This window comes from Arthrobacter sp. 2MCAF15 (assembly GCF_052115605.1).
GTDB lineage: Bacteria > Actinomycetota > Actinomycetes > Actinomycetales > Micrococcaceae > Arthrobacter.
This window is the reverse complement of record NZ_JBFRGZ010000015.1, coordinates 57,672-105,813: the sequence shown is the minus strand read 5'-3', so window position 1 is coordinate 105,813 and position 48,142 is coordinate 57,672. Positions and strand designations below refer to the sequence as shown.

Annotated in this window: 43 protein-coding genes, 1 tRNA gene and 1 rRNA gene (1 of these 45 running past the window's edge); 32 read left to right on the top strand and 13 right to left on the bottom strand. The window is 67.5% G+C overall.

Annotation, left to right across the window (positions count from 1 at the left end; genetic code table 11):
* From rrf to AB4089_RS16830, 13 genes are all read left to right on the top strand, one after another.
* Positions 1–74, top strand: a 5S ribosomal RNA gene (gene rrf / locus AB4089_RS16890); the annotation flags it as partial.
* 1,578 nt (positions 75–1,652) lie between these two features.
* Positions 1,653–2,768, top strand: a complete 1,116-nt coding sequence (locus AB4089_RS16885) for a hypothetical protein (protein ID WP_441410422.1) — start codon at positions 1,653–1,655, stop codon at positions 2,766–2,768.
* 4 nt (positions 2,769–2,772) lie between these two features.
* Positions 2,773–3,762: an HAD-IIA family hydrolase gene (locus tag AB4089_RS16880; RefSeq protein ID WP_441410421.1), complete on the top strand. Its 990-nt coding sequence runs from the start codon at positions 2,773–2,775 to the stop codon at positions 3,760–3,762.
* 9 nt (positions 3,763–3,771) lie between these two features.
* Positions 3,772–4,062: a hypothetical protein gene (locus tag AB4089_RS16875; RefSeq protein ID WP_441410420.1), complete on the top strand. Its 291-nt coding sequence runs from the start codon at positions 3,772–3,774 to the stop codon at positions 4,060–4,062.
* The gene (locus AB4089_RS16870) at positions 4,059–4,871 is read left to right on the top strand and encodes a TlyA family RNA methyltransferase (protein WP_441410419.1); all 813 of its coding nucleotides are present in this window, start codon (positions 4,059–4,061) and stop codon (positions 4,869–4,871) included. The genes AB4089_RS16875 and AB4089_RS16870 overlap by 4 nt, the downstream gene beginning before the upstream one ends.
* A 22-nt stretch (positions 4,872–4,893) precedes the next feature.
* A complete protein-coding gene (locus AB4089_RS16865; RefSeq protein WP_441410418.1) occupies positions 4,894–5,946 on the top strand; it encodes an NAD kinase in 1,053 nt (350 codons plus the stop codon).
* 3 nt (positions 5,947–5,949) lie between these two features.
* On the top strand, positions 5,950–7,686 hold the full coding sequence (gene recN, locus AB4089_RS16860; RefSeq protein WP_441410417.1) for a DNA repair protein RecN: 1,737 nt from the start codon (positions 5,950–5,952) through the stop codon (positions 7,684–7,686).
* A gap of 100 nt (positions 7,687–7,786) precedes the next feature.
* A complete protein-coding gene (locus AB4089_RS16855) occupies positions 7,787–9,595 on the top strand; it encodes a CTP synthase (protein WP_441410416.1) in 1,809 nt (602 codons plus the stop codon).
* 27 nt (positions 9,596–9,622) lie between these two features.
* Positions 9,623–10,288, top strand: a complete 666-nt coding sequence (locus AB4089_RS16850) for an NUDIX domain-containing protein (protein ID WP_441410415.1) — start codon at positions 9,623–9,625, stop codon at positions 10,286–10,288.
* Positions 10,285–11,373, top strand: coding sequence for a site-specific tyrosine recombinase XerD (gene xerD, locus AB4089_RS16845; RefSeq protein WP_441410414.1), 1,089 nt, complete (start codon positions 10,285–10,287; stop codon positions 11,371–11,373). The genes AB4089_RS16850 and xerD overlap by 4 nt, the downstream gene beginning before the upstream one ends.
* Positions 11,374–11,501: 128 nt before the next feature.
* Complete coding sequence (locus AB4089_RS16840; protein WP_441410413.1) at positions 11,502–12,005, top strand: RNA polymerase sigma factor; 504 nt, start codon at positions 11,502–11,504, stop codon at positions 12,003–12,005.
* Between the two features lie 2 nt (positions 12,006–12,007).
* Positions 12,008–12,763 (top strand): hypothetical protein, encoded by a 756-nt coding sequence (locus AB4089_RS16835; protein ID WP_441410412.1) that lies wholly within the window; start codon positions 12,008–12,010, stop codon positions 12,761–12,763.
* Between the two features lie 35 nt (positions 12,764–12,798).
* The gene (locus AB4089_RS16830; protein ID WP_441410411.1) at positions 12,799–13,287 is read left to right on the top strand and encodes an 8-oxo-dGTP diphosphatase; all 489 of its coding nucleotides are present in this window, start codon (positions 12,799–12,801) and stop codon (positions 13,285–13,287) included.
* Between the two features lie 109 nt (positions 13,288–13,396).
* Here AB4089_RS16830 and AB4089_RS16825 read toward each other — a convergent pair whose 3' ends face one another.
* The 4 genes from AB4089_RS16825 to AB4089_RS16810 are packed head-to-tail and all read right to left on the bottom strand — an operon-like array spanning position 13,397 to position 17,667.
* A complete protein-coding gene (locus tag AB4089_RS16825; protein ID WP_441410410.1) occupies positions 13,397–14,536 on the bottom strand; it encodes a bifunctional 2-methylcitrate synthase/citrate synthase in 1,140 nt (379 codons plus the stop codon).
* 59 nt (positions 14,537–14,595) lie between these two features.
* Positions 14,596–15,498 carry a methylisocitrate lyase gene (prpB, locus tag AB4089_RS16820; protein WP_441410409.1) on the bottom strand — a complete coding sequence of 301 codons (903 nt, stop codon included), beginning with the start codon at positions 15,496–15,498 and terminating at the stop codon, positions 14,596–14,598.
* Positions 15,498–17,018, bottom strand: coding sequence for an MmgE/PrpD family protein (locus tag AB4089_RS16815; protein ID WP_441410408.1), 1,521 nt, complete (start codon positions 17,016–17,018; stop codon positions 15,498–15,500). The genes prpB and AB4089_RS16815 overlap by 1 nt, the downstream gene beginning before the upstream one ends.
* On the bottom strand, positions 17,011–17,667 hold the full coding sequence (locus tag AB4089_RS16810; protein WP_441410407.1) for a GntR family transcriptional regulator: 657 nt from the start codon (positions 17,665–17,667) through the stop codon (positions 17,011–17,013). The genes AB4089_RS16815 and AB4089_RS16810 overlap by 8 nt, the downstream gene beginning before the upstream one ends.
* Before the next feature lie 200 nt (positions 17,668–17,867).
* On the opposite strand from AB4089_RS16810, the gene AB4089_RS16805 reads away from it, so the two are divergent.
* Entirely contained in the window at positions 17,868–19,778 is a 1,911-nt protein-coding gene (locus AB4089_RS16805) for an AMP-binding protein (protein WP_441410406.1), read from the top strand.
* Positions 19,779–19,845: 67 nt separating this feature from the next.
* On the opposite strand, the gene AB4089_RS16800 is transcribed toward AB4089_RS16805, so the two are convergent.
* The gene (locus tag AB4089_RS16800; protein WP_441410405.1) at positions 19,846–20,565 is read right to left on the bottom strand and encodes a response regulator; all 720 of its coding nucleotides are present in this window, start codon (positions 20,563–20,565) and stop codon (positions 19,846–19,848) included.
* Positions 20,562–22,304: a sensor histidine kinase gene (locus AB4089_RS16795; RefSeq protein ID WP_441410404.1), complete on the bottom strand. Its 1,743-nt coding sequence runs from the start codon at positions 22,302–22,304 to the stop codon at positions 20,562–20,564. The genes AB4089_RS16800 and AB4089_RS16795 overlap by 4 nt, the downstream gene beginning before the upstream one ends.
* A gap of 140 nt (positions 22,305–22,444) precedes the next feature.
* Between AB4089_RS16795 and AB4089_RS16790 the strand changes: the two genes are divergently transcribed.
* The 10 genes from AB4089_RS16790 (at position 22,445) to AB4089_RS16745 (ending at position 32,420) form a co-directional block, all read left to right on the top strand.
* On the top strand, positions 22,445–23,824 hold the full coding sequence (locus tag AB4089_RS16790) for a cation:dicarboxylate symporter family transporter (RefSeq protein WP_441410403.1): 1,380 nt from the start codon (positions 22,445–22,447) through the stop codon (positions 23,822–23,824).
* A gap of 298 nt (positions 23,825–24,122) precedes the next feature.
* Positions 24,123–25,022 (top strand): ParA family protein, encoded by a 900-nt coding sequence (locus AB4089_RS16785; RefSeq protein ID WP_441410402.1) that lies wholly within the window; start codon positions 24,123–24,125, stop codon positions 25,020–25,022.
* A 44-nt stretch (positions 25,023–25,066) separates the two neighbouring features.
* A complete protein-coding gene (locus tag AB4089_RS16780) occupies positions 25,067–25,918 on the top strand; it encodes a segregation and condensation protein A (RefSeq protein WP_441410401.1) in 852 nt (283 codons plus the stop codon).
* Complete coding sequence (gene scpB / locus AB4089_RS16775) at positions 25,915–26,625, top strand: SMC-Scp complex subunit ScpB (RefSeq protein WP_441410400.1); 711 nt, start codon at positions 25,915–25,917, stop codon at positions 26,623–26,625. The genes AB4089_RS16780 and scpB overlap by 4 nt, the downstream gene beginning before the upstream one ends.
* Positions 26,626–26,754: 129 nt before the next feature.
* Entirely contained in the window at positions 26,755–28,029 is a 1,275-nt protein-coding gene (locus tag AB4089_RS16770) for a pseudouridine synthase (protein ID WP_441410399.1), read from the top strand.
* Between the two features lie 2 nt (positions 28,030–28,031).
* Positions 28,032–29,138 carry a prephenate dehydrogenase gene (locus AB4089_RS16765; RefSeq protein ID WP_441410398.1) on the top strand — a complete coding sequence of 369 codons (1,107 nt, stop codon included), beginning with the start codon at positions 28,032–28,034 and terminating at the stop codon, positions 29,136–29,138.
* Positions 29,138–29,896, top strand: coding sequence for a (d)CMP kinase (cmk, locus tag AB4089_RS16760; RefSeq protein WP_441410397.1), 759 nt, complete (start codon positions 29,138–29,140; stop codon positions 29,894–29,896). The genes AB4089_RS16765 and cmk overlap by 1 nt, the downstream gene beginning before the upstream one ends.
* A gap of 70 nt (positions 29,897–29,966) precedes the next feature.
* Complete coding sequence (locus AB4089_RS16755) at positions 29,967–30,647, top strand: lysophospholipid acyltransferase family protein (RefSeq protein WP_441410428.1); 681 nt, start codon at positions 29,967–29,969, stop codon at positions 30,645–30,647.
* Entirely contained in the window at positions 30,644–32,194 is a 1,551-nt protein-coding gene (gene der, locus AB4089_RS16750) for a ribosome biogenesis GTPase Der (protein ID WP_441410396.1), read from the top strand. The genes AB4089_RS16755 and der overlap by 4 nt, the downstream gene beginning before the upstream one ends.
* Before the next feature lie 149 nt (positions 32,195–32,343).
* Positions 32,344–32,420: transfer RNA gene (locus AB4089_RS16745), tRNA-Pro, on the top strand.
* 127 nt (positions 32,421–32,547) lie between these two features.
* Here AB4089_RS16745 and AB4089_RS16740 read toward each other — a convergent pair.
* Both AB4089_RS16740 and AB4089_RS16735 read right to left on the bottom strand, forming a co-directional pair.
* Entirely contained in the window at positions 32,548–33,150 is a 603-nt protein-coding gene (locus tag AB4089_RS16740) for an adenylate kinase (RefSeq protein ID WP_441410427.1), read from the bottom strand.
* A gap of 125 nt (positions 33,151–33,275) precedes the next feature.
* A complete protein-coding gene (locus tag AB4089_RS16735) occupies positions 33,276–34,145 on the bottom strand; it encodes an Fpg/Nei family DNA glycosylase (protein ID WP_441410395.1) in 870 nt (289 codons plus the stop codon).
* 196 nt (positions 34,146–34,341) lie between these two features.
* Here AB4089_RS16735 and gcvH point away from each other — a divergent pair, with 196 nt between their 5' ends.
* The 5 genes from gcvH (at position 34,342) to AB4089_RS16710 (ending at position 37,556) form a co-directional block, all read left to right on the top strand.
* Complete coding sequence (gene gcvH, locus AB4089_RS16730) at positions 34,342–34,728, top strand: glycine cleavage system protein GcvH (protein WP_441410394.1); 387 nt, start codon at positions 34,342–34,344, stop codon at positions 34,726–34,728.
* 159 nt (positions 34,729–34,887) lie between these two features.
* On the top strand, positions 34,888–35,364 hold the full coding sequence (locus AB4089_RS16725; protein WP_028275906.1) for an FHA domain-containing protein: 477 nt from the start codon (positions 34,888–34,890) through the stop codon (positions 35,362–35,364).
* 17 nt (positions 35,365–35,381) lie between these two features.
* Complete coding sequence (gene ftsR / locus AB4089_RS16720) at positions 35,382–36,104, top strand: transcriptional regulator FtsR (protein WP_441410393.1); 723 nt, start codon at positions 35,382–35,384, stop codon at positions 36,102–36,104.
* Positions 36,104–36,607: a bifunctional nuclease family protein gene (locus AB4089_RS16715; RefSeq protein ID WP_441410392.1), complete on the top strand. Its 504-nt coding sequence runs from the start codon at positions 36,104–36,106 to the stop codon at positions 36,605–36,607. The genes ftsR and AB4089_RS16715 overlap by 1 nt, the downstream gene beginning before the upstream one ends.
* Before the next feature lie 352 nt (positions 36,608–36,959).
* A complete protein-coding gene (locus AB4089_RS16710; protein WP_441410391.1) occupies positions 36,960–37,556 on the top strand; it encodes a MerR family transcriptional regulator in 597 nt (198 codons plus the stop codon).
* 129 nt (positions 37,557–37,685) lie between these two features.
* Here AB4089_RS16710 and AB4089_RS16705 read toward each other — a convergent pair whose 3' ends face one another.
* Entirely contained in the window at positions 37,686–38,546 is an 861-nt protein-coding gene (locus tag AB4089_RS16705) for a ParA family protein (RefSeq protein WP_441410390.1), read from the bottom strand.
* 318 nt (positions 38,547–38,864) lie between these two features.
* Here AB4089_RS16705 and AB4089_RS16700 point away from each other — a divergent pair, with 318 nt between their 5' ends.
* Positions 38,865–42,260, top strand: a complete 3,396-nt coding sequence (locus AB4089_RS16700; protein ID WP_441410389.1) for a pyruvate carboxylase — start codon at positions 38,865–38,867, stop codon at positions 42,258–42,260.
* A gap of 119 nt (positions 42,261–42,379) precedes the next feature.
* Here the strand turns inward: AB4089_RS16700 and AB4089_RS16695 are convergent, their stop codons facing one another.
* Positions 42,380–44,200: an AMP-dependent synthetase/ligase gene (locus AB4089_RS16695; protein WP_441410388.1), complete on the bottom strand. Its 1,821-nt coding sequence runs from the start codon at positions 44,198–44,200 to the stop codon at positions 42,380–42,382.
* A gap of 250 nt (positions 44,201–44,450) precedes the next feature.
* Between AB4089_RS16695 and AB4089_RS16690 the strand changes: the two genes are divergently transcribed.
* Positions 44,451–45,539 (top strand): ROK family glucokinase, encoded by a 1,089-nt coding sequence (locus AB4089_RS16690; protein ID WP_441410387.1) that lies wholly within the window; start codon positions 44,451–44,453, stop codon positions 45,537–45,539.
* A 65-nt stretch (positions 45,540–45,604) separates the two neighbouring features.
* On the opposite strand, the gene AB4089_RS16685 is transcribed toward AB4089_RS16690, so the two are convergent.
* The 3 genes from AB4089_RS16685 to AB4089_RS16675 are packed head-to-tail and all read right to left on the bottom strand — an operon-like array spanning position 45,605 to position 47,995.
* Positions 45,605–46,387, bottom strand: coding sequence for a hypothetical protein (locus AB4089_RS16685; protein WP_441410386.1), 783 nt, complete (start codon positions 46,385–46,387; stop codon positions 45,605–45,607).
* On the bottom strand, positions 46,380–47,183 hold the full coding sequence (locus AB4089_RS16680; RefSeq protein ID WP_441410385.1) for an alpha/beta hydrolase: 804 nt from the start codon (positions 47,181–47,183) through the stop codon (positions 46,380–46,382). The genes AB4089_RS16685 and AB4089_RS16680 overlap by 8 nt, the downstream gene beginning before the upstream one ends.
* Positions 47,180–47,995 carry an alpha/beta hydrolase gene (locus tag AB4089_RS16675; protein ID WP_441410384.1) on the bottom strand — a complete coding sequence of 272 codons (816 nt, stop codon included), beginning with the start codon at positions 47,993–47,995 and terminating at the stop codon, positions 47,180–47,182. The genes AB4089_RS16680 and AB4089_RS16675 overlap by 4 nt, the downstream gene beginning before the upstream one ends.
* 113 nt (positions 47,996–48,108) lie before the next feature.
* Here AB4089_RS16675 and AB4089_RS16670 point away from each other — a divergent pair, with 113 nt between their 5' ends.
* Positions 48,109–48,142, top strand: the 5' portion of a protein-coding gene (locus AB4089_RS16670) for a lysophospholipid acyltransferase family protein (protein WP_441410383.1). 782 nt of this gene lie beyond the right edge of the window; 34 of the gene's 816 nt are visible here — the first part of the coding sequence; the start codon lies at positions 48,109–48,111; its stop codon lies off the right edge, out of view.

Below are 48,142 nucleotides of genomic sequence, written 5' to 3'. Positions count from 1 at the left end.
ACCCGGAAGCTAAGACCCACAGCGCCGATGGTACTGCACCCGGGAGGGTGTGGGAGAGTAGGTCACCGCCGGAACACCATTAACGGTCGAGGACCCCCAACCACAGGTTGGGGGTCCTCCCGCATTTAACCCCCAAAAMAAAAAATCCGGGTTAGTAGGACAAATACGTTTGTAAATCCCGGGTGTGTCACGAGTTTCGTGCCTGGACTCTGAGCTACTGGACTCTGGGCTTCTGGGCTCGATCGCCCACGGACTCGTCCGCAGGATGCCGTCCGGGGGCACTTTGACCTGGACACGCCGCGGTTACCGGGCCCAGGGGTCGGAATCGTGTTGAAAGGCGCCCCGGTCGGCGAGGGACGGTGATTGGAATGGGCCTCCGCTGTGCGGGTAGGGCATCACCGTGCAAATGGCTCAACTGCAAGCCTCCCCCCAAACATCATGGAGATCCAGGACCTCCAACCACGTCGCCGGCGTCTCCCGACCAGGCCCAAAACAGGGTCTGGGCCACCAGCGCTGCCCGCCGGCCGCCGCCACGGAGAGATTTGCGGCTGAGGTTGTGAGACTTGCCACCGCGGGTCCGATAGACCCGCTGCCGTTAGCCGGTGGCGTGTCGCTCGCCTAGAATTGATGGAGATGTACGGACTTCGAAGCGCTTGATTTCGGGTTGCGTAGGAAACGAAACACGGAACAGAGCGGCTGCGATTGCGCCAGTGGTCAGCTCGCAACAGGAGGATCCCAGCATGGCTGATCACAACGATGGCAACCGCGGCGGCAAGGCCCGCGACAACTCCGGCGGAGCCCCTTTCCGCGGCACGAGCAACTCGGGCGGCGATCCTCGCGGGTTCCGTTCCAGGGAAGACCGTGAAGGCAAGCCCTACAGTGAGCGTGCTCCGCGTGAGGGTGGCGGCCAGCGCAGCTACGGCAGCGGGGACCGTGACCGCAAGCCTTACAGTGGCGGGGATCGTAAGCCGTACACGGGTGGCGAGCGTAAGCCCTATGGTGATCGCGGCCCGCGTGAGGGCGGGGATCAGCGTGGTTTCGGGGGCAGTGATCGTAAGCCGTACAGCGGCGGCGCCGGCGGTGAGCGTAAGCCTTACGGTGATCGTGCCCCGCGTGAAGGTGGAGGCCAGCGCAGCTTCGGTGGCGATAGCCGTCCGTCTTATGGCGATCGTAAGCCGTATAGCGGTGGTGGCGATCGTAAGCCGTATAGCGGTGGTGGCGATCGTGACCGCAAGCCCTATGGTGATCGCGGCCCGCGTGAGGGCGGGGATCAGCGTGGTTTCGGGGGCAGTGAGCGTAAGCCGTACAGCGGCGGCGCCGGCGGTGAGCGTAAGCCTTACGGTGATCGTGCCCCGCGTGAAGGTGGAGGCCAGCGCAGCTTCGGTGGCGATAGCCGTCCGTCTTATGGCGATCGTAAGCCGTACAGCGGTGGTGGCGATCGTGACCGCAAGCCGTACGGTGATCGTGCCCCGCGTGAGGGTGGCGGCCAGCGCAGTTTCGGCGGCGGCGACCGTGACCGCAAGCCCTACGGCGCCGGCGATAACCGCAAGCCGTTCGGCAGCCGCGAGGACCGTCCCGCACGCAGCTTCGACCGTGGCGAGTCAGGTCCGCGCCAGTATGGTCGCGACCGTCCCGAGGACCGTCCGGTACGCGTGCCCAACGCGCGCGATCTCCGCAGCGCCAACCGTCCCGACCGGGAGCGTTCACCGCAGATCGACGAGGACGTCACGGGCAAGGAACTTGACCGCGCCACCCAGCACCAGATCAAGACTCTCGAAGGCACCAGCGCCGAATGGGTGGCCCGCCACCTTGTCATGGCCGGACGGCTCCTTGACGAGGAACCTGAGCTTGCCTTCCAGCATGCCCTGGCAGCCAGCCGCCGTGGCGGACGCCTTGCGTCCGTCCGCGAAGCTGTCGGCCTGACCGCCTACGCGGCCGGCCACTATGGTGAGGCTCTCCGGGAATTCCGCACCTACCGCCGGATCAGCGGCTCCAACATGCACCTGCCGGTCATGGCCGACTGCGAGCGGGGCCTTGGCCGTCCGGACCGTGCCCTGGACATGGCCCGATCCGAGGAAGCCAAGGATCTCGACGCCCCGGGCAAGGTGGAATTGGCGATCGTGGCAGCCGGTGCCCGCACCGACCTCGGACAGTTCGACGCCGCGGTTTCCGAGCTGGAGATCCCGCTGCTGGACATCAACCGGGCCTTTTCCTACAGCCCCCGGCTGTTCCGCGCGTACGCTGATGCGCTGACGGCAGCCGGCCGCGCGGCTGAGGCCGAGAAGTGGCAGCGCCAGGCCGTCGTGGCCGAAAACGCACTGGGCCTGGGTGAGGACGAGGACCCTGACATCATCGACCTCGGCTGGGACGAGGAAGAGGAAGCCCGTGAGGAGAACCGGCAGCGCCGGCTCCGCGAGCAGGAGAATGCCGACACGCACGCCGGCACCGAAGAGCGCGCCCCGCGTGCCGCCGGTGCTGCTGCCGCCGCGGAAACCACCGTCGCCGCAGCTGAGGCGGCCGGCCTGAACGCGACCGACGGCAGCGCCATCGACCACAGCGCCATCGACCACAGCGCCGACGACGCCGAAGGGGACTACTTCGAGTCCGACGACGCCGAGTCCGACCAGGATTCGGTGGAAGCCGACGTGCTGAGTGAATCAGAAGTGCTCGATAACGCCGGCGGCGAACCGGAGGCCCAAGAGGCCGAAGCGGATCAGGAATTCCTGGACGACTCCGAGGCCGCCCGGCATGACCGGGCCGAGGACTAGCCGCATGGGCGACACGGCACTGATCTCCACGTTTGATGCCCTGCTCTCCGACCTCGACGGCGTGGTGTACGCCGGCCCCCATGCCATCCCCGGGGCCGTGGAATCGCTGTGCCGGCTCGCCGGCGTCGGCGTCGGGCTGGGCTACGTCACCAACAACGCCTCCCGCTCCCCGGCGCAGGTAGCGCAACACCTGCGCGACCTCGGAGCCCCTGCCGAGGATCACCAGGTGGTGAGTTCCTCTCAGGCGGCGGCGGCGCTTCTGGCCTCGATGCTGCCTGCCGGGTCGCACGTGCTGATCACCGGCAGCGCCGCGCTGGCCCAGGAAATTGAGCTGGTGGGCCTGGTTCCCGTCCGCGGCGCGGGGGACAACCCTGTCGCCGTCGTGCAGGGCTTTAGCCCGGACATCGGGTGGAAAGACCTCGCGGAGGCGTCGTACGTCGTGGCCGGCGGCGCCCTCTGGGTGGCGACCAACACCGACTGGTCCATTCCCCAGGCGCGCGGCATTGCCCCGGGGAACGGGACGCTTGTGGCGGCCGTGGCGGCCGCGACCGGCAAGACCCCGATTGTGGCGGGCAAGCCCGAGGCGCCGCTGTTCCATACGGCCGCCAAGCGGCTGTCCGCCGACCGGCCGCTGGTTGTCGGTGACCGCCTGGACACCGACATCCTGGGCGGCAACAACGCCGGTTTCGCCACGGTGGCTGTGCTGACCGGCGTGGACACTAGGGAATCGATCCTCGCCGCACGGTCCGTGGAGCGCCCGGATTTTCTCATCAATGATCTCACCGGCCTGTACGCGCCGTACCCTTCCGTGGAGCACGACGCCGGGCGGTACAGCAGCGGCACGGCCTCGGCAATCGTGCGGGGGCAGTCGGTCCACATCAGCGGCGACCCCGCCGACCTCGATTCATGGCGTGCCGCCTGCTCGGCATGGTGGGCCGCGAACCCCGAGACCACCAGCGCGCTGGCCCCGGTCCTCGAGTGGCTCGATCACTAGGCTGGACCTATGACCGAGCTGAACCAGGATCCAAACCACGAGGCTCACGAGGCGGCTGAGGCTGGCGCCCCGACCGAGGCCGGCGTCGCCTGGCCCGATCTGCCGTCACAGCACGTCCAAGACCCGGCCGTCAGTGCCGTGCTGGACCGCCTCGCGGCCGTGCGGCAGGCGCCGGTGTCCGGACACGGCGAAGTCTATGCCGGCATGCACGATGCCCTGCTGGAGGCCCTAAACGAGGACGTGGCCGGCCACGCGGGCGCGGCGCGCCGCATCCATGCAGCAGGGGACGGGGGATCGTGAGCCGGCTGGACCAGGCACTTGTCAGCCGGGGGCTGGCACGGTCCCGGACGCATGCCGCCCGGCTCATCTCCGAGGGAAAAGTCAGCTCCGGCGGCGAGATCCTCGCCAAGGCCTCACTGCAAATCCCGGATGACGCGGCGCTGGACGTGCGGGCCTCCGCTGAGGACGGCTACGTAAGCCGGGCCGGGCACAAGCTTGCCGGCGCGCTGGATGCCTTTCCCGCCGTCGACGTCGCCGGCAAACGATGCCTCGACGCCGGTGCCTCGACCGGCGGGTTCACGGATGTGTTGCTGCGCCGCGGAGCCGCCCACGTGGTGGCCGTAGACGTCGGGCACGGCCAGCTGGTCCCGGAAATCAGGCACGACCAGCGCGTTGCCGTCCACGAGGGCCTCAACGTCCGGTACATGACGCCAGGGGAAATCGGTGGACCGGCCGCATTGACGGTGGCTGACCTGTCCTTCATCTCGCTGACCCTGGTGGTGGCGCCGCTCGCCGCCTGCACGGTGCCCGGTGGTGACCTTGTCCTCATGGTCAAACCGCAATTCGAGATCGGCAAGGACCGGCTGGGGCGGACCGGCGTGGTCACCTCGGAGCGGGAGCGCAGGCTCGCCGTGACCAAGGTGGCTGCCGCCGCCGTGGACGCGGGCCTCGAATTGCGGGGCCTCGCCCAAAGCCCGCTGCCGGGACAGGACGGCAATGTCGAATACTTCCTGTGGATAAAACGCGCGATGTCGGAAGTCCCGCCTAAGATCGAGGAGCGGGACGCAGCCGTTGCTGCGTTGCTCGGAACAATCTGGCCGAACCACTAGTACCACCAGAAGGCGGAACCCGATGAGCAGGCGTGTCCTCATCCTTGCCCACACAGGGCGCGAGGAGTCCCTCAAGGCTGCCTGGGAGGCGTGCGCCCTGCTGCATGATTCCGGTCTGGTCCCGGTGCTGCAGGAGAACGAGCTCGGGGACATGGTCCGGTTCTTCGGCCGGCTCGACCACCCTGTGGAGGTCCTGCACGACCACGTGAAGCTGCCCGAGGTGGAACTCGTCATGGTGCTGGGCGGGGACGGCACCATCCTCCGCGCTGCCGAGCTGGTCCGGGAAGTCGACGTGCCGCTGCTCGGCGTGAACCTGGGCCATGTGGGGTTCCTGGCCGAAAGTGAGCGGGCCGACCTCGCCCAGACCGTCGAGTGGATCGCCAGCCGTGACTACACGGTGGAGGAGCGCATGACGATCGACGTCCAGGTCTGGGTCCGCGGGCAGAAGATCTGGCACACCTGGGCCCTCAACGAGGCCGCGATCGAAAAGGGCAACCGGGAACGGATGCTGGAGGTGGTCACGGAAGTCGACGAACGCCCCCTGACCTCCTTCGGTTGCGACGGCGTGGTCCTGGCCACGCCCACCGGATCCACGGCGTACGCGTTTTCCGCCGGCGGCCCCGTCGTGTGGCCCGAGGTGGAGGCCCTGCTGATTGTGCCGATCAGCGCCCATGCCCTCTTCGCGAAGCCGCTCGTGGTGTCTCCCCGGTCCCGGCTCGCCGTGGAGATCCTGAACCGTACCGATGCCCAGGGCGTCCTGTGGTGCGACGGCCGCCGCTCGGTGGACCTGCCGCCCGGCGCGCGCGTAGAAGTGACCCGCTCCGCCACGCCCGTCCGGCTGGCCAGGACACACCAGACCCCCTTCTCCGGCCGGCTTGTGCGCAAGTTCCAGCTCCCCATCCAGGGCTGGCGCGGCCCCATGCCGCAGGCCAAGGCCATTCACACCGGACCCGTCCCGATCATCCGCACGCCCCGCCCCATGCCGCCGCTGCCCTCGCCGCACGACGCAGGACCCGGCGACGCAGTACCCGGCGACGGGCCCGATCCATCGCCAGATCCCTCAACCGAGAAGTGAACCATGCTTGAAGAACTGCGAATCCGCGACCTCGGCGTCATCACCGACGCCACCCTGCCCCTGGGCCCGGGCCTCAGCGTCGTGACCGGTGAAACCGGCGCCGGCAAGACCATGGTGGTCACCGCCGTCGGACTGCTCCTCGGTGCCAGGTCCGACGCCGGAGCGGTCCGCAGCGGCGCGAAGAGCGCCTCCGCGGAGGCGGTGCTGAAGCTCGACGCCGGGCATGCCGCCATCGCCCGGTCCCGGGAGGCCGGGGCCGACGTCGAGGAGTTCGACGGCGGTGCTGAACTGCTGCTTGCCCGCAGCGTCGGAGCCGACGGCCGCAGCCGCGCCTATCTGGGCGGACGGGCCGCGCCTGTCGGCGTGCTCGCCGAAATCGGCGAAACCCTTGTGGTGGTTCATGGCCAGTCGGACCAGATCCGGCTCAAGAGCCCGGTGGCGCAACGCGGCGCCCTGGACAAATTCGCGGGCGACAGCCTCGCGGGAACGCTGGCCGCCTACCAGGACCTCTACGCCCACTGGCACGCCAGCCAGGGCGAGCTGGACGCCCTGCGCAGCGCCGCCCGTGAACGCCTCCGCGAGGCCGAGTCGCTGCAGGTTGCCCTCACCGAGATCGACGCCGTGGACCCCCAGCCGGGGGAGGACGACGCCCTGAAAGCCGAGGCAGTGAAGCTGGCCAACGTCGAGGAACTGCGGATCGCGGCCAGCACCGCCCACCAGGCGCTCATCGCCGAGGACTTTGGCGAAGATGCCGACGCCACCACCCTGGTGGACGCCGCCAAGCGCACCCTGGAGCACGTTGCCGAACACGACGAGGAGCTGGGCTCAGCCGCGGCGCGCCTGGCCGAGGTCGGCTTCCTGCTCAACGACATCGCCGCGGAGCTCGCCAGCTATCAGGCCGCCCTTGACACGGAGGGCCCGGAACGGCTGGCAGAGATCGAGGACCGCCGGGCCGCGCTGGCCAAGCTTGTGCGCAAGTACGCGCCGAGCATCGACGAGGTGCTGGTCTGGGCCGAGGAAGCCCGGACCCGGTACGAGGAACTGCAGGACGACTCCACCCGGATCGAATCGCTGGACGCCGAGGTGACCCGGGCCGAGGCCGAGCTCACGAAGAAGGCCTCAGCGATCACCAAGGCGCGCACCAAGGCCGCGAAGGACCTCTCCGCACGGGTCAGTGCGGAGCTGAAGGCGCTGGCCATGGCCGATGCCACATTGGTCATCAACCTCGAGCCCGCCGGCCAGCTGGGACCGTTCGGGGCAGATGACATCTCGTTCCTGCTGCAGCCGCACTCGGGTGCGCCGGCCCGGCCGTTGGGCAAGGGCGCCTCGGGCGGTGAACTCTCCCGCGTCATGCTCGCCATCGAGGTGGTCCTGGCCGCTGTCGATCCCGTCCCGACGTTCGTCTTCGACGAGGTCGACGCCGGCGTGGGCGGCCGGGCCGCCGTCGAGATCGGCCGCCGGCTGGCGATGCTGGCACGGCACGTCCAGGTCCTTGTGGTGACCCACCTGCCGCAGGTGGCCGCGTTCGCGGACCAGCACATCAGGGTCACCAAGACCTCCGTGCGGGGCGCCGACGGCGCTACCGCCACGGGATTCACCTCCAGCGACGTGCAGCTGCTGGATGAGGCCGAGCGCGTCCGCGAGCTGGCCCGCATGCTCGCCGGCCAGGAGGACTCGGAGTCGGCGCAGGCCCACGCCCAGGAGTTGCTGGACGACGCCAAACTCCTGCCGCAAATCTAGGCGGGGTCGCCGGGACTTCCGCACGGAGTTCCGCGGGTGCCGCTGCTAGGACAACAATCACATCGGGATCCCGCCAGGGAGCCCGTGGAAGGCCGAATTGATGATAAGCTCAAACCCCGTGGTGCAGCGATCAAACTCTCGTGTAAATTCCCGGTTCCCGGGCTCGTCCAAGACGACCAAACACATCTTCGTCACCGGTGGTGTAGCGTCCTCGCTCGGTAAGGGACTGACGGCTTCGAGCCTCGGCCACCTTCTGCGGGCACGCGGTCTGTCTGTAACAATGCAAAAGCTCGATCCCTATCTGAACGTGGATCCGGGCACGATGAATCCCTTCCAGCACGGCGAAGTCTTCGTTACCGACGACGGCGCCGAGACGGACTTGGACATCGGCCACTATGAGCGCTTCCTCGATGAAAACCTCGAAGGATCGGCCAACGTCACAACCGGCCAGGTCTACTCGACGGTCATCGCCAAGGAGCGCCGCGGCGAATACCTCGGCGACACCGTCCAGGTCATCCCGCACATCACCGATGAGATCAAGCGGCGCATGCGGCTGCCCGCCGAGGGCAAGAACGCCCCGGACGTCATCATCACCGAAATCGGCGGCACGGTGGGCGACATCGAGTCCCAGCCGTTCCTCGAATCCGCCCGCCAGGTCCGCCAGGACATCGGCCGCGGAAATGTCTTCTTCCTCCACGTTTCCCTCGTGCCGTACATCGGCCCCTCGCAGGAGCTGAAGACCAAGCCGACGCAGCACTCCGTTGCCGCGCTGCGCTCCATCGGCATCCAGCCGGAGGCAATCGTGATCCGTTCGGACCGCGAAGTCCCGCAGCCGATGCGCGACAAGATCGGCCGCATGTGCGACGTCGACATCGACGCCGTGATCGGCTGCCCGGACGCCCCGAGCATCTACGACATCCCGAAGACCCTGCACTCCCAGGGCCTGGATTCGTACATCGTCCGCGCCCTGGACCTGCCGTTCAAGGATGTGGACTGGACCAGCTGGGACAAGCTGCTGGACGCCGTCCACAACCCGAAGCACGAGGTTGAGATCGCGCTCGTGGGCAAGTACATCGACCTGCCGGACGCCTACCTGTCCGTCACGGAGGCCCTGCGCGCCGGCGGCTTCGCCAACGACACCAAGGTCAAGATCCGCTGGGTCCCCTCGGACGAATGCGAAACCCGCGAGGGCGCTGTGCAGTCCCTGGCCGGCGTCGACGCCATCTGCGTTCCGGGCGGCTTCGGCATCCGCGGCCTCGAAGGCAAACTTGGCGCCCTGAAGTATGCCCGCGAAACCAAGCTCCCGGTCCTGGGCCTGTGCCTGGGCCTGCAGTGCATGGTGATCGAGTACGCCCGCAACGTGGTTGGCCTCGAGGGCGCGTCCTCGTCCGAGTTCGAGCCGGATTCCAAGTACCCGGTCATCGCCACGATGGAAGAGCAGTTGGACATCGTTGACGGCAAGGGCGACCTCGGCGGCACCATGCGCCTGGGCCTGTACGAGGCCAAGCTGGACGAAGGATCCGTCGTCGCCGAAACCTACGGCGCCACGAATGTCAGCGAACGTCACCGGCACCGCTACGAGGTCAACAACAAGTACCGCGAGCAGATTGCCGCCAAGGGCCTGAGCTTCTCCGGAACCTCGCCCGACGGCAAGCTGGTCGAGTTCGTGGAACTTCCCCGCGACGTCCACCCGTACTACGTGGCCACGCAGGCGCACCCCGAGCTCAGCTCGCGGCCCACGCGCCCGCACCCGCTGTTCGCGGGCCTGATCAAGGCCGCCCTGGGCCACCAGCAGGCCGCCGACTCTGCGCCCGCTGCCACCATCAGCGCCAGCGCCAAGACGGACAGTGCGAAGGCCGATGCCCCGGCCCCTGCGCCCAAGCCCTCGTCGGCAGCAGTGTCCAAGTAATTTCCAACTGAATCAAAGGACGGCGCGATGCCCGGTATGTCTGAGACCCCCAATGCTGCACGGCAGGTTTCGGATGAGCCGAGCCCGCGCCGTCTTTTGTCTTCCCGGAAGGTTTACGAAGGCAGGATCTGGGACGTCGTCAGCGACAGTTTCCAGCTCAACGACGACGGCGACACCCTGGTCCGGGACTACATCGACCATCCCGGCGCGGTGGCCATTCTCCCCATGAACGACGCCGGCGACGTGCTGCTGCTCCGGCAGTACCGGCACCCCGTCGGCATGGACCTCTGGGAGATCCCCGCCGGGCTGCTCGACGTCGAAGGCGAGGACTTCGTCGTCGGCGCGGCCCGCGAACTGGCCGAGGAAGCGGACCTCGTAGCGGACCGCTGGAACGTGCTGGCGGACTTCTTCAACTCGCCGGGTTCCTCCAGCGAGGCCATCCGCATCTACCTGGCCCGCGGCCTGAGCGAGGTGCCGGGCCATGAGCGGCACGTCCGCACCGACGAGGAAGCCGAGATCGAGCTGCACTGGACGCCGTTGGACCAAGCCGTACTGGCGGTGCTGGACGGCCGCCTGCACAACCCGTCCGCCGTCGTCGGCGTGCTGGCCGCGGCCGCCGCACGCGCTGACGATTTCGAAAGCCTCCGCCCGGCCGACGCACCCTGGCCCGCCCATCCCAGCCAGCGCCGATGACCGACGCGCTGATCGCCGAAACCCCAAGGCTGGATCCGGCGGCCCCTGCGCAACTTCCGGCCCCCGGGCCGGCGCCCGCGCAACCTTCGGCCCCGGCGGCGTCAGCCGCTCCCAAACGCCCGCCCGCGCGGCCGCTCACCGCGATTGACCGCGCAGTGACTGACTACCTGCAGCATATGAGTGTGGAACGCGGACTCGCGGCAAACACCCTCGCCGCGTACCGGCGCGACCTGGCCCGCTACGCGAGCCACCTCGCCCGGTCCGGACGCCAGCGCCCGCCGGAGGTCACACGCCACGACGTCACCGGATTCGTCCAGGCGCTCTCCGACGGCTCCGACGGCGGCTCCTCCCTGGGCGTCCGGTCCGCGGCGCGCACAGTCGTGGCAGTGCGCGGCCTCCACAAATTCTGGGCGCTCGAAGGCGTCACACCCACCGACCCCGCCAGCGATGTCCACCCGCCCATGCCCGGCAAACGGCTGCCGAAAGCCATCAGCGTCGGCGAGGTCACCAGGATCCTCGAGGCGGCCGGCACGGACACGGCAACTGGCCTGCGGGACCGTGCGCTGCTCGAGTTCCTCTATTCCACCGGTGCCCGCATCAGCGAAGCCGTGGGCCTGGATGTTGACGACATCTCCCTGCAGACCTCCCGGGAGGCAGGTGAAGGCGGTGGCCCGGCAATCGTCCGGCTCTTCGGCAAGGGCTCAAAGGAACGCCTCGTCCCGCTGGGATCCTATGGGGCACGCGCCCTTGACGCCTACCTGGTCCGCGGGCGGCCCCTGCTGGCCGCCAAGGGCAAGGGCACCCCGGCGCTGTTCCTGAACGCCCGCGGCGGCAGGATCAGCCGGCAAAGCGCCTGGACCATCCTGAAGGCTGCGGCGGACAAAGCCAACATCACCAAAGACGTGTCACCGCACACCCTGCGGCACTCCTTCGCCACCCACCTGCTGGAGGGCGGCGCCGACGTCCGCGTGGTCCAGGAACTGCTGGGACACGCCTCGGTGACCACCACACAGGTCTACACGCAGGTGACGGCCGATACGCTGCGGGAGATCTATGCCGCCGCGCACCCCCGCGCCCTGGGCTAAGACAAAGTCAGCCGGTTTCGGCACATCGTGCCGGTTCCTGCGAACTTTTTGCTGGCCCGTGTAAGAAAATACAGGTCACAGGACACTTAGGCATCAAGAACAAGTCATCGATGTCCGGGGGAACCACCATGTTGGCTGCCAAAGAGCAAGCGTTCATTGATCTGCACACCCAGCACTCCGCGCGGGTCTACCGCTATATAGCCTGCCGTATCAGTGACCGGCACCGCGCCGAGGAACTGGCCGCGGACGTCTTCAGGATTGCCTGGGAAAAGGAGTTACCCGAACCGCCCGGCATTGGCTGGCTGTTGGCAACGGCCCGGAACGTGATCGGCAATGAGTACAAAGGCCGCCGTCGCCGCCAGGAACTTCTCGAGCGACTGAAAGACGAGGTCCGAGGCCAAGTCCCCGAGGAAAACGATGAACAACGGGCCGCCGTGACAGATGTGCTGGTGCAGCTCAGGGAGCGGGACCGCGAGGTCCTCATGCTCTGCTACTGGGATGAGTTGACCATCGCTGAACTGGCGCAGACTCTGGGATGTTCGTCCTCCGCCGCTGCCGTCCGCCTGCACCGGGCACGCCGGGCATTCGCGAAAGCTGCCCCGTCACATCTCATGACCGAACGGAAGGACTAGCCATGGACCGCATCGAACAGCTCATGAAGGATGCCAAACCCCGCGTCGGAGAACCGGGCGCAGCGCCGGGAAGCGACCCTGCCCGCTCGAGCGTATTTTCCACGGATCCGAACGTCGTCCTTTTGGCAGGGCGCACTCCGGCACGACGCAATACCGTGCGGGCTGCGGCCGCGACTGCTCTGGCCGCTGCAGCGACCATTGGCGCAGTGGTTGTCGGCGGCAACCTGATGCCGCAGCCGGCGCCCGGGCCGGCCCAGACGGGCATCCCGACGCCGACTGTATCCGCCAGCCCCTCGCCGGATGCCCCAAGCCCATCCGCTCCCGCCACCACTCCCGGTCAAGCCAGCACCGCCCACGGAGCCTTGAGCACGGACGGCGTTGCGTGCAGCATGGCAAACGTGGACCAGCAGCGCAACGACCAGAAACGGGCCATCACAGCGATTCCCGCCGCCGAGCAGGCGTATTACACCGTGCTGGGCTGTGCCGACGGATGGCTTGCGTATTCCATCTCCGATGACGGGGTCCGGGCGCTCCAGCTTGATGGCGGCAACGCGTGGTATCAAATTGCCAGGCTGCAGAACGGGCGTTTCCTCTGCGACTTCCGGCAGGTCTGGTCCAGCGTTTTCAGCTGGAAGTTCCAGGCGCTGAACAACCAAGGACTCACCCCGCAGCAGGCCATGGACAAGGAATTCGCGGAAAAGGGGATTCCGGTCGAACTGCGGCCGCAGCTTGTCGGCGATGGTCCGGCAGCCGGATAGCATCGGTAGGCTGCGGCGGCTATAGGGTTGAGCACATGAAGCTCACGCCTGTCGCCCTCTGCTTCCCGCTCCGTGACGCGGCGACCGGTACCGAGGTGCTGCTGGGCCTGAAAAGGACGGGTTTTGGCATCGGCAAGATCGTCGGCATCGGAGGCCACGTGGAGCCGGGGGAGAGCGACGCCGAGGCCGTGGTCCGCGAAGTCTGGGAAGAGGCCGGAATAGTGGTGCTCCAAGAGGACTTGGCCCATGCCGGCGTCGTCGAGTTCATCTTTCCCGCCCGGCCCGACTGGAACATGTCGTGCCGGCTCTTCACCACCCGGCGGTGGGAAGGCGAAGCCGCCGAGAGCCCGGAAATCACGCCCGAGTGGTTCGACGCCGCGTCGTTGCCCCTGGCGAGGATGTGGCAGGATGCGGGGCACTGGCTGCCCCCGGCGCTGGCCGGCGAAACGATCGACGTCGTCGTGGTCCTCAATGAGGACAACGAGACCGTTGCGTCCGTCCGGTATCCCTCCGCACGGGGGTGAGCGGGGCCGGCTCGCCGCAAAATAGCGCCGAAAGAACCGCGGGCCAGCCACCCTTCAAGGTGACCGGCCCGCGTTCTGTCTGCTGGCGTACTCGCTAAGTGGGACCCTGCTAGGCCAGGTGCCGCTCCTCGACGCCGTTGTACTCGCTCAACGGACGGATCAGCGAGTTCGAATCCAGCTGCTCCATGATGTGCGCGGTCCAGCCGGTGATCCGGCTGGCAACGAACAGGGGAGTGAACGTGGCGGTGTCGAAGCCCATGAGGTGGTACGTGGGTCCGGTCGGATAGTCGAGGTTCGGCTTGATCCCCTTCGCCTCGTCCATCGCGGTCTCGAGCCCGTTGTAGAGTCCCAGCAGCTCCGGCCGGCCATAGTGGGCAATCATCTTGTCCAGGGCCGACTTCATGGTGGGCACCCGGGAGTCGCCGTGCTTGTAGACCCGGTGGCCGAAGCCCATGACCTTCTTCTTTTGGGCCAGGGCGTTCTCCATCCAGGCCTTTGCCCGGACGTGGGCGTCCTCCAGTGACTCCTCCGGCCGGATGCCGATCTCATCGAAGGTGTGCATCACGGCCTCGTTCGCGCCGCCGTGGAGCGCCCCCTTGAGGGCGCCGATGGCCCCGGTCACCGCCGAATGCAGATCCGCCAGCGTTGAGGTGATCACGCGGGCTGTGAAGGTGGAGGCGTTGAAGGAGTGCTCGGCGTACAAAATCATTGAGACATTGAATGCGTCAACTACTTCGGGGACCGCTTCCTCGCCGAAGGTCATCCAGAGGAAGTTGGCGTCGTAACCGAGGTCCTCGCGGGGCTCCACGAGGTCCAGGCCGTGCCGGCGGCGCTGGTCGTAGGCCACCACGGCCGGCATCGCGGCAAACAGGTCAACGGCCTTGGCCAGGTTGGCCTCGCGCGAGGAATCCTCCGCCAACGGATGCCGGGCGCCCATGACCGACGTGGCAGTCCGGCAGACGTCCATGGGGTGCGCGGTGGTGGGCAGCGCATCGATCACCTGTTTGACGACCGGATCCAGCGCCCGCCCGGCTCGTTCCCTGGCACTGAACTCCGCCAGCTGATCCCCGGTGGGCAGCTCGCCGTTCCACAAAAGATAGGCGACCTCCTCGAAGCTGCACTTGGCGGCCAACTCCTGGACGGGATAGCCGCGGTACAGCAATGAATTGGTGTCCGGGTTGACCTTGGAGACCGCGGTGTAGTCAACCACGACGCCGGCGAGACCCTTTTTGATGTCCTGTTCAGCCATGCTGAAACTCCTTCGTTTCTGACTCCTGTACCGGCACGGGCCGGTGGTTCTGTGCGGGCTTACTTTCCGGGGATCTGGAAATTGAAGACCCCGGTGTCAAACCGGTTGTAAGCCTCATAGTCAACAAGATCGTACAAACGCGCACGGGTCAGCATGCTCCCAACCTGTGCCTCCTGGGTTCCGTCGGCCTTAATCGATTCCAGAGTACGCTCCGCAGCGCCCATGGCACTACGGAGCAGCGTCACCGGATAGATCACCATATTGACGCCGACGCCGGCCAGCTCCTCCACGGTGAACAGGGCACTCTGGCCAAATTCGGTCATGTTGGCCAGGATCGGGACGTCGACGGCGTCGCGGATGGCCTGGAACTCACTCAGATCCTTCATGGCCTCGGGGAAAATCGCGTCCGCACCGGCCTCCACGAGCGCCTTGGCGCGCTCCTGTGCGGCCTCGAGCCCGTCAGTGGCACGGATGTCCGTCCGGGCCATGATCAGGAAGTTCGGGTCGCGCCGGGCGTCGGCCGCGGCCCGGATCCGCTTGGTGGCGGTGTCCAGGTCCACCACGTTCTTGCCGTCGAGGTGGCCGCAGCGCTTGGGGTTGAACTGGTCCTCGATGTGGCAGCCGGCCAGGCCCGCGTTCTCGAGTTCCTGGACCGAACGGGCCACGTTCATGGGCTCGCCGAAGCCCGTGTCGGCGTCGACGATCGACGGCAGGTCCGTCATCCGGGCGATCTGCCCGGCGCGGGTGGCCACCTCAGTGAGCGTGGTCAGCCCGATATCCGGCAGCCCCAGGTCATTGGCCAGGACCGCGCCGGAAATGTATACCCCGGCGAAGCCCTTCTCCTCGATCAGCCGGGCCGAGAGCGGGTTGAACGCGCCGGGGAACTGCTGGATCGTGCCGGAGGCCAGGAGTTCGCGGAACCGGACCCGCTTCTGCTCCGGCGTGACCTTCGAGTACAGCATTAGAAGAGTCCCTTCGGTGCGGCGGCGAGGTCGATCACGCCGTCGGCAGCCTTGATGTTCAGCTGGTCCAGCTCGCCGGCGCCGAGCTCGGGGAGCCGGGCGGCGGCAGCGAGGAAGCGCTCGATTTCCGCGTCGTCCACCAGGCCGGCGGCGAGGGTGCGGAACTTGTTGACGTACTGCTCCCGCGCGAACGGCCGGGCGCCCAGCGGGTGGGCGTCGGCGACGGCGATGTCATCGGTGATGACGGTGCCGTCCTTGAGCGTGATCTCCACGGTGCCGCCGAAAGCCTTCTCCGCGATGTCCAGGGAGTGGTAGCGCCGGGTCCATTCCGGATCCTCCACCGTGGTGACCTTGTGCCAGAGTTCCACGGTGTCCGCACGGCCGGCGCGTTCGGGGGCGTAGGAGTCCACGTGGTGCCAGGTGCCGTCCTGCAGGGCGACGGTGAAAATGTACGGGATGGAGTGGTCCAGGGTTTCCCGGCTGGCCGTGGGATCGTACTTCTGCGGATCGTTGGCGCCGGAGCCGATGACGTAGTGCGTGTGGTGGCTGGTCTTGATCAGCACGGAATCGACGTTGGCCGGGTCCGTGACCTCGGGGTGTTCGCCGTGGAGCTTGCGGGCCAGGTCGATCCAGGCCTGCGCCTGGTATTCGGCCGAGTGCTCCTTGGTGTAGGTGTCCATGATGGCGCGCTTGGCCTCGCCGGGCGTCGGCAGCGGCACCTCGTAGGAGGCGTCCGGGCCGTCCAGCATCCAGGCGATCACGCCGTCTTCGCCTTCGTAGATCGGCACCGGGGAGGTCTGCCCGCGCATGGCACGGTCCGCGGATTCGACGGCCATCTTGCCGGCGAACGCGGGGGCGTGGGCCTTCCAGGTGGAGATCTCRCCCTTGCGGGACTGCCGGGTGGCGGTGGTGGTGTGCAGCGCCTGGCCGACGGACTGGAAGATGGTCTCGACGTCCAGGCCCAGCAGGGTGCCGATGCCGGCGGCGGCCGAGGGGCCGAGGTGCGCCACGTGGTCGATCTTGTGCTTGTGCAGGCAGATGGCCTTGACCAGGTTGACCTGGATCTCGTAGCCGGTGGCGATGCCGCGGATCAGGTCCTGGCCGTCGGAGCCGACGTGCTGGGCCACGGCCAGGATCGGGGGAATGTTGTCGCCCGGGTGCGAGTAGTCCGCGGCCAGGAAGGTGTCGTGGTAGTCGAGTTCGCGGACCGCGACGCCGTTGGTCCAGGCAGCCCATTCGGGGGAGACGCGTTCCTCGATGCCGAAGACCTTGGCGCCCTTGCCGCCGGTGCTGGGGCCATGGGTAAGCGCCTGCGCCCGGGCCGCGACGATCGGGGCACGGTTCAGCGACGCGATCGCCACCGAGGCGTTGTCGATGATCCGGTTGATCACCATATCGGTGACCTCGTCGGTGACCGGCACGGGATCGGCGGCGACCTTGGCGATCTTGTAGGCGAGCTGGTCCTCGCGGCCCAGGTTTTCCTCGCTCTTGTAGACGCGGACGTGGTGTTCCTTAACCATGGTGCTCCTTTTGCTGAGGTGTATGCGTGGCTTTGACGTGGGAAAGGCTGCGGTGCAGGTGAAGTGTGGTGGCGGCCTCCGCCAGCCGCGGATTGCCGGCGGCGATCGCCTCGGCGATCGCGGCGTGCTCGGCGGCGGCGGCGGTGAGCCGGTCGGCGTCGTCGGCGGCCAGGCGCCGGACGCGCACGAGATGGACGCGGAGGCTGCGCATGGCCTGGGCGAGGTAGGCATTGGAGATGGCGGCGTCGATGGCCGTGTCCAGCCGTCCCACCAGCCCGTAGTAGTCGTGCAGGGCCGGATCCTGCCCGCCGATCAGTTCCGGGGCCCGGAGCAGTTCGCGCCGGAGCGCATCGAAGACCGCCGGGTCGCCGCGCTCCGCGGCGAGGGCGGCGGCCTTTCCTTCGAGGGTTTCGCGCAGTTCGAACAGTTCGTCGATGTCGTCCAGGGAAATGTCGGTCACGACGACGCCGCGGCCGCCCGTCGTCGTCAGTCCCTCGGCTGTGAGCCGGCTCAGGGCCTCCCGCAGTGGCGTGCGTGAAATGCCCAGCCGCTCGGACTGCTCCACTTCCGCGAGCACCGTTCCGGGCAGGAGGCGCCACTCGATGATGTCCTCGCGCAGGGCCTCGTAGGCCTTGTCGCTGGCGCGCATCCTGCCTCCTTCAGTAGTGGCCTTATCGGGTGGAACAGTCGTGGTGGAACATCAACAGTGTATACACGAAGAGCCACTTTGCCCAGCAATTGCCGCCTGAATCTAGGAAATTGGTCATCTGTGTATACATGGCTCTTGTCCGCCCGGTCTGCCCGGTCTACCATGGGCAGCAACACAACGTCGTGGACAGGATGAATGTCATGGTCACCAAGAGCTATCGGGCCGCCTACGAACGCAGCCTGGATCAACCCGCGGAGTTCTGGCTGGAGGCCGCTCGCGGGATCTCCTGGTCGGTGCCGCCGCAGCAGGCCCTAGATCCCGGCCGGGCGCCGCTGTATGACTGGTTTCCCGACGGTGTCCTGAACACGTCCTACAACGCCCTGGACCGGCACGTCGCCCAAGGCCGGGGTGGGCAGGACGCCCTCATTTACGACTCCGCAATGCTGGGCACCCGGCAGAGCTACACGTATGCGGAACTGACGGAGCTCGTGGCCCGATTCGCCGGTGTGCTGCGCCGCAGCGGGGTCGGCAAGGGCGACCGCGTGGTGATCTACATGCCGATGATCCCCGAGGCCGCGATCGCGATGCTGGCCACCGCGCGGCTCGGCGCCGTGCACTCGGTGGTCTTCGGCGGTTTCGCCCCCAAGGAGCTCGCCGCCCGGATCCGGGACGCCGCCCCCGCGGCGGTGGTGACGGCGACCGGCGGCATCGAGCCCTCGCGCCGGATCGAATACCTGCCCGCAGTCGCCGAGGCCCTCGACCTGGCTGATGCCCCCGGGACCCCGGTGCTGGTCAAGGCCCGGGACGGCTTCACCGCCACGGTGGAGTCCATGGCGGCCGAACACCCCGGGTGGCTCGACTGGGACACCGAGATGGCCTCCGCCGAGCCGGCCGCGCCGGTGGACGTCAAGGCGACGGATCCGCTGTACATCCTTTACACCTCGGGCACCACCGGCTCGCCCAAGGGCGTGGTGAGGGACAACGGCGGCCATGCCGTGGCCCTGTCGTGGACCATGGAAAACGTCTACGGCGTCGGCCCCGGGGACCTCATGTGGACGGCCTCGGATGTCGGCTGGGTGGTGGGCCACTCCTACATTGTGTACGGGCCGCTGCTGGCCGGCGCCACCACGGTGCTGTACGAAGGAAAGCCGGTGGGAACCCCCGACGCCGGCGCGTTCTGGCGGGTGATCCAGGACCACAAAGTCAACGTGCTGTTCACCGCCCCCACCGCGCTGCGGGCCATCCGGAAGGCGGACCCCGAGGGCCAGCTTGTCGGCAAGTACGACATTTCCAGCCTGCGGACCCTGTTCGCGGCCGGCGAGCGGCTGGACACCGACACCTTCTACTGGGCCTCGCGGGTGCTGGGCGTCCCGGTGGTCGATCACTGGTGGCAGACGGAGACTGGCTGGGCCATCTGCGCCAACCCGCGCGGCCTGGCCGAGCTGCCGATCAAGGCCGGCTCGCCGAGCGTCCCGATGCCCGGGTTCCGACTCAACATTGTCGACGGCGGGGGCGCTGACGTCGAGGCCGGCACGGAAGGCAACATCGTGCTGGGCCTGCCGCTGCCGCCCGGCACCCTTACCACGCTGTGGCGCAACGACGAACGCTACATCTCCTCCTACCTGCAGGCATTCGAGGGCTACTACGCCACTGGCGATTCCGGCTACCGGGACGCGGACGGTTACGTCTTTGTGATGGGCCGCACCGACGACATCATCAACGTCGCCGGACACCGGCTTTCCACCGGCGCCATGGAACAGGTGATCGGCCAGCACCCGGCGGTCGCCGAATGCGCGGTGGTGGGCCTCGCCGACCCGCTCAAGGGCCAGCGTCCCAGCGGCTACGTGGTCCTCAAATCCGGCGTGGACGTTCCCGAGGACGTGCTGGCCAGGGACCTGATCGCCCTGGTCCGGCGCGATATCGGGGCCGTGGCGGACTTCAAGCACGTCACCGTGGTGGAGGCGCTGCCCAAGACCCGTTCGGGCAAGATCCTGCGCAAGACCATGCGCCAGATCGCCGACGGAGACGACTACGTGGTGCCGTCCACGATCGAGGACGCGGGCGTTATCGACCGGCTGCTCGAAACCCTGCGCCCCGCCGCCTCGGAGTAGTTCCATCCCGAAACTCTGCGCTGCGTGACGCCCGACGGGGGAGTAACCCCACGGCCGGCGGTGCTGGCTACGGCCGCGGCCGAGTCCACCGGTATTCGTTTTCCGGCCGTCCGGGGGCGCCGTAGCGTGCCGCGCGGGAGACTGTGCCGGCGTCGGCGAGGTATTCGAGGTAGCGCCGGGCGGTGACCCGGGACATGCCGAGCGCCTCCATGACCTCACTGGCCGAGACCGCCCCGTCCTGCGCCTTGATGTAGTCCTGGACGGATTCCAGTGTGGATACGGCCAGGCCCTTGGGCAGCGAGACCTCGGACGGGGCGCGCAGGCTGGCGAAGGCCTGGTCCACGTCGCTTTGGGACGCCCGGGCCCCGGCGACGCCGGTCACCGGCGATGCCAGCTGCTCGCGGAACAGCCGGTAGCTGGCGAGTTTGTCCGCAAACGTTGCGTAGGTGAACGGCTTGATCAGGTACTGGACGACGCCGGTGGCCACAGCGCTGCGTACGATGTTCAGTTCCCGCACGGCGGTAATGGCAATGATGTCCGCGAACAGCCCGGCAGCCCGCATCCGCCGTGCGATGTCCAGTCCGTGCAGGTCCGGGAGGTTCATGTCCAGCAGCACCAGCTCCACCGGGTTGCCCGCTGCCGCGAAGTCCGTGAGCAGGCGCAGGGCGGACTGCCCGTCCGGCGCGGAGCCCGCCAGGGTGAAACCGTCCAGTCTTTCGATGTAGGCGGCGTGCGCCGCAGCGGCAATGGGCTCGTCTTCGACGACGAGCACCCGGATGTCGCTCATGGCTGTTCCTCTGTTGTGGACGGCAGGGTTGTGGACGGCGGTGTTGGGGACGGCGGTGGTGTGACCGGCAGGGTGACGCGGAACAGCGCCCCGGCCGGGCTGGTGATTGTCATGGTACCGCCCAGCCGCTGCACGGCCTGGCGTACCAGGGCCAGCCCCAGGCCCCGCCCGAAGGGGCCTGGCGTCTTGGTGCTGAAGCCGTGCCGGAAGACGTCTTCCACGGCCGCGGGGTCAATCCCGGGGCCGCTGTCTTCCACCGTGATCTCCACGGCGGAGCCAGTGGTCTCGACGGTCAGTTCCACCAGCCGGGGCGCCGGCGCCTCGGCCGCGGCGTCGATGGCGTTGTCCAGCAGGTTTCCCAGGATGGCCACGAGGTCCTGCACGGCCAGTCCGGTCACGGCCGTGGAGCCGCCGGCGCTGAGGGTCAGTTCGACGCCGCGCTCGTGCGCCTCGGCGGCCTTGCCCATGATCAGTGCCCCGAGGACTGGTTCCTCGATGGAGCTGACAATGTCGTCCGTCAGCCGCTGGCTGAGTTCCAGGTCCTTGGTGGCGAAGTCCAGTGCCTCAGGTGCCCGGCCCAGTTCCATGAGCGAGACGATGGTGTGGAGCCGGTTGGCGTGCTCGTGGGTCTGGGCGCGGAGGGCGTCCGAGAGCGTGCGCATGGTTTCAAGCTCGCTGCCCAGGGACTCGATTTCGGTGCGGTCGCGGATGGTGGCCACAGTTCCGTAAACATGCGCGCCGGATGCCGCTCCCCGCTGGCGGCCTGTGGCGGTGTCAGGTCCCACTGCGGGGCCCTGGTTGACCACCAGGACCCTGGAGTCGGTCAGGTGAAGCTCGTCGAGCGCCGTCCGCCCGGATTCGAAAAGTTCCTTCAGGCTGGGTGCAAGCGGCAGGTCCGCGAGGGAAGGGGCCGTCTGGCGGCCGCCGCCCGCCTCGCCGGTGGCATTCGTCCCGGCAGCGTTCGTCCCGGCAGCGCCAGCGCCGTCGGCTGACTGCTTCGGCAGCCCCAGGAGGTCGGCGGCCTGGTCGTTGTACATGACCACCTTGCCCTGCGGGTCGATGAGGATCACGCCCTCACGCACCGAATGCAGCACTGATTCGTAGTACGCGAAGAGCTGGCCCAGCTGCTCCGGTCCCCAGCCGCGGGTCACCCGGCGCAGGTACCGCCCCAGGAGCCAGGACGCCAGCGAACCAACTGCCAGCAGCGCCAGGGCGATGGCCAGCACCGCCGGCAGCCTGCCGGAGACCGCCACATCTACCGTCCGGACCGTCACGCCCGCGGCCACGAGCGCCCGTACGTTGCCGTCCGCATCTTTGACCGGGGCGATGGTGCGCACCGACGGGCCGAGGGTGCCGGCCGTGACCTCCGTGAAAACCTGGCCGTTGAGGGCTGCGTCGATGGAGCCGATATACGGCTTGCCCAGTTCCTCGTTGCGCGGATGGGTCCACCGCGTCCGGTCCGGGGCCATGATCGTGACGAAATCCGCGCCGGCATCGTTCATGATCTTCAAGGCATACGGCTGGAGCAGGGCTGACGGGTCGGCGGCGCTCGCCGCCTGCAGGACGAAGGGAGCGTCGGCCACCGTGGTGGCAATGCCGGCCATCCGGCGTCCGGCCTCGTCGTAGGCATGATCGCGTGCGTCGACGAACGTGGCCGTGCCCACGATGGCCGTCAGCGCCACGATGAACAGCAGATTGGCCGCAAACAGCCTGCGGGCGATGCTCCAGCGCTGGATCATCAACACCTTCCATGACCAATATGAACGTAAGGGTGATGCGCGTCACCTTGTCATCAATGATGGGGGTACACGCAAGAACGGACAGTGACCGGACCACAGAGTGGGCCTCACGAAAGTCCAGCCTATCCAAGGAGAACACCATGGCCTCTCAACGAGGAGAGTCGGCAGCACCGGCCGCAACGCTGGCCAAGAAGCGCAAGGGACTGGACAAGTCCCACTACCTTTACATTGCAGTCATCGTCGCCGTCATTGCAGGTGCCGTCATCGGTCTGATGTTCCCCGAGGTCGGCAAATCCTTCAAACCGCTGGGCGACGGCTTCATCAAACTCATCAAGATGATGATCGCGCCGGTGATCTTCTGCACGATCGTGCTGGGCATCGGTTCCATCGCCAAGGCCGCCACCGTCGGCAAGGTCGGTGGCCTGGCGCTCGGCTACTTCGTCGTCATGTCCACTTTTGCCCTGGCGATCGGCCTCGTGGTGGGCAACCTGATCCACCCGGGCGAGGGCCTCAAGCTCGCCCCCTACGATCCGAACAAGAAGGCGGCGGTCGACAGCACCGTTGACTTCCTGCTTGGCATCATCCCGGGCGACATTCCCGTGCTGCCGACTCTGCTCGCCGCAATCCTGGTCGGCTTCGCCCTGCAGAAGATGGGCCCGCAGGGAGCCCCGATCCTCAAGGCCGTGGGCTACGGACAGGCCCTGGTATTCCGCATCCTCATCATGATCATGTGGCTGGCTCCCGTCGGAGCCTTCGGTGCGATCGCCGCCGTCGTCGGTGCCACCGGTTTCCAGGCCATCATCAGCATGGCCACCCTGATGGGCGCCTTCTACATCACCTGCGCCCTGTTCATCGTGGTGATCCTCGGCGGCCTGCTCAAGGCGGTCGCCGGCGTCAGCATCTTCAAGCTCATGAGGTACCTCGGCCGGGAATACCTGCTGATCTTCTCCACGTCTTCCTCCGAAGCCGCGCTGCCCCGCCTGATCGCGAAGATGGAACACCTCGGCGTGTCCAAGCCGGTGGTCGGCGTCACCGTCCCCACGGGCTACTCCTTCAACCTGGACGGCACCGCCATCTACCTGACCATGGCCGCGCTCTTCGTCGCCAACGCCATGGGCACGCCGCTGGACCTTGGCGCCCAGGTTTCCCTGCTGGTCTTCATGATCATCGCCTCCAAGGGTGCCGCCGGCGTTACCGGCGCCGGCCTGGCCACGCTGGCCGCCGGACTCCAGGCGCATGCTCCTCAGCTGCTCGGCGGCGTGGGCATGATCGTCGGCATCGACCGGTTCATGTCCGAGGCCCGCGCCCTGACCAACTTCACCGGCAACGCCGTCGCCACGGTGCTGATCGGCACCTGGGTCAAGGAGATCGACGCACCCCGCGTGGACCGTGTCCTCGCCGGTGCCGAGCCCTTCGACGAAGAGACCATGCTCGCCGGCCACACCGCTGTGCAGACCACAGAGCAGGACGTCACCGAAAAGCCCGAACAGCCGGCCCAGCCGGTCCTGGCGAACGCCTGACCCGGACGCTATCTGATCCTGTAGCTACGGGAAACTGCCCGGACGCCGACCAGCGTCCGGGCAGTTTTTTGTCCGCCCGGCCCGTGGCTGCGGAGGCCGGGCCGTGGTTACACCCTCCCGCCCCGGCAGGAACCTTCGAGTTCTACCGGAACCTCAAGGCTCAGATGACGGCGGTTGTCAAGGTCCGTCGAATACCGCGCCGGGCGCTGTAACCTTGGGAGGAACGTGCTGGGCCCTGAGCCCGGTGTCAGGAATATGAAGCACGACAATCACCGTCATCGAAAGTGTGGATAGATACGTGAGCAGCGAACAGGGTTCAGCAACTCTGGAAGGCATCGAACTCGATCTGGAAGACGCCGTCATGGGCCCCACCGGGCGGCCCCACCGCGATTTTCCGGAGCCCGCACCGCTGTCCTCCCACGGTCCTGCGCGGGTCATCGCCATGGTCAACCAGAAGGGCGGCGTGGGCAAAACCACGTCCACCATCAACCTCGCTGCAGCCCTGGCCGAGTACGGCCGCCGCGTGCTCCTGGTCGACTTCGATCCGCAGGGCGCCCTGTCCGCGGGACTCGGCACGAATCCGCACGAACTCGACCTCACCGTGTACAACGTGCTCATGGACCGCAAAGTGGACATCCGCGACGCCATCCAAAAGACCGGCGTGGAAAACGTTGACCTGCTTCCGGCCAACATCGACCTCTCCGCCGCCGAGGTGCAGCTGGTCAACGAAGTGGCCCGCGAGCAGGTTCTGGACCGGGCGCTGAAAAAGGTCGAGGACGACTACGACGTCGTCCTGATCGACTGCCAGCCCTCACTCGGCCTGCTCACCGTCAATGCGCTGACGGCTGCCCACGGCGTCATCATCCCGCTGATCTGTGAATTCTTCGCCTTGCGCGCCGTGGCGCTGCTCGTGGAAACCATCGACAAGGTCCAGGACCGCCTCAATCCGCGCCTGCAGGTCGACGGCGTGCTGGCCACGATGTACGACGCCCGGACCCTGCATGGCCGCGAGGTAATCGCCCGCCTGGTGGAGGCCTTCGGTGACAAGGTCTTCGAAACGGTCATCAAGCGCTCCATCAAGTTTGCCGACGCCACGGTTGCGGCCGAGCCCATCACCACCTACGCGGGCAACCACGTCGGTGCCGACGCCTACCGCCGCCTGGCCAAAGAGCTGATCTCGCGCGGCGGCGCGCCCTAGCCAGGATCGTGGCAGGCGCCTTCGCTCCGCCAGCAAGTCCCGACATGCCCGTGGAGCTCGACACCCGTCCGGAATCTGCAAGGCCGGCCGGGAAGAAGCCCGGCTTCGAGGTGCGGCTGGCCAACTTCACGGGCCCGTTCGACCTCCTGCTTGGACTGATCTCGAAGCACCAGCTGGACATCACCGAGGTGGCGCTGTCCACGGTCACTGACGAGTTCATCAAGTACATCAGGGGCCTGCAGAAGCTCGGGGAAGAATGGGCGCTGGATGAGGCCAGCGAATTCCTGGTCATCGCGGCCACGCTCCTGGACCTCAAAGCGGCCCGCCTGCTGCCCGCAGGCGAAGTCGAGGACGACGAGGACATCGCCCTGCTGGAAGCCCGGGACCTCCTCTTCGCCCGGCTCCTGCAGTACAAGGCCTTCAAGCACGTCGCCGGCATGATGGGCTCGACCCTCGAACTTGAAGCCCGGCGGTATCCCCGGCAGGTTGCCCTGGAGGGGCACTTCGCCGCACTGCTTCCCGAACTGCTGTGGCGGCACACCCCCGAACAGTTCGCCGGCCTGGCCGAGGCAGCCCTCAAGCCTAAGGAGGCAGCCCCCACGGAAGTGGGCCTCGCGCACCTGCACGGTGCGCCCGTGAGCGTCAAGGAACAGGCCGAGCTGCTGGGGGAGCGGTTGCGGCTGGGTACGCCGCTGACGTTCCGGGCGCTGATCGCCGACGCCGAATCCACACTGGTGGTGGTGGCGCGGTTCCTGGCGCTGCTGGAGCTCTTCCGCGACCGCGCCGTGGGCTTCGACCAGCTCCTGCCACTCGGCGACCTGACCGTGCACTGGACGGCGGATACCCAGGAGTGGAGCAGTGAAAACCTGAGCGAAGAATACGAGGACCAGCCGTGAACGAACGATTGCCTGACCCGCAGCAGGACACGGGACCGGACACGGGACCGGACACTGCCCTGGACGTTGCGAGCCTGCCCGGCGGCGCCCGCGCTGCCCTGGAAGCCGTGCTGATGGTGATCGACGAACCGGCCACGGCCACGGCGCTGGCCGCCGGGCTGAACCTGACGGTCGACGTCGTCGAGTCCCTCCTTGCTGAACTGCAGCGTGAGTATAACGGCTATACTGTTAATGCCCCGGATGCGGACGTCGCCACCTTGGCCGGCAAAAAAGTCGGCAAGAAAGTCGGCCACAATGCCGCCCCCCGGGGTTTTGAATTGCGGAATATCGCCGGAGGCTGGCGGATCTATTCCCGCGCGGAGTTCGCAGAGATTGTTGGCGAATTCGTGCTGGAGGGACAAACAGCCAGGCTGACGCAGGCGGCGCTCGAAACGCTCGCCGTCATCGCTTACCGCCAGCCCGTATCAAGGGCGCGGGTGTCTGCAATTCGAGGAGTCAATGTCGACTCTGTCGTGCGGACGCTGACGCAGCGGGGGCTGATCGAGGACTCGGGAACCGATCCCGAGTCCGGGGCAATCCTGTACCGCACGACATCGTATTTCCTCGAGCGGATGGGAATCGGCTCCGTGGCTGAACTGCCGCAGCTTTCCCCCCACCTTCCAGGTCTGGAAGGGATCGAGGAATACTACGACGCAGGAAGAATGTAGCAGTATTAATTCAGGCTTTACGCAGGCACCACGCCTGCACAAAGAGTATCCACCGGGCAGAACAATTTGCCCGGCCGGCGGGTGTTGTCGGGAGACAGCGGCCGCAGGCCAACAACGTAAGGACGGGTCATGACACAGGCGGGACGCCAGGGTTCACCACGTAACAGTTCGGGACGCAACAGTGCCGGACAAAGCAGTGCCGGTCAGAGCAGTGCCGGACAAAACAAGGCACAGGGCTCAGGCCGGCCGCAGGGCGGCTCGGGCCGCAGCAGCGGAGCCGGATACGGCGGCAGCCGCAGTGGGGGAGCCGGATACAAGGGCGGCGGAGACCGCCCCTTCAAGCACCCCAAGCCCCGCGAAGAGGCCTTCATCGATCCGGACCTGCAGGGACAGGACGGTGCGCCGTCGGCGGCCCGCCAGGGTTCCGCTGACTGGAAGTCGAAGGCGCCCTCGGGCAAGGAAGCAGCCCGCAAGGCCGCCGCGCGCAAGCCCGGCTCCGGCAAGGTCCCCGGTACCCCCGGCGCCCTCAAGCCCAAGCCGCGCACCGGCGCCGCCAAGTTCGCCGGTCCCCGCGCGTTCGGCAGCGAACGCTTCGGCCAGAACCTCGGACCGGTACGCAAGCCCGGCCGCAACCGCGGACCGCGCCGCGAAGTGCCCCAGTCTGAGCTGCACGACGCCGACGGCACCCGCCTCCAGAAGGTCATGGCCTCCGCCGGCGTCGCCTCACGGCGCGTATGCGAGGAAATGATCGCCGAAGGCCGCGTGGAGGTCGACGGCCAGGTCGTCACCGAGCTCGGCGTCCGCGTCGACCCCAAGACAGCCGTGATCCACGTTGACGGCCTGCGCATCCAGCTGGACGAGAACATGGTCTACATGGTCTTCAACAAGCCCAAGGGCGTTGTCTCCACCATGGAGGACCCGGACGGACGCCCGTGCATCAGCGACTTCGTCCGCAACCACCACGGCGAACGCCTCTTCCACGTGGGCCGGCTCGACGTCGCCACCGAGGGCCTGCTGCTCCTGACGAACGACGGCGAGCTCGCCAACCGCCTGACGCACCCGTCCTACGAAGTGCCCAAGACCTACCTCGTGCAGGTCCGCGGGCCGTTCCCCCAGGGCGTGGGCGCGGAACTGAAGGCCGGCGTCGAGCTCGAGGACGGCATCGCCTCGGTGGACTCCTTCAAGCTCGTGGACTCCACTCCCGGGCATGTGCTGATCGAGGTCGTACTGCACTCGGGCAAGAACCGGATCGTCCGTCGCTTGTTCGACGCCGTCGGCTTCCCCGTGCTGCGCCTGGTCCGGGTCAAGGTTGGCCCCATCGGGCTGGGCGACCAGCGCCAGGGCAGCATCCGCAACCTCGGCAAGCAGGAAGTCGGCCACCTGCTGGCATCCGTGGGGCTGTAAGCATGTCCGCCTTTCGCACCCAAGGCCGCGGCCACCTGAACGGCCCCGTGGTCGTGGTGGGCTCCGGGCTCCTGGGCACCAGCATCGGGCTGGGGCTGCGGGGGCGCGGAGTCGCGGTGTTCCTCTCGGATCCGTCGCCGACCAACCAGGCTGTCGCCGTCGACATCGGCGCGGGCCTGCCATTGGCGCGCCTCGAAGGCGAGCCGGAGCTCGTCGTCGTGGCTGCGCCGCCGGACGTCACGGCGGACGTCGTTGCCAAAGCGCTGCAGGATTACCCTGCCGCCGTCGTGGTGGATATCGCGAGTGTGAAGGCAAGCATCCTTGCCGATCTCCGCAGCCGCGGCGCCGACCTGGGCCGCTACCTGGGCACCCATCCCATGGCCGGACGCGAAAAATCCGGACCTGTCGCCGCCCGCGGCGAGCTGTTCACCTCCATGCCTTGGGTGGTGTGCCCGGCGGAAGAGACCCTGCCGGAGTCCATCCGCGTGGCGCGTGCGCTGGCGGGCGATCTTGGCGCCGTCGTGTCCGAGTTCGGCGCCGACGAACACGACGAAGCCGTGGCGCTCGTGTCCCACCTGCCGCAGGTGATGTCCTCGCTCGTGGCCAGCCGCCTGCAGGGCACGCCCCTGCACGCGCTGTCCCTGGCCGGAAACGGGCTGCGGGACGTCACCCGGATCGCCGCGAGCGATCCCACCCTCTGGGTCCAGATCCTGGGTGCGAACGCGGACAAGGTGGTGGAGATCCTGCACGGAGTCCGTGAGGACCTCAACCGGCTGATCGGCACCCTGGAGGCCCCTACCGCTCCCGGCGCCCGGCTGGATCTTGCCCAGCTGATCAGCGAGGGCAACGCCGGCCAGTCCCGGATTCCGGGCAAGCACGGCGGACCGCCGCAGGCCTACTCGTGGCTGACGGTCCTGGTGGATGACACGCCGGGACAGATCGCGAAGCTGCTGACCGAGATCGGCGAGATCGGCGTCAACGTCGAGGACCTGCGGCTCGACCACTCCTCGGGACAGAACGTGGGTATGGTGGAAATTTCCGTGTTGCCCAACAAGCACGATCTTTTGATAGAAGCCCTCAACGACCGCGGATGGCGGGTACTCCAGTAATGACTCAAGAACTCATCGAGACAGTGGACATAGTCCGCCCCGGAAAAAGCCTTGTGGTCGCCATCGACGGCCCCTCCGGCTCCGGCAAATCCAGCGTCAGCAAAGAGGTCGCCCGCCGTCTGAAACTGGCCTACCTCGACACCGGCGCGATGTACCGTGCCTTGACGTGGTTCTGCCTGGAGAACAGCACGGACCTGGACGACGCGTCGGCCGTCGAGACCGCAGCGGAGACCCTCCCGCTGGAGATCAGCACGAACCCGCAGGAAGAGTACGTCCGCGTCGGCGGGCACGATGTCACTCTCGCCATCCGGGAACCCGCCATTTCCGCAGCGGTCAGCGCCGTTGCCACCACCCTGGGCGCGCGGACCGAGCTGATCCGCCGGCAGCGCGAACTGATCGAAAAGCACCACCGCCGCATGGTGGTGGAGGGCCGGGACATCACCACCGTCGTCGCGCCCGGGGCCGAGGTCCGGATGCTGCTGACCGCCAGCGAGGAAGCCCGGCTGCGCCGCCGCGGCATTCAGCTGGGCGGGAGCCAGAATGCCGAGCAGCTGGCTGCCCAGGTCACGCACCGCGACGCCAAGGACTCCACCGTGGTGAACTTCACCACGGCCGCCGACGGCGTAGTCACCCTGGACTCCTCGGAGCTGGACTTTGACGAGACGGTGCAGGCCGCGCTCGACATCGTGGACACCGTTGTCAATCACCCCGTTGTCAAGCAGAGCACCGCACGGCACCGGGCCGTCCCCGGTGACTGACGGCACCGGAGCACCGGCGAGCGTGCAGGACTGCCTGCCCGGCCGGTGGACGACGGCGTGGAGCCGTCCCGTGGGATGGCTCCTGGACCACATCGTCTACCGCACCTCCGTCACGGGACGCTCCAACGTCCCCGCCACAGGCCCCGTGATCTTCGCAGGGAACCACATCAGCTTCCTCGACGGACCCGTCATGTTCGGCGCCTCGCCGCGACCCATGCACATCCTCGTCAAACAGGAGATGTTCACCGGGTTCCTCGGCCGTGTCCTGGCGGCCTCGGGCCAGCTTCCCGTTGACCGCCTCGGCGGCCGTGCTGCCCTGGCCACGGCCCGGAGCCTGCTCGGCGCCGGACGGTGTGTCGGGATTTTGCCCGAAGGCACCCGGGGGAGCGGTGAGGCCGCCGCGATCAACAACGGTGTCGCCTGGCTGGCGCTGAACTCCGGCGCCACCGTGGTTCCCGTGGCCATCCTGGGCACCAGAATCGGCGGCGAACACCTGGACACGGTTCCCGCCCCCCGCCGGCTGCTGCATGTCAGCTTTGGCGGGGCCATCAACGTCAGCCGCAGGCCCGGTGAGACCGGCCGTGTTTCAATGGACAGGGCGGGAACCGAAATTCGGGCCGCGCTAGCGCGCCATGTCCAGGACTCAGTACTAAGAACCGGGCAGTCCCTGCCCCACGCGGAATCACCGCACGAACGTCATGAAGCAGTAGCCGGGACGCCGGCAGATCACCACCTAAGGAAAGTGCAATGAGCGATACGACTCAAACCTCCGGCAATTTTGGCGCCGGCGAAGACGAATACACGCCCACCGGCACCGACCAGGTGGCTGAACACCTTGCCGCCCTGGACGATGACGAAGCGGAGCTCCGCGCGGCCTCCCTTCGCGCCGGCCTGGACGACTACGAGCTGGACGAAGACGACGCCGCCCTGCTGAGCGGCCACTTCGACGACGAGGACTTTGACGGTCCGGTCAAACTGGACCCCGTCCTGGCCATCATCGGCCGGCCCAACGTGGGCAAATCCACCCTGGTCAACAGGATCCTGGGCCGTCGCGAGGCAGTGGTCGAGGACACCCCCGGCGTCACCCGCGACCGCGTCATGTACTCGGCGCAATGGAACGGCCGCAACTTCACGGTAGTGGACACCGGCGGCTGGGAGCATGACGCCCGCGGCATCCACGCCCGCGTCGCGGAACAGGCCGAGATGGCCGTGGAGCTCGCCGACGCCGTCCTGTTCGTCGTCGACTCCGCGGTGGGCGCAACCGCCACCGACGAAGGCGTCATGAAGATGCTGCGCAAGTCCAAGAAGCCGGTCATCATGGTGGCCAACAAGGTGGACGACTTCGCGCAGGAAGCGGACTCCGCAACCTTGTGGGGCCTGGGCTTCGGTGAGCCGTACCCCGTCTCGGCCCTGCACGGCCGCGGCGTGGCCGACCTCCTTGACCACGTCATGGACACCCTCCCGGAATACTCCCTGATCGAGGGCCTCGAACGTTCCGGCGGTCCCCGCCGCATCGCCTTGATCGGCCGCCCGAACGTCGGCAAGTCCTCGCTGCTGAACAAGCTCGCCGGTTCCGAGCGCGTGGTGGTGGACAACACCGCCGGCACCACCCGGGACCCGGTCGACGAATTCATCGAACTCGGCGGGCGCACGTGGCGCTTCGTGGACACCGCCGGCATCCGTCGCCGCCAGCACATGGCCCAGGGCGCAGACTTCTACGCCTCCCTGCGCACCCAGAGCGCGCTCGAAAAGGCCGAGGTCGCCGTCGTGCTCCTGGCCGTGGACGAGGTGCTCAGCGAGCAGGATGTGCGCATCCTGCAGCTCGCCGTCGAATCCGGCCGCGCGCTGGTTCTCGCGTTCAACAAGTGGGACCTCCTCGACGACGAACGCCGCCGCTACCTGGAGCGCGAAATCGAGCAGGACCTTGCTCACGTGGCCTGGGCGCCGCGGGTGAACATCTCGGCCAAGACAGGCTGGCACAAGGACCGGCTCGTCCCGGCCCTGGATGTTGCCCTGGAAAGCTGGGACAAGCGCATCCCCACGGGACGCCTCAACGCGTTCCTGGGTGAACTCGTGGCTGCGCACCCGCACCCGGTCCGCGGCGGCAAGCAGCCCCGCATCCTGTTCGGCACCCAGGCGTCAAGCCGCCCGCCGAAGTTCGTGCTGTTCACCACCGGATTCCTGGACCCGGGATACCGCCGCTTCATCACCCGGCGCCTCCGCGAGACCTTCGGTTTCGAGGGCACGCCGATCGAGGTCAACATGCGTGTGCGCGAAAAGCGTGGCAAGAAACGTTAATTCCGACACACCTTGCCCGTGACAGCATGAAAATGTCACAGGCACCCTCTTGGATCGTGTAAGCTTTTCAAGGTGGTTCGGCCGGACTGCTTGGAAGAAAATCTGGAGAAAATCCAGGTCAACTTCCCAGCGGAGAACGGCAGAACCAGCGGGCTGTAGCGCAGCTTGGTAGCGCACTTGACTGGGGGTCAAGGGGTCGCAGGTTCAAATCCTGTCAGCCCGACCAACAAAAGCAGGTCATAGGCCGCTTCCGGAGAAATCCGGAGGCGGCCTTTGCTGTTTAAGCACCCTGCGTGCGCCAAGCGCCGCTAGTGGCGTGAGTGCCGTGAGTGCCGTGAGCGCCTCAGGGGCCGCTACGTGGCCGTGGTGGCATCGGGGATTGCATCGGGGAAGGACGCCCGGAGCGCAGCAAGGAGCCGGCCGAAAATCTCGTCCTCGCTTCCCGTGCCGTCCACGCTCAGGAGGATCCCGCGCTGTGAGCAGGCAGCGGCCACGGGCTCGGTTTCCTGGTGGTAGAGCTCCAAACGGTGCCGGATGACGTCCTCGGTGTCGTCGCTGCGTCCGGTCATGGTGGCGCGTCGGAGCAAACGGCTGACGAGTTCGGCGTCGTCGACGCTCAGTTGGAGTGCAGCGTCCAGCGCCTGCCCGTTGGCGGCAAGGATGACGTCCAGCTCAGCTAGCTGCGCCGTGTTTCGGGGATACCCGTCCAATATGAAACCGAACCCGCCCCTGACATCGTCCTGATCCAGGCGCTCACGCACCACACGGTTCGTCAGGTTGTCCGGCACCAGGTCGCCCGCGTCCAGATGCACAATGACTTCCCGGCCCAGCGGCGTCCGGTTTTTCACGTGGTCGCGGAAAACCTCGCCGGTGGAGACTACGGTGATGCCGAGGCGCCCGGACAATCGTTCAGCCTGGGTGCCCTTGCCGCACCCCGGGGGACCCATAATCAGCATTCGCATCAAGGCAACTCCCTCAGGCGCCGGTGAAAGGTGTCCTTGTATCGTGTTCGCCGGGAGGCGCCAGCGCAAGGGGCTGGGGTGCGGCGCCTGTCACCGGCAGCGCGTGTCACAGAAACCGCCTATTTCAGGAAGCGTGACGTCCGGCGGTCGGCCAGGATCTTTCCCTTCGTCTGGCACGTCGGGCAGTACTGCAGGGCCGAATCGGCAAAGGAAACTTCCCGGACCGTGTCGCCGCACACCGGGCACGCTTCGCCGGTCCGGCCATGGACCCTCATATGGCTCCGCTTGGCGTCTTTGAGCTCGTTGGGCGGCTTGCCAGTGGCTTCTTCCATAGCAGTTCCCAGGATGCTGTGGATGGCGTCATAGAGCCGCTGGACGTCCGCCGGCTCCAGGGACTTGGCGATGGCGAACGGCGAGGTCCGGGCCGCGTGCAGGATCTCGTCGCTGTAGGCATTCCCGATGCCGGCCATCACGCCCTGGCTCCGCAGCACGCCCTTGATCTGCTGGGAACTGGACGCGAGGATCGCCGCGAAAGTGCCGACGTCGAAGCCGGGACTGAACGGATCAGGTCCGAGCGCCGCGATGCCGGGTACGTCGTACGGATCGCGGACCACATAAATCGCCAGGCTCTTTTTCGTGCCGGCCTCGGTCAGGTCCATGCCGACCGGGCCGGCGGCGCCGGAAAATGTCAGCCGCGCCGCGATGTGGCCCTTGCCCATTCTCAGCTGTGTGTCCGTGGGGGAGTCTGTGAACCGGAGCCACCCGGCCCGCGCCAAATGGAAGACGAAGAACAGCCCGTCGGCTTCGACGCTGACGAACTTGCCGAACCGGCGCACTCCCGTGACAGCCCGGCCCTCGAGGCCGGAATAGGGCGGGTCTGCCGTCTTGAGCACGGCAAAGGAGACCAGCTGGATCTTCGCCACCACTGCTCCGCGCAGGTGCTGGTCCAAAAAGTCCGCCAGTGCCGCAACTTCCGGAAGCTCAGGCATGGCCTAGCCCTGGCGCGCCCGAAGAATCCCGGCGCCCCGGTTGTCCACGTTCCTGTTGCTCAGCGGCGCATGCTCTGCCATCGCACCATCTTCTCAGATCCCTCCCCGGCCCCTGCCCAATATGCCTATACTTTCAGCGGCGGCTAGAACAAACGACTGCCGCCACATAGGTGATTGACCCGATGAAAGGCCCGTCATGAGCATCATTCCCGAAGACCTGTCCTACACCGCAGAACACGAATGGGTTTCGGCCCCCAATGCCGACGGGGTTGTGCGCGTGGGCATCACCGATTTTGCCCAGGACGCCCTCGGGGATGTCGTCTACGCCCAGATGCCCGAGGTGGGGACAACCATCAAGGCCAACGACGTGGTCGGCGAGGTCGAATCCACCAAGAGCGTCAGCGACATCTACGCCCCGGTGACCGGCGAGGTCGTGGGCCGGAATGAGGCCCTGGACACCGATTCCGCCCTTATTAACTCCGATCCGTACGGTGATGGCTGGCTGATTGAAATCAGGCTCGCGGAAGCCGACGCGGTCGAGTCCTTGCTCAGTGCATCCGAGTATGAACAGCAGGTAGGCTAAAGACACAGGTCGTTCGGGCCGGGGTCGCCGGAAAGTGTTGTTGGGAAAACAAAACAAGCCGCACCCCGCCGAAGGGCCTCCATACCGGGACTGCGAGGCTTTCCCGGACGGCATGCGTTGTTTGCAGGGGGGACACCTGCAACGAATGAGGAGGACTCAATGTTTGGGCACGAACGGAACGACACCGGTGACGGTTACGGCACGGGTGGAGTGAAAGCTTCGGAGACCACGTCGATCAACCTCACTCCGGTGCGCGACGAACCCAACTTCACGCCGAAGCTCTCGACCGAGGAGCGGGCGGCCGTCGAGGCTCTTCCCTTCGGATCGGCCCTGCTCGTGGCCCACAGCGGCCCCAACGCCGGTGCGCGGTTCCTGCTGGATTCTGACGTCACGACGGCGGGCCGCCACCCGGACGCCGATATCTTCCTCGACGACGTCACCGTATCCCGCAGGCACGTTGAATTCCGCCGCACCGCGCGCAGCTTCGAGGTTGTGGACACCGGGAGCCTCAACGGCACCTACGTCAACCACGACCGCGTGGATTCCGTGGAACTGAAGTCCGGCAACGAGGTCCAGATTGGCAAGTTCCGCCTCACCTTCTACCTCAGCCCTGCCCGCGCAGCAGGCAACGTCTGATTCCGGGGTAGTTGCCTGTGGCCACGGCACAAGCGGATCGGCGCGGACCCCAGGTTCTGAACATCGGGGAAGTCCTGGCTCAACTGAGCGACGACTTCCCCAGTATGACGGCGTCAAAAATCCGGTTCCTTGAAGAAAAGGGACTCATCAACCCCAAGCGGACGCCTGCCGGCTACCGGCAGTATTCGGAGAACGACGTCGAACGGCTGCGCTTTGTCCTGGCCCTCCAGCGTGACCAATACCTGCCCCTGAAGGTCATCAAGGACTACCTTGACGCGATCGACCGGGGCGAACGGCCGGAGAACCTGCCGGCCGGCGTCACGGTCTCGCCGCGGATCGTCTCCGAGCAGCTCGCCACCGAGTTGCACGGCCGTACGCGCCGGCTCAGCGAGGAGCAGCTCCGCGCGGAATCCGGGGCAAGCGTCCCGCTGCTGGAATCGCTGCTCAGCTACGGCCTGATCGGCCATGTCAACGGCAAGTTCGACGAACATGCCCTGCAGGTGGCGCGCGCCTGCGTCCAGCTGGAGAGCCACGGCCTCGAACCCCGCCACCTGCGGCCATTCCAGGCGGCCGCCGACCGCGAGTTCGGGCTCGTGGAACGCGCGGTGGCCACGCTGACCTCCCGCAAGGATGCCGCCTCCCACGCCCGGGCCGCCGAGGCCGCCCGGGAGATCAGCGACCTCTGCCTGTCCCTGCATCAGGCGCTGGTCCAGGACCGGATCTCGAGGATGGACATCTGATGATTGAGGTGGAGATTGTCGGCGTGCGGATTGAGTTGCCGTCCAACCAGCCCCTTGTCCTGCTCAAGGAGATCCACGGTGAGCGCCATGTGCCGATCTGGATCGGGACCCCGGAAGCCAGTGCCATCGCCCTGGCCCAGCAGGGGGTCATCCCGCCACGGCCGATGACCCACGACCTCCTGGTGGACGTCGTGGAGGCCCTTGGCCACACGATCGTCAGCGTCAACATCGTGGCGGTGGAGGACAACATCTTCTACGGACAGCTGCAGTTCGAGAACGGAACCACCGTGAGCTCCCGGGCTTCGGACGCCCTGGCGCTTGCCCTGCGCGCCAAGTGCCGGATCTGGTGTGCCGACGCCGTCATGGACGAGGCGGGCGTCCGGATCACCGAACACGACGAGGGCGAGGACACGCATCCCAGCCCCGCGGTGGACGAGGAAGGCGAGCTTCGCCGCTTCCGCGAGTTCCTCGACGACGTCGAACCCGAAGACTTCGGCGGCTGAACAGCCGCCCGCCACTGGAGCCAGGAGAGCTGCCGGGGTCGCTGGTGCTCCTGTTACAGGAGTGTTTGGTGGCACTCCCGGGGCGGCTGTGGCGGCGCCAAAGGTTAAAGCCGAGGATGAAAGTTTCGACACGCCCGCCGAATAGCCCCAACGTCTTTGACCTTGGGCCCCGGCAGGCCTAACGTCGGAGGTACAAGTTCCCATTGCATACGGTAGCCGCGCAAGTCACACTGGAAAGTGCAGCCCCGGCTGAATTACACGGGTGGAATCGTCACCTTGTGTCATGCAGCTGTTCACGAACATTGCTGCCGATGCAACTTACTCAGGGGAACTCACGACAAGGAGGGTCCACGTGAGTCCGAAAGGCGAAGCAGGCGAGCTGAAGCAGGCCGCAACGGCCGGCATTGCTGTGCCCGCCAGCGGTGCCCAAGGCCTGCTGTTCACCGAGGATCTTCCCGTTCTGGACGAAGACGCGGGCTACCGTGGCCCCACCGCCTGCAAGGCGGCCGGCATCACCTACCGCCAGCTCGACTACTGGGCACGCACCGGACTTGTCGAGCCCGCCGTCCGTGGCGCGGCCGGCTCCGGTTCGCAGCGGCTCTACGGCTTCCGGGACATCCTGGTCCTCAAGGTCGTGAAGCGGCTCCTGGACACCGGGGTCTCCCTGCAGCAGATCCGCACCGCCGTGGAGCATCTGCGGGAGCGCGGCGTCGAGGACCTCGCCCAGATCACGCTCATGAGCGACGGCGCGAGCGTCTACGAATGCACGTCGGCCGATGAAGTAATCGATCTCGTCCAGGGCGGCCAGGGGGTGTTCGGCATCGCCGTAGGCCGTGTTTGGCGCGAGGTGGAAGGAAGCCTCGCCGCTCTTCCCAGCGAACACGCCGCGGAGCAGTCCTTTCCCGACGACGAGTTGAGCAAGCGCCGCGCAGCACGCAAGATCGGCTAGCGCCCACCGCTACAGATACAGACGCACTTACTGACGTAGTTTGCAGAACAGACTGAGGCCGCCTCCCCAACAGGGAAGGCGGCCTCATTCGTTGAGCTGGAACCGGGTTGGCAGTTCCAACCGTTCCAGTTAGCGCAGGCTGCGGTTGCGGACCGTGCCGGCAGGGGCCAGGCCGTTGGGGTGCAGCAGGTTCTGCAGGAGGGCGTCGAAAAGCGCGGCGGCATTCTTGGCCGAATCCCCGGGCCAGTGGTGGATGGAGTGGGCGGCGCCCTGGATCTGCTGCCAGTTGGCCTGCTCCGGGATGTGCGGACTCAGGAGCAGGTCGCCGAACATGGACTCCATCTCCGAGAGCCGGAAAGTGTGCTCGGCCGAGCCGCTGCGCACCCGGTTGGCCACGATCCCGGCGGGGGAGAGCTTGGGGGCGAACTCCTGGCGGAACAGCTGGATGGCGCGCATGGTGCGCTCCGTGCCGGCCACCGAGAAGAGCCCGGGCTCGGCCACCAGGGTCACCTTGTCGCTCGCGGACCACGCCATCCGGGTCAGGCCGTTCAGCGACGGGGGGCAATCGACCAGGACCAGGTCATAGTTCTGCGCACCGGCCAGGACCGCAGAAAGCCTGCGGAGGTCGCGGCGGCCCAGATCTGGCCGGTCGTAGATACCCGTGTAGGCAGAGCCCACGGCCACGTCCAGGACCGAAGCCTGCGCGGCGGAATGCGCTGTGCCATTGGCGCCGTTGGTTCTGGCCTGTTCCACCCAGCCGCTTGGAACCACGTTGTCCGCCAGATGTGCCCGCCGGGGCGACCTCAGCATCCTGCCGATATCGAGCTGATCGTCCGGGCTCACGCCCAGGGCGGTGCTGGCGTCAGCGTGCGGGTCAAGGTCGACGACGAGTGTGGGGATGCCGGCGGCCAATGCCGCCGACGCCAGTCCGGTGGTCACGGATGTCTTGCCGACACCGCCTTTGAGGCTGCTGATGCTCACTACTTGCACTTGAAAAACCAATACCTAACGCCGGTTGCCGAGACGGGGTCGTGCCGGCTCCTGCGTTCTTCGGAGCCGGGGCGTGCATGCGCCACCCACCCACTCATCATATGTTGATGCTCCGGCGAAACCCGTTTCATCCACCCCGGGGCGCCAGAACCTCGTGAACCGAACAGGCGGAGAAAGCTCTCAGGCCGGGGCCCTGCCCATCGCGGCGTCCGTGACGGATAATGCTGTGACAGTGGCCACAATGATTTGTGTTTGCCCACACAGGTCCTAGACACTGTGAGCACTTACCGATACCGCCCGCGATGATGCAGGAGAAGTATGTTTTCTAAGATTCTGGTGGCCAACCGCGGCGAAATCGCGATCCGCGCCTTCCGCGCGGGCTATGAGCTGGGTGCCAAGACTGTCGCTGTGTTTCCCCACGAGGACCGTAACTCAATTCACCGCCAGAAGGCCGATGAGGCGTATCTGATCGGCGAGGAAGGCCACCCGGTCCGGGCATACCTGGACGTGGACGAGGTGGTGCGCGTAGCCAAGGAGGCCGGGGCGGACGCCATTTACCCCGGCTACGGTTTCCTCTCCGAGAACCCGCGCCTGGCGCGTGCCGCAAAGGAGGCCGGCATTACGTTCGTCGGCCCGCCGGCGGAGGTCCTGGAACTGGCGGGCAACAAGGTTGCAGCCCTCGAGGCCGCGCGGAAGGCCGGCGTCCCTGTGCTGAAGTCCAGCCAGCCGTCGAAAGACCTGGACGAACTGATTGCTGCAGCGGATGAGATCGGCTTCCCGATTTTCGCCAAGGCGGTCGCCGGCGGCGGCGGGCGCGGCATGCGCCGCGTCGACACCCGCGAGGCGCTCCCTGAGGCGCTGCAGGCCGCCATGCGCGAAGCCGACGCCGCGTTCGGGGACCCCACCATGTTCCTTGAGCAGGCTGTCCTGCGCCCGCGCCACATTGAGGTCCAGATCCTGGCCGACGCCGAGGGCAACGTCATGCACCTCTTCGAGCGGGACTGTTCCATCCAGCGCCGCCACCAGAAAGTCATCGAGATCGCGCCCGCCCCGAACCTCGACGAGGGCATCCGGCAGGCCCTCTACCGCGACGCCGTGAAATTCGCCAAGGCTCTGAATTACGTCAACGCCGGCACGGTTGAATTCCTTGTCGATACGGTGGGTGAGCGCGCCGGCCAGCACGTCTTCATTGAAATGAACCCGCGCATCCAGGTCGAGCACACGGTCACCGAGGAAGTCACCGACGTCGACCTCGTCCAGGCGCAGCTGCGCATCGCCTCCGGCGAGACGCTCGCGGACCTGGGCCTCTCGCAGGAGACCGTCCAGCTCAAGGGCGCCGCCCTGCAGTGCCGCATCACCACGGAGGACCCGGCGAACGGTTTCCGGCCCGACGTCGGCAAGATCACCGGCTACCGGTCAGCCGGCGGCGCCGGTGTCCGGCTCGACGGCGGCACCGTCTACTCGGGCGCGGAGATCAGCCCGCACTTCGACTCCATGCTGGTCAAGCTCACCTGCCGCGGCCGCGACTACCCGGCCGCTGTGGCGAGGGCCCGCCGGGCGCTGGCCGAATTCCGCATCCGCGGCGTGTCCACCAACATCTCCTTCCTGCAGGCCGTCCTGGACGACGCCGACTTCGTCGCCGGCGACGTGGCCACCTCCTTCATCGACGAACGGCCGCAGCTGCTGAAGGCGCGGGTCTCGGCGGACCGCGGCACCAAGCTCCTGACCTGGCTCGCCGACGTGACCGTCAACAAGCCCAACGGCGAACTGAAGGTCCACTCGGACCCGGCGGACAAGCTGCCGGCCCTCGATAACGCCAAGGCCCAGCCGGGATCGCGCCAGCGGCTCCTGGAACTCGGCCCGGAAGGCTTTGCCCGGGCGCTGCGGGCGCAGAACRCCGTGGCCGTCACGGACACCACCTTCCGCGACGCGCACCAGTCCCTGCTCGCCACCCGTGTGCGCACCCGCGACCTCGTGGCGGCCGGTCCGGCCGAGTCCAAGCTGCTCCCGCAGCTGCTCTCGGTCGAGGCCTGGGGCGGGGCGACCTACGACGTCGCCCTGCGCTTCCTCGGCGAAGACCCGTGGGACCGGCTTGCTGCCCTGCGCAAGGCGATGCCGAACCTGTGCCTGCAGATGCTGCTCCGCGGCCGGAACACCGTCGGCTACACGCCCTACCCGGAAGAGGTCACGGTGGCGTTCGTCAACGAGGCCGCCGCCACGGGCATCGACATCTTCCGCATCTTCGATGCCCTCAACGACGTCAACCAGATGGCCCCGGCCATCCGGGCCGTCCGCGAGACCGGCACCGCCGTCGCCGAGGTTGCCCTCTGTTACACCGCGGACATGCTGGATCCGGACGAGACGCTCTACACCCTGGACTACTACCTGGAGCTGGCGCAGAAGATCGTCGACGCCGGGGCACACATCCTCGCGATCAAGGACATGGCCGGTCTGCTGCGACCGGCTGCCGCGGCACGCCTCGTCTCGGCGCTGCGGGAGCGCTTCGACCTCCCCGTCCACCTGCACACCCACGACACCGCAGGCGGCCAGCTGGCCACGCTCCTCGCGGCCGTGGACGCCGGCGTCGACGCCGTGGATGTGGCCTCGGCCTCCCTGGCCGGAACCACCAGCCAGGTCTCGGCCTCGGCCCTCGTCGCCGCGCTGGCCCACACGCCGCGTGACACCGGGCTCAGCCTCACCAACGTCTGTGCCCTTGAGCCGTACTGGGAGGCCGTCCGCCGGGTCTACGCGCCGTTCGAGTCCGGACTGCCGGGGCCCACGGGCCGGGTATACCAGCACGAGATTCCGGGCGGACAGCTCTCCAACCTGCGCCAGCAGGCAATGGCGCTGGGCCTTGGCGAGCGGTTCGAGGCGATCGAGGACATGTACACCGCGGCGGACCGGATCCTCGGCCGCCTGGTGAAGGTGACGCCGTCGTCGAAGGTGGTGGGCGACCTCGCCCTGCACCTGGTGGGCCTCAACGCCGATCCCGCGGACTTCAACGAGAACCCGCAGAAGTACGACGTCCCGGATTCGGTGATCGGCTTCCTCTCCGGCGAGCTCGGCGACCCGCCGGGAGGCTGGCCGGAGCCGTTCAGGACCAAGGCCCTGCAGGGCCGCACCGTCAAGGTCCGCGACGTCGAACTCAGCGCGGAGGACAGTGCCGGGCTGAACGCCGACTCCAAGACCCGCCGCGGCACGCTCAACCGCCTGCTCTTTGCCGGTCCCACCAAGGACTACCTGAAGAGCGTCGAGTCCTACGGCAACCTTTCGGTGCTGGACACGCGCGACTACCTCTTCGGGCTGCAGCGCGGCGCGGAGCACGAGATCGAGCTCGAAAAGGGCGTCCACCTGATCGCCTCGCTCGAGGCCGTCTCCGAGCCGGACGAGAAGGGCATGCGCACGGTCATGTGCACGCTCAATGGACAGTCCCGGCCCGTCGTCGTCCGCGACCGCTCCGTGGTGAGCAACGTCAAGGCGGCCGAACGCGCCGACACCTCCCAGCCGGGGCAGGTGGCCTCGCCGTTCGCCGGCGCCGTCACCCTGACCGTCAAGGCAGGGGACACTGTGAAGGCCGGCGACACCGTTGCCACGATCGAGGCCATGAAGATGGAGGCATCCATCACGACGCCGGTGGCCGGCACCGTGGCGCGCCTCGCCGTCGGTGCGATCGAACAGGTCCAGGGCGGGGACCTGCTGCTGGTCGTTGAATAGCAGCCGAACAGCGGGGGCACGGCAACCCTCGCCGGCTTAACGCAGAAGGGTCCTTCCGGCAAAAGCTGGAAGGACCCTTCTGTTTCAACGCGCAATTTCCGGCGCCGCAGCGCAGTGGCCTAGGCGAGTGTGGTGCGCTTGGCGCTGTACATTTCCTCGATCACGTTCTCGAAGTCCTTGAGCACCTGCGCGCGCTTGACCTTCATGGAGGGGGTCAGGTGGCCCGATGCCTCGGTGAAGTCGGCCGGCACGATCCGGAAGGACTTGATCGCCTCGGCCTGGGACACCGACTGGTTGGCGTGGTTGATGAGTTCCTGGACGGCGGCCTTGACCGCGGGGTTCTCGGCAGCTTCGGCAAGCGAGGTCGAGGCCGGGAGCCCGTGGCGCCCCAGCCAGCCGGGAAGGGCTTCTTCGTCCAGCGTCACGAGGGCGCCGATGAACGGGCGGTTGTCGCCCACCACGAGCACCTGCGAGACGAGCGCGTCCGCCCGGATCTGGTCCTCCAGCAGGGCGGGGACCACGTTCTTGCCGCCGGCCGTGACGATGATTTCCTTCTTGCGCCCTGTGATGGTCAGGAACCCCTGCTCGTCCAGCTGGCCGATGTCGCCCGTGCGGAACCAGCCGTCGTCGAACGTCGCGGCGGTCAGGTCATCGCGCTTGTAGTAGCCGCGCATGACGCATACGCCCTTGGCGAGGATCTCGCCGTCGTCCGCGATCCTGACGGAGTTGCCCGGGATCGGGGCGCCGACGGTGCCGATCCTGATCAGGTCCGGGGTGTTCACGGTGACCGGCGCCGTGGTTTCGGTCAGCCCGTAGCCTTCCAGGATCTGCATGCCGATGCCCTGGAAGAAGTGGCCCAGCCGTTCACCGAGCGGGCCGCCGCCGGAAACGGCGTGGGAGACGTGCCCGCCCATGGCGGCCCGGAGCTTGCCGTACACGAGCTTGTCGAACAAGGCGTGCTTGAGCTTCAGCACGAGGCCCACCTTGCCGGCCTGCCGCGCCCGGGAGAATTCGATGGCGGTGTCCGCGGCGCGGTGGAAGATGGCGCCCTTGCCGCCGTCCTCGGCCTTGGTCAGGGCGGAGTTGTAGACCTTTTCGAAGACGCGCGGGACGGCGAGGATGAAGGTCGGTTTGTAGCTCTGCAGATCCGGCAGCAGGTTCTTGATATCCGGTGTGTGCGCCACCGTGACGCCGGCGGCCACGGCCAGCACGGAGATGAAGCGCGCAAAGACGTGCGCCAATGGCAGGAACATGATGGTCCTGGCCTGCTCGTGCACAATCGTGCCCAGCGATGTGGCCAGGGCGTTCTCGGAGAGTTCCACAAAGTTGCCGTGGGTCAGCTCGCAGCCCTTCGGCCGGCCGGTGGTTCCGGAGGTGTAGATGATCGTGGCGATGTCGCTCAGGGATGCCTGGCTGCGCCGCGCCTCGAGGTCGGCGTCGCTGATGCCGGCTCCCGCCGCACGGACCTCGTCGAGGCTGTCGCCCTCAAGCTGCCAGACATGCTGCAGGGCGGTGAGCCCTTCGGAGGTGGCTGCCTGCCGGATGATGTCCTCGTGGTGCGCGGATTCGCCGAATGCGGCCACGGCGCCGGAGTCGCCGAGGTTCCAAGCCACCTGCGAGGGGGAGGACGTTTCGTAGATCGGGACTGAGACGGCGCCGGCGAACCAGATGGCGAAGTCGATCAGGGCCCATTCATACCGGGTGCGGGACATGATGCCGACGCGGTCGCCGGCGCCCACGCCGCTGGCCATCAGGCCCTTGGCGAGGGCCGTGACGTCGGCCAGGAAATCCGTGGCACGGACGTCCTGCCACTGGCCTGCTGCATCGAGCCGTGAGAACAGGGCCGGGTTGGAGGCCTTGGCCGCCTGGCGTACCACGAGATCGGTGACGTTGGTGTCCGGATCGACATTCACCAGGGGCGGGACAATCATTTCTCGCACGACAGCTCCTTTGGTATCCATAGGCCCGCAACGGGTACCGCTAAGCCTAGTATGCGGTCCCGCGATGGTGTGTTCTGCGACACCTACTGGCCAGTAACTTTACGGTCAGGCCCGCCGTTCCGCCAGTCCGGAGTGCCGGGAACGCCGGCGGCAGGGCCGCGTTGTTGCCTCACGCAGTGGCGTAGCGCACCGACGTCATGCTGCTTCGCCTGCGCGGTTGTGTGGACCCGGGCGAATAGAATGGGGCACCATGCAGACACCAACACCCGGCCGGCAGCCCGGCCTGCGCCGCCGGACCGCCGCTTGGCGGAGCCGGACCCTGGCCGGAGCGGCTGCCGCAGCCGGGCACGACCTTCGTTCACCGCTGCGGCTGGGCCGCAAGGGCCTGGCGATCGGCGTCGACATCGGGGGAACCAAAGTCGCCGCCGGCGTGGTCGATGCCGACGGCCGGATCCTCAGCCAGGCGAAACGCTCCACCCCGGGCAACGACCCACGCGCCGTGGAGCAGGTCATTGTCGAACTGGTCAAAGAACTGGGCGCAGGGCACCGGATCTGGTCGGTTGGCATCGGCGCCGCGGGCTGGATGGACCTGGATGGCGCGACGGTCCTCTTCAGCCCGCACCTGGCCTGGCGCAATGAACCCTTGCGCGATAACCTGCAGCGGCTGCTGCGCCGCCCCGTCCTACTGACCAACGACGCCGACGCCGCCGCCTGGGCGGAATGGCGCTTCGGCGCCGGGCAGGGACAGGACCGGCTGGTCTGCATCACCCTGGGCACCGGGATCGGCGGCGCCATGGTGATGGACGGACGGGTGGAACGCGGCCGCTTCGGGGTGGCCGGGGAATTCGGCCACCAGATCATCATGCCGGGCGGCCACCGCTGCGAGTGCGGCAACCGGGGCTGCTGGGAACAGTACGCCTCAGGCAATGCCCTCGGCCGTGAGGCCAGGGAACTGGCCGCCGCGAATTCCCCGGTGGCCCAGGAACTGCTCAAGGCTGTCGACGGCGACGTCGGACGCATCACGGGTGTGATCGTGACCGAACTGGCCAAGGCCGGGGACCCGACATCCCGCGAACTCCTCGAGGACGTGGGGGAATGGCTGGGCCTTGGCCTGGCCAACCTCGCGGCGGCCCTGGACCCGGGGAAGTTCGTGATCGGCGGCGGACTCTGTGATGCCGGCGAGCTGCTCGTCGCACCCGCCCGGAAGGCCTTCGCCCGGAACCTCACCGGCCGTGGCTTCCGGCCCGCGGCCGAAATCGACCTTGCAGCCCTCGGACCGAACGCCGGGCTGATCGGCGCGGCCGACCTCTCCCGGGTCAGCAGCCGCATGCATACGTAGGTCACACCCGAGGCAGGGACGCGGCTATGGCAGCCGGAAACGCGTGGACCCGGTGACCGCGGGGACTACACCCGCGCGCCGTCGTCGTGCTCGTCCTTCTCGTCCGGGAGCTTCATGATCAGGAATACCACCGACGCCGCGAACACGGCCACGATGCCAAGGATCGCCAGCAGCGGTGCCGAGCGCCAGAACATCGCCGCAAGCACCAGCGCAATCGGGCCGCCCACCGCGCCAAGCCACGCCAGGACGGTCATGGGGTCCGCCCCGGCCAGGCTGGGCGGCTCCTCCGGGACGAACGCGCCGTCGTCGTCGTCGGGCTCATAGTCGCGGGGACCGGCGGCAGTGTCAGGAACGTCGCTGCTGCTGGCAGCCGCGGGCTTCCCCGGAGCAGGAGACTGCCGCTCCTTGGCCGAGAGCTCGATCGGCGCGGCACCTGCCAGACCCAGCGGGTCAAAATCGCGGAATGTCCTGGCCGCCGGGGAACTGGAGCCGGCGCCGGTGCTGCCCGTTCCGCCGGCCAGCCCTCCCGTCGCTTCGTCCGAGTCGACTCCTACGCCTTCCAGCCGGGCGACCAGATCCAGCCACACGGCGTCGTCATCGGCAGAGAGCGCATCGGCAGACTGCGCATCCGCGGACAGGGCGTCCGCGGACAGGGCGTCCGCGGCGGCGGATTCCGGGGACCCATTGGCAGGGGACTCATTGGCAGGGGAGACCTGGGACGGGGACTCGCCGGAGGGCTGAACACCGGAAGCATCCGGTGCGGGAGGCCGGGAGTCGGCGGGGTCCGGTTCCGGTGTCTCCGGGTCGGGGGTCTCGGGGTCCGGGACGTTGGGGTCCGGTTTAGTCATTGGCCGTGTCCTTCCGGCTGGCGCGGGCGGCGTCCGGGCTGGCCGGGGATGCCACGGACCGGACAAAGTCGGCCGTCCCACGGAAGATCTCGGGCGCGTCGTTGTCCATGGTAGCCACGTGGTAGCTGTTTTCCAGCCGGACCACCTCCAGCGGGGCGTTGGTCAACCCGCGGCGCAGGGCCACCATGCTGGATTCGGACACCACGTGATCCACCGCAGAACGGTAGACCCGGACGGGCGCGGTGATGCGGGGCAGCAGCCGAACGGTGTCCTTGAACATCTTGTTGAGCTCGTGCGCGGCCGCCACCGGAGTCCGCGGGTACGCTCCCTCATCCATGCCCGGTTTGAGGATGTCATTCGCGATCGCGGGGGTGCTCTTGAGGACGAACTTCAAGACGCCGGCCAGCGGGGCACGCGGATCATCGATGACCAGGCCGGGGTTGACCACCACAACTCCCGCCACGGGCCGGGTGGCCGCGATCCGCAATGCCAGCGCACCGCCCATGGACAGCCCGGCCACCACTACGACGTCGCATTCCCCGGCAAGTTCGAGGTATGCCGCGTCCAGGGCTTCGTGCCAGTCCTGCCAGCGGGTCCTGGCCAGCTCTTGCCAGCTTGTTCCGTGGCCCGGGAGCAAGGGCATCCGGACGGCGAACCCGGCCGCGGCCAGTGACAACGCCCAGTCCCGCACGCCATGCGGGCTGCCGGTGAAGCCGTGGGAAACCACGACGCCGGTCCGGGGACCGGTTCCGGTGAACGGGCTGCTGAACGGCGAGTGGTCCGGGAGGATGCTCATGGGGTCTCCGAGGGTGCGGGGGGCGGCATGGTGGATCGTGTCTGGGTGGCATGGGCGTGCTGCAGGAAGAAACGCACCGATTCCTCAAAGAGTAGCGGCGCGTCGGCATCCAGCGTGGCAACGTGCCCGCTGTTTGGCAGGGGAACCACCGTCAGGTCCCGGGATCCGAGCCGCCTGCGCAGCAGGGCCAGGGACGACGGCGGGACCACGGCGTCGGTGTCGGACTTGAAGACCAGGGCGGGGGCCCGGACGGCGGGCAGGTCCCGCAGGGTCGGGGAGAACAGTCGGCGCAGCTGGTGGACGGCGGCCAGCGGCGTCAGGGAGTAGTCGCCGTCGTCCGTAATGGCCGCCGTCGGATTCGCCTCCTGGAGCGGCGTCGTCGTGCGCTGGAAGTACTTGAGCAGTCCCACCACCCTGACCCTGCGGTCATAGAAGCTCAAGCCGGGATTGACTGCGGCCACGCCGGCCACGCTGTGGCGGGCGGCCGTACGCAGGGCGATGGTGCCGCCCATGGACAGCCCGGCGACGTAGCAGGTGCTGGTTCGGGCGGACAGGTCCAGGTACGCCGTCTCAAAGCTCGTGTACCAGTCCTGCCATCCCCGCCGTGCGAGGTCGCGCCAGTGGGTGCCGTGCCCGGGCAGGAGCGGCACAGATACCGCGAAACCCTGGTCGGCAAGATGCTGCGCCCAGGGCAGGATGCTGAGCGGGCTGCCCGTGAAGCCGTGGCAGATGGCCACGCCGGCCCGGGCGTTGGGGCCGTGGCCGGGGTAGCTGAAAGCGGCGGGCGCCGGGGGAGTGCTGCTTTCAGTCATGAGCCCATCGTGTCACCCTTGGCGGCAAAACTCACTAGAGTAAGGTGTCCATTGAAGTCCTGGCCGGGCCCGATTTGGGCGGCCGGCCAGACGCCTTCCGGAGAGGTCACCGAGTGTTTTATTGGTTCATGAAGACGTTTGTCCTGG

What these genes read in the sequence shown, in the direction of transcription:
- AB4089_RS16880 (WP_441410421.1), top strand. Translation starts at nt 2,773, where the DNA reads ATGGGCGACACGGCACTGATCTCCACGTTTGATGCCCTGCTCTCCGAC.
- AB4089_RS16875 (WP_441410420.1), top strand. Translation starts at nt 3,772, where the DNA reads ATGACCGAGCTGAACCAGGATCCAAACCACGAGGCTCACGAGGCGGCT.
- AB4089_RS16865 (WP_441410418.1), top strand. Translation starts at nt 4,894, where the DNA reads ATGAGCAGGCGTGTCCTCATCCTTGCCCACACAGGGCGCGAGGAGTCC.
- recN (WP_441410417.1), top strand. Translation starts at nt 5,950, where the DNA reads ATGCTTGAAGAACTGCGAATCCGCGACCTCGGCGTCATCACCGACGCC.
- AB4089_RS16855 (WP_441410416.1), top strand. Translation starts at nt 7,787, where the DNA reads ATGATAAGCTCAAACCCCGTGGTGCAGCGATCAAACTCTCGTGTAAAT.
- AB4089_RS16850 (WP_441410415.1), top strand. Translation starts at nt 9,623, where the DNA reads ATGCCCGGTATGTCTGAGACCCCCAATGCTGCACGGCAGGTTTCGGAT.
- xerD (WP_441410414.1), top strand. Translation starts at nt 10,285, where the DNA reads ATGACCGACGCGCTGATCGCCGAAACCCCAAGGCTGGATCCGGCGGCC.
- AB4089_RS16840 (WP_441410413.1), top strand. Translation starts at nt 11,502, where the DNA reads ATGTTGGCTGCCAAAGAGCAAGCGTTCATTGATCTGCACACCCAGCAC.
- AB4089_RS16835 (WP_441410412.1), top strand. Translation starts at nt 12,008, where the DNA reads ATGGACCGCATCGAACAGCTCATGAAGGATGCCAAACCCCGCGTCGGA.
- AB4089_RS16830 (WP_441410411.1), top strand. Translation starts at nt 12,799, where the DNA reads ATGAAGCTCACGCCTGTCGCCCTCTGCTTCCCGCTCCGTGACGCGGCG.
- AB4089_RS16825 (WP_441410410.1), bottom strand. Translation starts at nt 14,536, where the DNA reads ATGGCTGAACAGGACATCAAAAAGGGTCTCGCCGGCGTCGTGGTTGAC.
- prpB (WP_441410409.1), bottom strand. Translation starts at nt 15,498, where the DNA reads ATGCTGTACTCGAAGGTCACGCCGGAGCAGAAGCGGGTCCGGTTCCGC.
- AB4089_RS16810 (WP_441410407.1), bottom strand. Translation starts at nt 17,667, where the DNA reads ATGCGCGCCAGCGACAAGGCCTACGAGGCCCTGCGCGAGGACATCATC.
- AB4089_RS16805 (WP_441410406.1), top strand. Translation starts at nt 17,868, where the DNA reads ATGGTCACCAAGAGCTATCGGGCCGCCTACGAACGCAGCCTGGATCAA.
- AB4089_RS16800 (WP_441410405.1), bottom strand. Translation starts at nt 20,565, where the DNA reads ATGAGCGACATCCGGGTGCTCGTCGTCGAAGACGAGCCCATTGCCGCT.
- AB4089_RS16795 (WP_441410404.1), bottom strand. Translation starts at nt 22,304, where the DNA reads ATGATCCAGCGCTGGAGCATCGCCCGCAGGCTGTTTGCGGCCAATCTG.
- AB4089_RS16790 (WP_441410403.1), top strand. Translation starts at nt 22,445, where the DNA reads ATGGCCTCTCAACGAGGAGAGTCGGCAGCACCGGCCGCAACGCTGGCC.
- AB4089_RS16780 (WP_441410401.1), top strand. Translation starts at nt 25,067, where the DNA reads ATGCCCGTGGAGCTCGACACCCGTCCGGAATCTGCAAGGCCGGCCGGG.
- AB4089_RS16770 (WP_441410399.1), top strand. Translation starts at nt 26,755, where the DNA reads ATGACACAGGCGGGACGCCAGGGTTCACCACGTAACAGTTCGGGACGC.
- AB4089_RS16765 (WP_441410398.1), top strand. Translation starts at nt 28,032, where the DNA reads ATGTCCGCCTTTCGCACCCAAGGCCGCGGCCACCTGAACGGCCCCGTG.
- cmk (WP_441410397.1), top strand. Translation starts at nt 29,138, where the DNA reads ATGACTCAAGAACTCATCGAGACAGTGGACATAGTCCGCCCCGGAAAA.
- der (WP_441410396.1), top strand. Translation starts at nt 30,644, where the DNA reads ATGAGCGATACGACTCAAACCTCCGGCAATTTTGGCGCCGGCGAAGAC.
- AB4089_RS16740 (WP_441410427.1), bottom strand. Translation starts at nt 33,150, where the DNA reads ATGCTGATTATGGGTCCCCCGGGGTGCGGCAAGGGCACCCAGGCTGAA.
- AB4089_RS16735 (WP_441410395.1), bottom strand. Translation starts at nt 34,145, where the DNA reads ATGCCTGAGCTTCCGGAAGTTGCGGCACTGGCGGACTTTTTGGACCAG.
- gcvH (WP_441410394.1), top strand. Translation starts at nt 34,342, where the DNA reads ATGAGCATCATTCCCGAAGACCTGTCCTACACCGCAGAACACGAATGG.
- AB4089_RS16725 (WP_028275906.1), top strand. Translation starts at nt 34,888, where the DNA reads ATGTTTGGGCACGAACGGAACGACACCGGTGACGGTTACGGCACGGGT.
- AB4089_RS16715 (WP_441410392.1), top strand. Translation starts at nt 36,104, where the DNA reads ATGATTGAGGTGGAGATTGTCGGCGTGCGGATTGAGTTGCCGTCCAAC.
- AB4089_RS16690 (WP_441410387.1), top strand. Translation starts at nt 44,451, where the DNA reads ATGCAGACACCAACACCCGGCCGGCAGCCCGGCCTGCGCCGCCGGACC.
- AB4089_RS16685 (WP_441410386.1), bottom strand. Translation starts at nt 46,387, where the DNA reads ATGACTAAACCGGACCCCAACGTCCCGGACCCCGAGACCCCCGACCCG.
- AB4089_RS16680 (WP_441410385.1), bottom strand. Translation starts at nt 47,183, where the DNA reads ATGAGCATCCTCCCGGACCACTCGCCGTTCAGCAGCCCGTTCACCGGA.
- AB4089_RS16675 (WP_441410384.1), bottom strand. Translation starts at nt 47,995, where the DNA reads ATGACTGAAAGCAGCACTCCCCCGGCGCCCGCCGCTTTCAGCTACCCC.